Annotated in this window: 63 protein-coding genes and 1 tRNA gene (1 of these 64 running past the window's edge); 18 read left to right on the top strand and 46 right to left on the bottom strand. The window is 34.8% G+C overall.

The window, feature by feature from the left end:
* A protein-coding gene (gene dltD / locus HCJ50_RS01170) for a D-alanyl-lipoteichoic acid biosynthesis protein DltD (RefSeq protein WP_185346377.1) crosses the window boundary here: on the top strand, nt 1-530 show its final stretch. It extends 745 nt beyond the left edge of the window; only the last 530 of its 1,275 coding nucleotides appear in the window; the start codon falls outside the window, past its left edge; it ends in the stop codon at nt 528-530.
* A 30-nt stretch (nt 531-560) separates the two neighbouring features.
* Here the strand turns inward: dltD and fabI are convergent, their stop codons facing one another.
* The 4 genes from fabI to HCJ50_RS01150 form a co-directional block, all read right to left on the bottom strand.
* Nucleotides 561-1,349, bottom strand: coding sequence for an enoyl-ACP reductase FabI (fabI, locus tag HCJ50_RS01165; RefSeq protein ID WP_185346379.1), 789 nt, complete (start codon nt 1,347-1,349; stop codon nt 561-563).
* 77 nt (nt 1,350-1,426) lie between these two features.
* Nucleotides 1,427-2,317 (bottom strand): RluA family pseudouridine synthase, encoded by an 891-nt coding sequence (locus HCJ50_RS01160; protein ID WP_185346381.1) that lies wholly within the window; start codon nt 2,315-2,317, stop codon nt 1,427-1,429.
* A gap of 17 nt (nt 2,318-2,334) precedes the next feature.
* Nucleotides 2,335-3,129: an NAD kinase gene (locus tag HCJ50_RS01155; protein ID WP_185346383.1), complete on the bottom strand. Its 795-nt coding sequence runs from the start codon at nt 3,127-3,129 to the stop codon at nt 2,335-2,337.
* 30 nt (nt 3,130-3,159) lie between these two features.
* Nucleotides 3,160-3,828, bottom strand: coding sequence for a GTP pyrophosphokinase (locus HCJ50_RS01150; protein WP_185346385.1), 669 nt, complete (start codon nt 3,826-3,828; stop codon nt 3,160-3,162).
* A gap of 159 nt (nt 3,829-3,987) precedes the next feature.
* On the opposite strand from HCJ50_RS01150, the gene HCJ50_RS01145 reads away from it, so the two are divergent.
* From HCJ50_RS01145 to yjbH, 3 genes are all read left to right on the top strand, one after another.
* Nucleotides 3,988-4,455, top strand: coding sequence for a tetratricopeptide repeat protein (locus HCJ50_RS01145; protein WP_185346387.1), 468 nt, complete (start codon nt 3,988-3,990; stop codon nt 4,453-4,455).
* Nucleotides 4,456-4,470: 15 nt separating this feature from the next.
* On the top strand, nt 4,471-5,055 hold the full coding sequence (locus HCJ50_RS01140) for a CYTH domain-containing protein (protein ID WP_185346394.1): 585 nt from the start codon (nt 4,471-4,473) through the stop codon (nt 5,053-5,055).
* Nucleotides 5,056-5,299: 244 nt separating this feature from the next.
* Entirely contained in the window at nt 5,300-6,121 is an 822-nt protein-coding gene (yjbH, locus tag HCJ50_RS01135; protein WP_185346396.1) for a protease adaptor protein YjbH, read from the top strand.
* Between the two features lie 41 nt (nt 6,122-6,162).
* Here yjbH and HCJ50_RS01130 read toward each other — a convergent pair whose 3' ends face one another.
* From HCJ50_RS01130 to HCJ50_RS01055, 16 genes are all read right to left on the bottom strand, one after another.
* Nucleotides 6,163-7,407, bottom strand: coding sequence for an ABC transporter permease (locus HCJ50_RS01130; protein ID WP_185346398.1), 1,245 nt, complete (start codon nt 7,405-7,407; stop codon nt 6,163-6,165).
* Nucleotides 7,400-8,086 carry an ABC transporter ATP-binding protein gene (locus HCJ50_RS01125; protein WP_185346401.1) on the bottom strand — a complete coding sequence of 229 codons (687 nt, stop codon included), beginning with the start codon at nt 8,084-8,086 and terminating at the stop codon, nt 7,400-7,402. The genes HCJ50_RS01130 and HCJ50_RS01125 overlap by 8 nt, the downstream gene beginning before the upstream one ends.
* Nucleotides 8,070-8,456, bottom strand: a complete 387-nt coding sequence (locus HCJ50_RS01120; protein WP_185346403.1) for an efflux RND transporter periplasmic adaptor subunit — start codon at nt 8,454-8,456, stop codon at nt 8,070-8,072. Before HCJ50_RS01120 ends, HCJ50_RS01125 begins: the two co-directional genes overlap by 17 nt.
* Nucleotides 8,457-8,540: 84 nt before the next feature.
* On the bottom strand, nt 8,541-9,299 hold the full coding sequence (locus tag HCJ50_RS01115) for an efflux RND transporter periplasmic adaptor subunit (RefSeq protein ID WP_185346405.1): 759 nt from the start codon (nt 9,297-9,299) through the stop codon (nt 8,541-8,543).
* Nucleotides 9,300-9,440: 141 nt separating this feature from the next.
* Nucleotides 9,441-10,355 (bottom strand): zinc metalloprotease HtpX, encoded by a 915-nt coding sequence (htpX, locus tag HCJ50_RS01110; protein WP_185346406.1) that lies wholly within the window; start codon nt 10,353-10,355, stop codon nt 9,441-9,443.
* 22 nt (nt 10,356-10,377) lie between these two features.
* Nucleotides 10,378-10,935 carry a LemA family protein gene (locus HCJ50_RS01105; protein WP_185346408.1) on the bottom strand — a complete coding sequence of 186 codons (558 nt, stop codon included), beginning with the start codon at nt 10,933-10,935 and terminating at the stop codon, nt 10,378-10,380.
* 84 nt (nt 10,936-11,019) lie between these two features.
* Entirely contained in the window at nt 11,020-12,246 is a 1,227-nt protein-coding gene (locus HCJ50_RS01100) for a peptidase U32 family protein (protein WP_185346410.1), read from the bottom strand.
* 13 nt (nt 12,247-12,259) lie between these two features.
* Nucleotides 12,260-13,168, bottom strand: coding sequence for a peptidase U32 family protein (locus tag HCJ50_RS01095; RefSeq protein WP_185346412.1), 909 nt, complete (start codon nt 13,166-13,168; stop codon nt 12,260-12,262).
* 113 nt (nt 13,169-13,281) lie between these two features.
* Nucleotides 13,282-14,337, bottom strand: coding sequence for a glycosyltransferase family 4 protein (locus tag HCJ50_RS01090; protein WP_185346414.1), 1,056 nt, complete (start codon nt 14,335-14,337; stop codon nt 13,282-13,284).
* A gap of 146 nt (nt 14,338-14,483) precedes the next feature.
* Nucleotides 14,484-15,206 (bottom strand): GntR family transcriptional regulator, encoded by a 723-nt coding sequence (locus HCJ50_RS01085; protein WP_185346416.1) that lies wholly within the window; start codon nt 15,204-15,206, stop codon nt 14,484-14,486.
* Between the two features lie 15 nt (nt 15,207-15,221).
* Nucleotides 15,222-15,926, bottom strand: coding sequence for a glucosamine-6-phosphate deaminase (gene nagB, locus HCJ50_RS01080; RefSeq protein WP_185346418.1), 705 nt, complete (start codon nt 15,924-15,926; stop codon nt 15,222-15,224).
* Nucleotides 15,927-15,942: 16 nt separating this feature from the next.
* Nucleotides 15,943-17,076, bottom strand: a complete 1,134-nt coding sequence (gene nagA / locus HCJ50_RS01075; protein WP_185346420.1) for an N-acetylglucosamine-6-phosphate deacetylase — start codon at nt 17,074-17,076, stop codon at nt 15,943-15,945.
* Between the two features lie 311 nt (nt 17,077-17,387).
* Entirely contained in the window at nt 17,388-18,230 is an 843-nt protein-coding gene (locus tag HCJ50_RS01070) for a PspA/IM30 family protein (protein ID WP_185346422.1), read from the bottom strand.
* Between the two features lie 15 nt (nt 18,231-18,245).
* Nucleotides 18,246-18,560 (bottom strand): lmo0954 family membrane protein, encoded by a 315-nt coding sequence (locus HCJ50_RS01065; protein WP_185346424.1) that lies wholly within the window; start codon nt 18,558-18,560, stop codon nt 18,246-18,248.
* A 230-nt stretch (nt 18,561-18,790) separates the two neighbouring features.
* The gene (locus HCJ50_RS01060; protein ID WP_185346426.1) at nt 18,791-19,015 is read right to left on the bottom strand and encodes a hypothetical protein; all 225 of its coding nucleotides are present in this window, start codon (nt 19,013-19,015) and stop codon (nt 18,791-18,793) included.
* A gap of 94 nt (nt 19,016-19,109) precedes the next feature.
* Nucleotides 19,110-19,568 (bottom strand): DUF4064 domain-containing protein, encoded by a 459-nt coding sequence (locus HCJ50_RS01055; RefSeq protein WP_185346428.1) that lies wholly within the window; start codon nt 19,566-19,568, stop codon nt 19,110-19,112.
* A 156-nt stretch (nt 19,569-19,724) separates the two neighbouring features.
* Between HCJ50_RS01055 and HCJ50_RS01050 the strand changes: the two genes are divergently transcribed.
* Together HCJ50_RS01050 and HCJ50_RS01045 are read left to right on the top strand one after the other, a co-directional pair.
* A complete protein-coding gene (locus HCJ50_RS01050; protein ID WP_185346429.1) occupies nt 19,725-20,546 on the top strand; it encodes an alpha/beta hydrolase in 822 nt (273 codons plus the stop codon).
* Between the two features lie 19 nt (nt 20,547-20,565).
* Complete coding sequence (locus HCJ50_RS01045) at nt 20,566-21,477, top strand: alpha/beta hydrolase (RefSeq protein ID WP_185346431.1); 912 nt, start codon at nt 20,566-20,568, stop codon at nt 21,475-21,477.
* A gap of 8 nt (nt 21,478-21,485) precedes the next feature.
* Here HCJ50_RS01045 and HCJ50_RS01040 read toward each other — a convergent pair whose 3' ends face one another.
* Nucleotides 21,486-22,532: an AI-2E family transporter gene (locus tag HCJ50_RS01040; RefSeq protein WP_185395439.1), complete on the bottom strand. Its 1,047-nt coding sequence runs from the start codon at nt 22,530-22,532 to the stop codon at nt 21,486-21,488.
* 117 nt (nt 22,533-22,649) lie between these two features.
* Between HCJ50_RS01040 and HCJ50_RS01035 the strand changes: the two genes are divergently transcribed.
* Both HCJ50_RS01035 and HCJ50_RS01030 read left to right on the top strand, forming a co-directional pair.
* Nucleotides 22,650-23,336, top strand: a complete 687-nt coding sequence (locus HCJ50_RS01035) for a FadR/GntR family transcriptional regulator (RefSeq protein ID WP_185346434.1) — start codon at nt 22,650-22,652, stop codon at nt 23,334-23,336.
* The gene (locus HCJ50_RS01030) at nt 23,336-24,553 is read left to right on the top strand and encodes a CynX/NimT family MFS transporter (protein WP_185346436.1); all 1,218 of its coding nucleotides are present in this window, start codon (nt 23,336-23,338) and stop codon (nt 24,551-24,553) included. Before HCJ50_RS01035 ends, HCJ50_RS01030 begins: the two co-directional genes overlap by 1 nt.
* A 197-nt stretch (nt 24,554-24,750) precedes the next feature.
* Here HCJ50_RS01030 and HCJ50_RS01025 read toward each other — a convergent pair whose 3' ends face one another.
* From HCJ50_RS01025 to fri, 4 genes are all read right to left on the bottom strand, one after another.
* Nucleotides 24,751-24,978: a DUF3006 domain-containing protein gene (locus HCJ50_RS01025; RefSeq protein WP_185346438.1), complete on the bottom strand. Its 228-nt coding sequence runs from the start codon at nt 24,976-24,978 to the stop codon at nt 24,751-24,753.
* Nucleotides 24,979-24,987: 9 nt separating this feature from the next.
* On the bottom strand, nt 24,988-26,118 hold the full coding sequence (locus tag HCJ50_RS01020; RefSeq protein ID WP_185346440.1) for an MBL fold metallo-hydrolase: 1,131 nt from the start codon (nt 26,116-26,118) through the stop codon (nt 24,988-24,990).
* 114 nt (nt 26,119-26,232) lie between these two features.
* Entirely contained in the window at nt 26,233-26,535 is a 303-nt protein-coding gene (locus HCJ50_RS01015) for a HesB/YadR/YfhF family protein (protein ID WP_185346442.1), read from the bottom strand.
* 237 nt (nt 26,536-26,772) lie between these two features.
* Nucleotides 26,773-27,243: a non-heme iron-binding ferritin Fri gene (fri, locus tag HCJ50_RS01010; RefSeq protein ID WP_185346450.1), complete on the bottom strand. Its 471-nt coding sequence runs from the start codon at nt 27,241-27,243 to the stop codon at nt 26,773-26,775.
* A gap of 189 nt (nt 27,244-27,432) precedes the next feature.
* On the opposite strand from fri, the gene HCJ50_RS01005 reads away from it, so the two are divergent.
* The 5 genes from HCJ50_RS01005 (at nt 27,433) to HCJ50_RS00985 (ending at nt 31,796) form a co-directional block, all read left to right on the top strand.
* Nucleotides 27,433-29,235 carry an HSP90 family protein gene (locus HCJ50_RS01005; RefSeq protein ID WP_185346452.1) on the top strand — a complete coding sequence of 601 codons (1,803 nt, stop codon included), beginning with the start codon at nt 27,433-27,435 and terminating at the stop codon, nt 29,233-29,235.
* An 11-nt stretch (nt 29,236-29,246) separates the two neighbouring features.
* Nucleotides 29,247-30,209: a hypothetical protein gene (locus HCJ50_RS01000; protein WP_185346453.1), complete on the top strand. Its 963-nt coding sequence runs from the start codon at nt 29,247-29,249 to the stop codon at nt 30,207-30,209.
* A gap of 109 nt (nt 30,210-30,318) precedes the next feature.
* Nucleotides 30,319-31,068 carry an SMI1/KNR4 family protein gene (locus HCJ50_RS00995; RefSeq protein WP_185346455.1) on the top strand — a complete coding sequence of 250 codons (750 nt, stop codon included), beginning with the start codon at nt 30,319-30,321 and terminating at the stop codon, nt 31,066-31,068.
* A gap of 16 nt (nt 31,069-31,084) precedes the next feature.
* Nucleotides 31,085-31,549, top strand: a complete 465-nt coding sequence (locus tag HCJ50_RS00990) for a low molecular weight protein-tyrosine-phosphatase (protein ID WP_185346457.1) — start codon at nt 31,085-31,087, stop codon at nt 31,547-31,549.
* 85 nt (nt 31,550-31,634) lie between these two features.
* A complete protein-coding gene (locus tag HCJ50_RS00985; protein WP_185346458.1) occupies nt 31,635-31,796 on the top strand; it encodes a lmo0937 family membrane protein in 162 nt (53 codons plus the stop codon).
* Nucleotides 31,797-31,843: 47 nt separating this feature from the next.
* Here the strand turns inward: HCJ50_RS00985 and nfsA are convergent, their stop codons facing one another.
* From nfsA to HCJ50_RS00965, 4 genes are all read right to left on the bottom strand, one after another.
* Nucleotides 31,844-32,584 (bottom strand): oxygen-insensitive NADPH nitroreductase, encoded by a 741-nt coding sequence (gene nfsA / locus HCJ50_RS00980; protein WP_185346460.1) that lies wholly within the window; start codon nt 32,582-32,584, stop codon nt 31,844-31,846.
* A gap of 1 nt (nt 32,585) precedes the next feature.
* Entirely contained in the window at nt 32,586-33,107 is a 522-nt protein-coding gene (gene trmL / locus HCJ50_RS00975; RefSeq protein WP_185346462.1) for a tRNA (uridine(34)/cytosine(34)/5-carboxymethylaminomethyluridine(34)-2'-O)-methyltransferase TrmL, read from the bottom strand.
* 20 nt (nt 33,108-33,127) lie between these two features.
* On the bottom strand, nt 33,128-34,261 hold the full coding sequence (gene queG / locus HCJ50_RS00970; protein WP_185346464.1) for a tRNA epoxyqueuosine(34) reductase QueG: 1,134 nt from the start codon (nt 34,259-34,261) through the stop codon (nt 33,128-33,130).
* Between the two features lie 102 nt (nt 34,262-34,363).
* Nucleotides 34,364-34,434: transfer RNA gene (locus HCJ50_RS00965), tRNA-Gly, on the bottom strand.
* Nucleotides 34,435-34,621: 187 nt separating this feature from the next.
* Between HCJ50_RS00965 and HCJ50_RS00960 the strand changes: the two genes are divergently transcribed.
* From HCJ50_RS00960 to HCJ50_RS00950, 3 genes are all read left to right on the top strand, one after another.
* Nucleotides 34,622-36,628, top strand: a complete 2,007-nt coding sequence (locus HCJ50_RS00960) for a glycosyltransferase family 39 protein (protein ID WP_185346466.1) — start codon at nt 34,622-34,624, stop codon at nt 36,626-36,628.
* Nucleotides 36,629-36,641: 13 nt separating this feature from the next.
* The gene (locus HCJ50_RS00955) at nt 36,642-37,583 is read left to right on the top strand and encodes a glycosyltransferase family 2 protein (RefSeq protein WP_185346468.1); all 942 of its coding nucleotides are present in this window, start codon (nt 36,642-36,644) and stop codon (nt 37,581-37,583) included.
* A gap of 122 nt (nt 37,584-37,705) precedes the next feature.
* A complete protein-coding gene (locus tag HCJ50_RS00950) occupies nt 37,706-38,311 on the top strand; it encodes a TVP38/TMEM64 family protein (RefSeq protein WP_185346470.1) in 606 nt (201 codons plus the stop codon).
* A 39-nt stretch (nt 38,312-38,350) separates the two neighbouring features.
* Here HCJ50_RS00950 and lplA1 read toward each other — a convergent pair whose 3' ends face one another.
* Both lplA1 and HCJ50_RS00940 read right to left on the bottom strand, forming a co-directional pair.
* The gene (gene lplA1, locus HCJ50_RS00945; protein ID WP_185346472.1) at nt 38,351-39,346 is read right to left on the bottom strand and encodes a lipoate protein ligase LplA1; all 996 of its coding nucleotides are present in this window, start codon (nt 39,344-39,346) and stop codon (nt 38,351-38,353) included.
* Between the two features lie 23 nt (nt 39,347-39,369).
* Nucleotides 39,370-40,101, bottom strand: a complete 732-nt coding sequence (locus HCJ50_RS00940; RefSeq protein WP_185346474.1) for an MBL fold metallo-hydrolase — start codon at nt 40,099-40,101, stop codon at nt 39,370-39,372.
* 210 nt (nt 40,102-40,311) lie between these two features.
* Between HCJ50_RS00940 and HCJ50_RS15680 the strand changes: the two genes are divergently transcribed.
* Nucleotides 40,312-40,434, top strand: coding sequence for a hypothetical protein (locus HCJ50_RS15680; RefSeq protein ID WP_260443038.1), 123 nt, complete (start codon nt 40,312-40,314; stop codon nt 40,432-40,434).
* Between the two features lie 118 nt (nt 40,435-40,552).
* On the opposite strand, the gene HCJ50_RS00935 is transcribed toward HCJ50_RS15680, so the two are convergent.
* Both HCJ50_RS00935 and HCJ50_RS00930 read right to left on the bottom strand, forming a co-directional pair.
* Entirely contained in the window at nt 40,553-41,221 is a 669-nt protein-coding gene (locus HCJ50_RS00935) for a class A sortase (protein ID WP_185346476.1), read from the bottom strand.
* Between the two features lie 107 nt (nt 41,222-41,328).
* Nucleotides 41,329-41,952 (bottom strand): DNA-3-methyladenine glycosylase, encoded by a 624-nt coding sequence (locus HCJ50_RS00930; RefSeq protein WP_185346478.1) that lies wholly within the window; start codon nt 41,950-41,952, stop codon nt 41,329-41,331.
* Nucleotides 41,953-42,210: 258 nt separating this feature from the next.
* Here HCJ50_RS00930 and ltaS point away from each other — a divergent pair, with 258 nt between their 5' ends.
* On the top strand, nt 42,211-44,175 hold the full coding sequence (ltaS, locus tag HCJ50_RS00925) for a lipoteichoic acid synthase LtaS (protein WP_185346480.1): 1,965 nt from the start codon (nt 42,211-42,213) through the stop codon (nt 44,173-44,175).
* A 52-nt stretch (nt 44,176-44,227) separates the two neighbouring features.
* On the opposite strand, the gene HCJ50_RS00920 is transcribed toward ltaS, so the two are convergent.
* The 13 genes from HCJ50_RS00920 to HCJ50_RS00860 form a co-directional block, all read right to left on the bottom strand.
* A complete protein-coding gene (locus tag HCJ50_RS00920; RefSeq protein ID WP_185346482.1) occupies nt 44,228-44,647 on the bottom strand; it encodes a VOC family protein in 420 nt (139 codons plus the stop codon).
* Between the two features lie 53 nt (nt 44,648-44,700).
* On the bottom strand, nt 44,701-45,357 hold the full coding sequence (locus HCJ50_RS00915; protein WP_185346484.1) for a TetR/AcrR family transcriptional regulator: 657 nt from the start codon (nt 45,355-45,357) through the stop codon (nt 44,701-44,703).
* Between the two features lie 21 nt (nt 45,358-45,378).
* The gene (locus tag HCJ50_RS00910; protein WP_185346486.1) at nt 45,379-46,494 is read right to left on the bottom strand and encodes an ABC transporter permease; all 1,116 of its coding nucleotides are present in this window, start codon (nt 46,492-46,494) and stop codon (nt 45,379-45,381) included.
* Nucleotides 46,494-47,216: an ABC transporter ATP-binding protein gene (locus tag HCJ50_RS00905; protein WP_185346489.1), complete on the bottom strand. Its 723-nt coding sequence runs from the start codon at nt 47,214-47,216 to the stop codon at nt 46,494-46,496. The genes HCJ50_RS00910 and HCJ50_RS00905 overlap by 1 nt, the downstream gene beginning before the upstream one ends.
* A 114-nt stretch (nt 47,217-47,330) precedes the next feature.
* A complete protein-coding gene (coaA, locus tag HCJ50_RS00900) occupies nt 47,331-48,251 on the bottom strand; it encodes a type I pantothenate kinase (protein WP_185346491.1) in 921 nt (306 codons plus the stop codon).
* Nucleotides 48,252-48,340: 89 nt separating this feature from the next.
* Nucleotides 48,341-49,180 (bottom strand): TIGR03943 family putative permease subunit, encoded by an 840-nt coding sequence (locus tag HCJ50_RS00895; protein ID WP_185346493.1) that lies wholly within the window; start codon nt 49,178-49,180, stop codon nt 48,341-48,343.
* 18 nt (nt 49,181-49,198) lie between these two features.
* Nucleotides 49,199-50,221, bottom strand: a complete 1,023-nt coding sequence (locus HCJ50_RS00890) for a permease (RefSeq protein ID WP_185346495.1) — start codon at nt 50,219-50,221, stop codon at nt 49,199-49,201.
* Between the two features lie 166 nt (nt 50,222-50,387).
* Nucleotides 50,388-51,959, bottom strand: a complete 1,572-nt coding sequence (gene abc-f, locus HCJ50_RS00885) for a ribosomal protection-like ABC-F family protein (RefSeq protein WP_185346497.1) — start codon at nt 51,957-51,959, stop codon at nt 50,388-50,390.
* Between the two features lie 277 nt (nt 51,960-52,236).
* Complete coding sequence (locus tag HCJ50_RS00880) at nt 52,237-54,135, bottom strand: BglG family transcription antiterminator (protein ID WP_185346499.1); 1,899 nt, start codon at nt 54,133-54,135, stop codon at nt 52,237-52,239.
* A gap of 63 nt (nt 54,136-54,198) precedes the next feature.
* Nucleotides 54,199-55,650: a glycoside hydrolase family 1 protein gene (locus tag HCJ50_RS00875; RefSeq protein WP_185346501.1), complete on the bottom strand. Its 1,452-nt coding sequence runs from the start codon at nt 55,648-55,650 to the stop codon at nt 54,199-54,201.
* Nucleotides 55,651-55,673: 23 nt separating this feature from the next.
* A complete protein-coding gene (locus tag HCJ50_RS00870; RefSeq protein WP_185346503.1) occupies nt 55,674-56,012 on the bottom strand; it encodes a PTS lactose/cellobiose transporter subunit IIA in 339 nt (112 codons plus the stop codon).
* A gap of 14 nt (nt 56,013-56,026) precedes the next feature.
* Nucleotides 56,027-57,295: a PTS sugar transporter subunit IIC gene (locus HCJ50_RS00865; RefSeq protein ID WP_185346505.1), complete on the bottom strand. Its 1,269-nt coding sequence runs from the start codon at nt 57,293-57,295 to the stop codon at nt 56,027-56,029.
* A gap of 3 nt (nt 57,296-57,298) precedes the next feature.
* The gene (locus tag HCJ50_RS00860) at nt 57,299-57,604 is read right to left on the bottom strand and encodes a PTS sugar transporter subunit IIB (RefSeq protein WP_185346507.1); all 306 of its coding nucleotides are present in this window, start codon (nt 57,602-57,604) and stop codon (nt 57,299-57,301) included.
* Nucleotides 57,605-57,671 lie beyond the last annotated feature (67 nt).

Genomic DNA, 57,671 nt, shown 5'->3' with positions numbered 1-57,671 from the left:
ATTATCAACTTGATCAATTAGCAAAAGATTTTGGCGAAAAAGGAACTGGGCCCAATATTTTTCAAGTAAAAGAAAAATATTATAAAAAGAAAATCCAACCAATTGAAGCCAAATTAAAAAACAGCCGAATAAACTTACGCTACGATGAATCGCCTGAATATGGTGATTTACAACTTTTAATGGATGCCTTCAAAAAAGCTGGTGCTGATGTTATTTTCATCAATCCTCCTATCAACGGAAAATGGGTGGACTATATCGGTTTAAATAAACAAGGATTGGAAAACTATTATGCAAAAACAAAACAACAAATTGAAAGTCAAGGTTTCCACTATTACTCACTAGAATCCTACCAAAATGAACCCTATTATTTAGAAGATCCAATCCATTTAAGCTGGCGAGGTTGGGTGAAAATCGACCAAGTTCTTGCTAACTTTGTCAAAGCCCCTGTGGAAACAAACTATACACCAACAGCAAATGAATTCTATATAAAAAATCATCCTGACTTTGGACCAAAAAAAATCCAGAAATAGTTATGAAACTACTTCTGGATTTTTTGCTTTTTAGAATCCGATAATATGATAGCCGCTGTCCACATGAATCACTTCACCTGTGACACCGCGGGATAAATTACTAAATAAATAATAGGCTGTATCGCCAACTTCTTCTGCCTGTGTTGCTCTTTTTAGTGGCGCTCTTTCTTCTACTAAAGAAATAGAATCTGAGAAACCGCTAACTCCACGTGCAGAAACTGTTCTAATTGGTCCAGCTGAAATAGCATTTACACGAACTCCAATTGCACCTAGATCCATTGCTAAATATCTAACGCTTGCATCAAGGGAAGCTTTTGCTACACCCATGATATTATAGTTTTCCACAACACGTTCCCCACCTAAGTAAGTTAGTGTTAATAGACTTGCATCTTCTGTAAGCATTTCTAAATGTTTTAAGGCGCGAGCAACTGCTGTAAACGAATAAGCACTAATTTCATGCGCTTGTAAAAAGCTTTTACGATCTACTTCCAAATAATCCCCAGTTAAGAAATCTTTATTGGCAAAAGCGATACAATGTGCTAACCCACTTAATTTACCAACTTTATTTTTAATTGTTTCAAAAGTTTCTGTGATTGCTTCTTCACTAGTCACATCACATGCCAAAATTAGCGGTGATTGATTTACTTCATTTAAAGATGGTACAAGTTCGGTAATGCTTTTTTTCGCACGATCATCTGCATATGTAAATACTAATTTCGCTCCCGCTTCGTTTAATGAGCGAGCAATAGCCCAAGCAATACTACGTTTATTTGCAACTCCCATTACTACATATGTTTTTCCCTCTAATGATAAATTCATGTTATTCCTCCTAAAATTGATGCGAATTCGTTCGCTTCTTTTATTTTACATGACCCAATAACTTTTTCAAACTCTTATTACTTCGATTTTGGAATAATCTCTTCCATATCTTTGGGTAATGGCAAATCAAATGCTAAATATTCTTCTGTAAGTGGATGGATTAAATGCAGATGACAAGAGTGAAGTGCCTGTCTTTTTAATAAAGTGGTGTCCCCACCGTACATGTCATCACCAATCAACGGATGACCAATATAGGAAAAATGGACACGTATCTGGTGTGTTCGTCCAGTTTCCAGCTGAATAGCCACATGATCAAATGTATCATAACGCTCTATCACTTCATAATTTGTTTTGGCATATTTCCCTTCTGGAGTAACAAAACGCTCCATAATACTAACTGCTTTCCTCCCAATAGGTGCTTCTATAGATCCTAATTGGTCTGTTAAAACCCCAGAAGTAAACGCCTGATAACGTCTTTTTAGTAAACCTTGTTGTAAAAAAGTGCTTAATCTTGCATGAGAAAATCTATTTTTCGCAATTAGCATTAAGCCAGAAGTTTCTCGGTCTAATCGAGTTACAATATGAATCGCACTAGTAAGTCCTTGCGCTTCATAATGCCCTTTGACAAAATTTGCTACCGAGCCACTAGGATGATACTGCGAAGGAATAGACGCCATCCCTGCTGGTTTATTAATAATTAACAAAAAATCATCTTCAAAAACAATTTCCAGCTCTGTATGTTCTGCTAGCAGCCGTTCATTTTTCTGCTCCATTGGAAAAGTAAGCCGCACTTCATCTCCTGTTTTCACCTGATAAAGCACGTTTTGTTCTTTGCCGTTGATTTCTATTTTTCCATCATCACTAAATTTCACTGCAGTTAATAATTGTTTTGAGATATGCTTATTTCTAAGAAAAGTCCTAAGAAGTAAGTCATTTTCTTCTTTATCTACTCGCCATTCTAAAAACACATGCTTCCTCCTGCTATTTAATCTTCAATAAATGAATCGTGTACACGTCGCCAAAATGGGAATGAACGAAATCTGGCAAAATGAATTTTCTTTGGCGATACTTCATAACGAATTTCCTGTACATCTCTGTGTAAAATGCTTAAGTGATCCACAGAAATCTGGAAGTCCTTATCATTTACTGGTTGCAAACTAACCATATGATGCTTTGGAAAAACAAGCGGGCTACCTATCGTTCGGTATACACGGTTATTAATGGAAGCCATCTCCGTTAACTGCATTGCTTCAATGGATGGATGCATTAATGCCCCACCTAAAGACTTATTATAAGCCGTTGTTCCGCTTGGTGTTGACATGCAAAGTCCATCCCCACGAAAACGCTCAAAATGAATATCATTAATAACTACATCCACAACAAAAGGCCCTCCTGAACTCTTCACAGTAGATTCATTTAGCGCTAAATACTCTGCTTCTTTTTTGCCAATACCATACTTTACTGTCGTTTTTAAAAGTGGATAAGAAACTTTTTGATATTCTCCTTTAGCTAAAAGTTTTACTAATTTTTCAGCTTCTGCCGGACGCCAATCTGCATAAAACCCAAGATGCCCGGTATGAATTCCAATAAAAGCAATCTCATCAAGTCTAGCTTCATATTGATGAAAAGCGGACAAAAATGTTCCATCTCCACCAATTGAAATAACGATTTCTGGCTCCTCTTCATCATATTCCATATCGTGTTCTCCAAAACCAGCAATCATGTTTAATCGAAGTAAATCAGACTTTTCGTCCCCTTTGGAAGTAATCATATATTTCATTATTCCTATTCGCCCCTATTCTTACGCCTATTACTTATTTTTTTTTGGCATTTCATGATGCGCTGATTTTTTATCTTTAGCTACATCTTTATTTTGCGAAAAATAGACTTGCGCTTCTTGTACTTCTTCTCTAATTTGAGACATTTCCTCATCAAGTTGAAAAGCTGCTTCTGCCGCCCGTTTTAATCTAGTGTTAATTGCTTCTGGAAATTCTCCTTGATACTTATAGTTTACTGAATGTTCAATAGTTGCCCAAAAATTCATTGCTAAAGTTCTAATTTGAATTTCCGCAAGAATTTTCTTTTCCCCTTGAATTGTTTCTACCGGGTACTCAATAACTACATGATATGACCGGTATCCACTAGGTTTCTTATTTGTAATGTAATCTCGCTCTTCCACAATCCGAAAATCCTTTCGTTGCCGTAAAAGACGAACCACCACCTCAATATCATCAACAAATTGACACATCATTCTAAGCCCAGCAATATCTTGCATTTCCTCTACTAAATGATCTAACGCAATTTTCTTTTGATTCGCTTTGTCTAATATGCTCGCAACCGGCTTCACTCGACCTGTAACAAATTCAATTGGTGAATGGTTATTCTCAAGCTCAAATTGTGAACGCATTCCTTTAAGTTTAATTTTCAGTTCTTCAACAGCCTGTTTATACGGCGCTAAAAAATCTTCCCAACGGTTCAAATTGCTCACCTCAAGTATCTTCCTGATTAAATTAATGCAACATCAGTTATATTTTAACACAAAAGCACACCATCCAGCTTGCTAAAAGTAACCTTTTTTTCTTTCCCGTGGTAAAATAAAACCGAAGCGCTAAATCCACCAAAAAAAGGAGGAGCTGAATTGATACGTTTGTTACTTCAAAACGGCGATTATGAATCCGCTCGTACGAACTCACTTCTAAAACTTCAAGCTGATCCAGAAAACGCTGAACTAAACTATTTTGCTGCATGGGCGCATGATGCCCTTGGAAAAGAATCATCCGCCATTCCCTTTTATGAAAAAGCACTACATAATGGGCTATCTGAAATTGATCGTCAGGAAGCCTATGTTGGTCTTGGCAGTACTTATCGTATCACTGGATCTCCTGAAAAAGCTGCTGCTTTATTTCAAAAAGCCTTACTAGAATTCCCTGAAAACAAAGCACTTCAAACCTTTTTCATTATGACAAAATATAGCCAAGGTCTTGCGAAAGAAGCACTAGAAGATGCCTTAATGCTACTTACAGAGACCACAGAAAATAAAGATATATTAAATTATAAAAAAGCTATTCAATTTTATGCCAAAGATTTGGATGCATTATTTCATTAAGAGGAGCTGAACCACATGGTAAAAGAATTAGAAATCGAGTTTCGCAATCTTTTAACACAAGATGAATATATTAGACTTATTGATGCTTTTCACATAAAAGAGGATGATTATTTTGAACAAACAAATTATTATCTAGACACAGCTGAATTTGGGCTAAAAGAACGGCAGTCTGCGCTTCGTATTCGCAAATTAGAAACACAATTCCAACTAACACTTAAAACCCCTGAATCACGTGGATTAATGGAAACAACACAAATTTTAGGGGCAGATCAAGCAACTGCCATTTTAAATGGTGCCAATATTCCAGTTGGTCCAGTTCGAGATAGCCTAAAAGAAATTGGCATCAATCACGAAGCATTGCAACTCTTTGGTTCTCTAAAAACGATTCGTGCGGAAAAAGAGTACAAAAAAGGACTTTTAGTATTTGATAAAAACTTTTATGGGACAATTTCTGACTTCGACTTAGAATATGAAGTGGCTGATTATGACAAAGGTAAAGAAATTTTCGCTAAATTATTGAATGATTACCAAATACCTAATCAACCTGCAGAAAATAAAGTTGCTCGTTTTTATAACCATGTCTACCGTAATAATGATTAAATTTGTATCTAAAATGGTTTTTATCGCTTTAAATGTCACAAATTATTGAAATATGATGAATATCTACGTTAAGTCAATGACAATTATTTGTTAAATTTACATTACGCTGATAAAATAGATATATAAATATAACACTAAATTTTGTATCAGCTTTTACTTTGCAGTGAATTGTTTTTTCACACTGGTACATTGAAATCAATATCTGCTGAAAGATATTTAGAATTTGAAAATCAGGTGATAACAAATGATTAACCAAAATTTATACTATCAGTCCGTAGCTAATTCTAAACCAATCGAAATTTATCTATTTTTCGATCCGGCTTGTGATGACTGTTGGAATATTGAAGCCAATATGCTACGATTGCAAATTGAATATGGCAACTATTTTAAACTACGCTATGTTTTACATAACAATTTGCAAACATTTGTATGTAAACAAAGACGAGCTGGAAATAGTAATTTAAGCTTAAAAGAACAACAGATAGGGGCGCACCTTTCCTATATTTCTTGTCTTGCTGTAAAAGCTGCTGAACTTCAAGGAAAGAAGCAAGGTATCACATTCTTGCGTAAAATCCAAGAAGCTTATTTTCTTGAAAATAAAGATATCGCTAATGATGATATCCTATATGAAATTGCTGTGGCAACTGGGCTAGATTTAGCTGAATTCAAAAAAGATTTAGCTTCAACAGCTGCTAAACGCGCCTACATTGGTGATCAAAAAGTTGCACAAGAAATGGAAATTCGCGAAAACCCTACAGTCGTTTTTTTCAATAAAAATATAGAAGATGCTGGCTTAAAACTTAGTGGGCTTCATCGTTATGAAGTGTATGTTCATGTTTTATCTGAGCTTTTAAACCATTATCCAGAACCAGAAAAACGCCCGCAAATGGAAGAATATTTAGCTAAAGTGAAAATTGCTTCTGTTGCTTCCATGGCAGATTTTTATGGCGTAACAGAACAACAAATCGAGCGCCAAATGAAAAAATGGCGTCTTCAACAAAAAGTAGAATTAATCGATACAGCAGACGGACAGTCTCATTGGAAATATATCGGCAACGTTCAATAAAAAATAGACATCCGTACTTTTCCAAGCGGATGTCTATTTTTTTATTCATAACGCAATGCTTCAATTGGGTCTAATTTAGAAGCTTTAATTGCTGGCACAAGACCGAATATTACTCCAATCAAAATGGAAAAACTCAACCCGCCTAGTATTGCAGGAATAGAAATAATATATGGATACCCCGCCATATTGGTAAGCCCCACACCGATACCAATACCAAGCCCAATACCGATGCACCCACCTAATAACGTCAGTACCATCACTTCTACTAAAAATTGCCATAAAATTGTGCCTCGTCTTGCTCCAAGCGCCTTTTTTATACCAATTTCTCGAGTTCGCTCCGTTACTGAAACAAGCATAATATTCATCACACCAATTCCCCCTACTAATAGAGAAATACTCGCAATCCCTCCAAGTAAATAAAATTGTGCTTTATTAAACTCCTCAATTTCTTCATCAATATTTCCCATATTATATACACCATAAATAAAATCTGATTCAGGCAAATCAGCATTTAAAAGGGCTGCTGCTTCCTCAGCTATCCTTTGTAAATCATCCGTTTTTTCAGTTTGAATCATTACTGTTGGTGAAGGGTTAATACTTTCTTGTATAAGTGGCCAATTTTTTGTTGTCACATATGCCGCTCCCATTTCCTCTTCACCATACATCATTGACCATTCTTTTGCAGTATCACCAGTTGGCTCCATTACACCAATAATACGGAAAGGATAGCCCGCATACTCAATTATTTTCCCGATACCATCACCTTCTGGAAAAAGTGTATCATAAGCAAATTGATTTAATACGATTCCTTGAGATCCACTCGCATAATCTGATTGGTTAAAGCCACGTCCTGTTGTTATTTTCATCGTATTTAAGTGAAAATAATCCGAATTCACTGCTCGAATATCCACTTCCGAAGATATATTTTCCCGAAAAACCGATCCCCAACTATTATAAGAGACTACCACATTTTTCATTCCTGGAATATTTTTCATTTCATCTATTTTTTCTTGGCTTATTTCTGTCATATATACTGGTGGGCGTTCTTCACCAGTATACCCTTCTCCCCCTGCGCCACTGAATTCCGCTTCCGGTGCAAAGGAAAGTTCTAATGAATTATTCGCGCCACCAACTATCTCTTTCTTTAACGTTTCACTACTGCTTTGAATCAAGCTAACAATAGCAATAATCGCTGCTAGTCCAATAATTACCCCTAACATGGTTAAAATGGAGCGAAGTTTATGTGCCCAAATAGATTGTAAAGAGAGCTTTATATTTTCAAGCATGGATTTCGCTCCCCTCGTCATGCGTTAATTCTCCATCACGAATCATTATTTTCCGATTAGTATATGCAGAGACTTCCGCTTCATGAGTAATGACGATAACTGTAACACCATCTTTATTCAATTTAGAGAAAAGCGACATCACTTGTTCCCCGGTTTTTGTATCAAGTGCGCCAGTTGGTTCGTCTGCTAAAATAAAAGCTGGATTTGTCACTAATGCTCGAGCAATTGCTACCCGTTGTTTTTGACCACCAGATAGCGTTGGCGGTTTAAAACTTTCTCGATCTTCTAAACCAACTTTTTGTAATGCAATCCGAGCTCTTTCTGTCCGTTCTTTTTTCGATACACCCGCATAAACTAATGGTAACTCCACATTTTGTAGTGCCGTCAACCGTGGCATCAAATTAAATGTTTGAAAGACAAAGCCAATGGAATGATTACGTAATTTGGCTAGTTCTTTTTCTGAGATCAACCGAACATTTTTACCATAAAGCAAATAATCTCCAGTTGTCGCTTTGTCAAGGCAACCGATAATATTCATTAAAGTAGATTTTCCCGAACCAGAAGGACCCATAATAGAAATATATTCCCCTTCTTTTACTTCTAAGCTAATATTCTTTAATATCGGAATCTCATTTTTTCCTTGCCAGTACGATTTATAGACATTATTCAGTTGGAGCATCCGTTTGGACCTCCATTCCTTCTTTCACAAATGAATCTGGGTAGATAATGTAGTCGTCCTTTTTAAGTCCCTCTGTTACTTCTACTGTCATCATTTCTTTATCTTCTTTTCCTAATTTAACTTCTGTCGCCTTAGCTACACCATCATTTGCCGTCCAAACAATGGATTTACCATCTCGTTTAGCGATAAAATCAGACGGGATAGAAGGAACACTACTTTTACCTTCACTTGCTTCCACATCTAAACTAATAAAGACGTGTCTTCCAATATTTAATCCTTTAGCTGCACTTAACTCCACTGTAAAAGGATACTTTGTTAAATTAGGGTTTTCTTCCACTTCTATATCTTCTGTTCCAGCATTCTCTTCCATGCCTTCATTCGGTAGCTCACCAATTTCACTAATTTTACCTTGCCATGTTTCCGATTCATCTTGACGGTTTATGATAGTTACTTTTTAGTCTTTTTTTAGTTCATCACGACGGAATTCATCAACAGAACCTTTTATGTAGTATGTAGACATATCAACAATTTCCATAAAAATGGCTGGATTAGTTTCTTCTATTGTAACGGTTTTATTCATTTGTGTTTGATCTAATTTTTTTACTACACCACTTACAGTCGAATAAACAATATTGTTATTATTTTTAGAGCGAACTGCTTCTAGTGCCGCCTCTGCTTTTTCAACACCAAAAGTGGCTTGTTTTAATTCTAAATCGGCTTGTCCTTTTTCTTGTTTTAATTCTTCCTGCTCTTCTGGTGTTGCCTCTTTTATTTGTTTAGTTAACTTATTTATAGCCGCTTGTTGTTGGCTAACTGTTGATTTTTGCATTTCTAATTCTAGTTCAGCTTCTCGAACTTCTAAATCACCCTCAGGATTAGAGTAACTATACAATTTTTGATCTTTTTGGACTGTATCTCCCACTTTGACGTAACATTTATTTACGGTACCTTTAGAACTATCAATATTATATTTGCTTGTTGCTTTTGGCTCGATGACACCTGTGAAATAACTTCCTGAATCCACATCACCTTCACCTAAAATATCTTTGACTTGCATTGCAATGATGGTCGTTTCGTCCCCGTCAACAGTTTCATCACTCTTTTTTATGTTTGTAATAAAAATAGCTATCATTATTGCAGCGATTAATAGTACAACAGAAAGAATAATGGGGATGATTTTTTTCTTGTTCTTTTTTTGTTGTTGATTCTTCACCATATTCACTCCCTTTGAAAAATTCTTACTATTTAAGATTAGCTGATAGAAAATAAAAAGTCAATCACTTTATTACAAAAACATGACATAAGTTACAATAAAATGACATGAAAAAGCAACCTATTGCTAGATTGCTTTTCTTTACATATTGGTTAGACGTTCAATTCTCGCACTGATTGGCGGATGAGAATCAAATAATCCCGGTTTATCTTTTTTAGATTTAAGCGGTGAAGCGAAATAAATAGACTCACTAGATGCACTAACTTCTTCCATTTTCTTTGAATCACCACTAATTTTTTTTAATGCTTCAATCAGTCCATCTGGATTTCGAGTTAATTCAACTGCACTTGCATCTGCTAAATATTCCCGGTTTCTAGAAAGGGCAAACTGAATTGCAGTAGCGATAATCGGGGCCAATATAACGAAAATAAGTGCAACCACATAAATAATTATCTGTGCCCCGCCACCATTATTATTATCGCTTTTACGACTATTTCGACTCCCTGTTATACTTCCCCAAAAAATCAGACGCATAGCTAAATCACTAAGAATAGCAACTACTGCAACAAGGGCAATCGAAATTGTGGATAAACGGATATCATAATTACGAATATGAGAAACTTCATGGGCAATAACGCCCTCAAGTTCATATCGTTCTAGTTTATTTAATAACCCTCGAGTAACTGCAACTGCCCCTTTTTCAGGTGAAATACCTGTAGCAAAGGCATTTGGACTTTCATCTTCAATAATATATACTTTTGGCATTGGAATTCCGGCAACTAGGGCCATGCTTTCTACAGTATCCCATAAAATAGGAGCTTGATCTTTTGATTTTATTTCTTTCGCACGGTTCATCGCCATAACCACAGATGAACTGCTCATAATCATAATCAAAATATAAAACACACCGATAACAGCCGCAAGTATAAGCCCATTTAGATAATTATTCCAAACAATAATCCCTATAGCAGCACCCACCATAAGAACGAAAATAAAAAAGCCAATTACAATAAAAATAGTTTTTCGCTTATTTGCTGCGATTTGTTCAAATAGCATGCTTTTCGCTCTCCTTCACGGCTTAAAACTCTACTTTAGGAGCAACACGTTCTACTTCTGGAATAGAAAGCATTTCACGTTCAGTAAAGTTATGCAGTTTTGCAATGATGTTTGTCGGTACAGATTGAACTTTTGTGTTATAGCTCATAACTGTTGTATTGTACAATTGACGAGAATAAGCTACTTTATTTTCCGTAGTAGTTAATTCATGTTGTAATTCTATAAATGATGTATTTGCTTTTAAATCAGGATAAGCCTCACCTAATGCAAAGATAGATTTTAATGCACCACTTAGCATATTATCTGCTTCGATTTGACCTTGACGATTATCAGCAGGCATCTCCATCATTTTATTACGTGCTTCAATTACTTGTGTTAATGTTTCTTTTTCGTGTTTAGCATATCCTTTAACAGTTTCCACCAAATTAGGAATTAAATCAAATCTACGTTTTAATTGTACATCAATTTGTGCCCATGTTTCATCTACACGGTTGCGATATTTTACAAGGCTATTGTAAAGTCCAAAGTAAATTAAGACTAGAACAACCACTACAACAATAGTAATAATCCATCCTATCATATAAATCTCCTCCTTTTAATATAGTCTATTTCATTATACCTTACTTTAAGGAAAGACAACAATCCTACTGCAGAATGAGCTTTTTTATTTTTTCTTTCTCATAAAATCAAATGGCTTTACAGGTTTGTCCACTGGCATTTTTATTGTCATCATCGCATTTGGTGCGCGATCAATTTTTTCTCCATTTTCATTCCAAAGCTCTTTTACAACTTGTCTAAAGCCAGTATCCCCTGGGCCATAAAACTCAATTTCTTCTCCAACACCAAAATTATTTCGTTGTTGTAAAGTAGCAATTTTGGTTTCCTCATCATATTCCAACACTTGGGCAGCAAAAGCATATTGTGGAATTTTACGTGTTTTCCCAAATAACTGTTCGTCCTCAGTAGGTTCTTTATAGAAAAAGCCTGTGGAAAGTTCGCGTTGTGCTACTTTCCATAACTCTTCTTCCCAAGCTGGATCAAATACATAGTTTTCTGGATCGGCACAATAAGCATCTACAGCACGACGATAAACACTTGCAACCGTCGAAACATAGTGAATGGACTTCATTCGCCCTTCAATTTTTAAGCTATCTACACCCGCATCCACCATATCAGGAATATACTTAATCATTGATAAATCTACTGCGCTCATCGAAAATGGTTCTTCATCTGAATCCACCAAATTTTTTGATACGCCATTATCGATTTCAAATAAATCATATTTCCAACGACAACTTTGCGCACAGCCTCCACGGTTTGCATCTCGGTTTGCCATATGATTCGATAGCGTGCAACGTCCAGAATAGGAAATGCACATAGCTCCGTGAATGAAAGCTTCCATTTCAACATCTGTTTGTGCGCCAATTTCTTGGATTTCTTGCATGCTCACTTCACGTGCCAGTACAACACGTTCTAAACCTTGTTTTTTCCAAAATTCAAGTGTCTTATAGTTTGTAGCAGAAGCTTGTGTTGATAAGTGTACTGGTAAACCTGGAGCATCTTCAAAACAAATACTAATTAAAGCAGGATCAGAAACAATTACTGCATCAATACCAATATCTCGAAGTGTCCGAAAGAACTCTCCTGCACCTTCTGTATCCCCTGCATGAGCTACCATATTAGCAGCTACATATACTTTGGCATTTCTTTCATGTGCAAAACTAACACCTTGTTCCATTTCTTCAAACGTAAAATTTCCAGCTCGTGATCTTAAACCAAATGCCTGACCACCAATATAAACAGCATCCGCCCCATAGCGAATGGCGATTTTTAATTTTTCTAAGTTACCAGCCGGAGCTAGCACTTCTGGTTTTTTCATTATTCTAGTCATTATGCTATTCCCCCTACTTCACATCATCCGGATTTTTCAAATAAAATCCAGCATCTAATTTTCTTGTCGGCGGTTGTAATTCCGTTAATTTATTCACAAAATATTCTGCAACGAACTGGTTGTGAATAATTGCTTCTTTTGCTTGAACAAAAAGCGCTGCAATTTCAACAAAGTTATCTGAATTAGCAAGAACCCCATCTAATTTCCACGTTCTACAACCCGCTTCATATAAATCGGCCAAATATGGCACCAATGAAATATCCTCAGAAGCAAAGATATGCGTTCCAGACTCATCTTCATAAATTGGCAATTGACTCGTTTCATCATTAGGCTCACGTAAATAAAGACCTCGTTCTCGAGAAGTATCCTCTTCCATTTCTACAATCCGATTATAATTCGTCACCAATTTGCGCTTAGATTGATGAATACACGTTGGTCCGTAAACCAAAACTTCAGTTGGAATAGAAAGATTTTTAGTAATATCTTTTATTTCGCCTTCTGTTAATTCTCTAGCAAGTACTGCTCCAACTGCTCCTTGTTTTTCCCAAAAAGCAATTTGCTCTGCGCTAGTCACAAATGTTTGAGCATCATAAATAAATGGTAGCGGCTTATTCATTTCTGTTAAAAGCATAATTGCTCCCGGATCGCCACACGCCACAGTATCAACGTCCATTTCTGCAAGTTGTTCCAAAAATGGCGGCAATAACTCCATATGCTCATTATGCATCAGCGAATTAACAGCTACAGTTACCTTCTTTCCTTGTTGATGCGCTAAATCAACTATTTCACGTAATTCCTCGACAGAAAAAGAATGTGGTAATCGCAAGCCAAATTGGCTATTTCCTACATATAATCTGTCTACCCCCGCGCGAAGCAATTTTTCAGCTTGAATAATTGAATCTGCTGTCGCAATGATTTCCATGATTTTCTCCTCATTTCTACAAAAACGTTACTTGATAAATGTATCACAAGATGAGTGCTTACTCAATAAGAATTTTGGCATAGAAAAAAGAGACTAAGAAATGCTTTTAGTCTCTAATCTATTTTATCTTCTTTTGAAATTTTGAAAAGTTTAAGTAAAGGACGATATGTACTTCCTATTAATCCAAGTGTTTCAATCATTATTTCGATTAAAAGTAATAACACACCTATTAATAGCATGGAACCCCACAACGTTGACATCGTAAAAATAAAGGCGAATAAAGAAAACAATGCCGCTATCGCATAAATTAAAATTACCGTTTGTCGATGTGTAAAGCCAAGTCGTAATAAACAATGATGTAAATGAGATTTATCTGCCATTGCAATTGGTTGTTTTGTAACTAGTCTTCGAACGATTGCAAACACAGTGTCTGAAATTGGTACACCCAAAATTAAAATTGGTACGATGAGTGAGATAAAGGTAACGTTTTTGAAACCCATCACTGATAACACAGAGATAATAAAACCTAAAAAAAGTGCCCCCGTATCACCCATAAATATTTTAGCTGGGTTGAAATTGTATGGTAAAAATCCAAGTGTGCCTGCTATTAATACGCTGGCAATCATAATTACAAGTACATCTCCCATAATAAATGCCATTCCTAAAATAGTCAGTAAGGCAATGGTTGAAACACCCGCTGCAAGACCATCTAGTCCATCAATTAAGTTAATTGCATTAGTAATCGCAACAATCCAAATGATCGTTAAAGGAATACTTAATACCCCAAAATGAATCTCGCCACCAAATGGTAAATTAATGAAATCTATGCTAATCCCGCCCCAGACAACAATAATAAAGGCTGCTAACACTTGACCAATTAATTTATATCTTGCTTTTAATTCTAAAATATCATCTAAAAAGCCTGTTAATGCCATAACAAATCCTGCAATCAGAAGTGGCCATAAAAACATATTATCAATCGGGAGTAGTAGCATCCCTACCACAAAACTAATAAATATAGCTAAACCACCTAAACTTGGAATAGGTTTAATATTAATTCGTCGCTTGTCTGGTTTATCTGTAATATCAAAATAAAGCGCTATTTTTCGAATTAGCGGTGTAATTAACACGGACACGCCAAAACAAATCACTATAATCATCCAGTTCATGGCTAGTCCTCCCCGCCAAATTTTTCATTCATCTCATTATACTTTTTTATTTATAAAAAAACAACGAAAATCATTATTCTTGCTACACTTAACTCATTTTTATACAAAAAAGCTTGAAACGAGTTAAAATCATTTCAAGCTTTTTTTTATTGTTTAATCCTTGCTACAAACTGAAATCTACTTCCAACATACTGGGAACGTGTGAATTCAAATGGTCGACCATCTTCTAGCATAGTGATTTGTCGAAGTTTCATAACAGGTGAGCCGAGTTTTACATCAAGATATGGCGCAATTTTTTCTGAGACTAAAGAAGCTTCCATGATTTGCTCTGCTTCTCCAATTGGTTGACCAAGCTTTAATTCAATCGCTTTATAAAGGGAGTCCATAATATCTTCCTTTGTAAGCAGTGAAGCAATTTTTTCTGGAATTGCAGCAACCTCGTAAAGTATTGGAACACGGTCGCCGTAACGAATCCGCTCAATTTTCATCACATTGCTGTCTTCTGGTAGTTGCAGTGCTTCTTGTTCTTGCGTACTTGCTGGACGAATCCCATATGATACAATGCGTGTCGAAGGAACCTTACCCTCTTGCAGCATCAAATTAGTAAAACTCGTGACTGCCTCAAGTCGTTCTGTCAATTTCTTTTCCGCAATAAATGTGCCTGCACCAATACGTCTTTGCAAAATATTGTCATCCACTAAGCCCTGAATTGCTTGTCTAACTGTCATTCGGCTAACATGGAACATTTCTGCAAGTTGACGTTCAGCAGGTATAGAAGTTCCAACACTCCAAATGCCATCTTCCATCTTCTTTTTAATTTCACTTTGAATTTGAATGTAAATCGGTATTCCTGATTGTTTATCGATCATTTTCCCGCCCTCTTCTTATAGAAGTGACGCCGCCTCATTGTCAAGAATCACTGTAACATCTGGATGATTTTGAAGTACAGAAGCAGGGCAATTCACATCTACAGGTCCTTTAATAGTTTCTTTGATTGCTTGTGCTTTGTTTTCACCAAAAGCAAGTAGGATAATTTTTTTTGCATTCATAATTGATTTAATTCCCATAGAATAAGCATGAGTCGGTACATCTTCTTCTCTTTCGAAAAAGCGTTTGTTGGCTTCACGAGTGGAATCAGTTAACACGACTTTATGTGTAAGTGAATCAAAGGAAGTTCCTGGTTCATTAAAGCCAATATGGCCATTTGTACCAATACCTAATACTTGAATATCTACTGGATGCTCTGACAAAATATCTTCATAACGAGAACATTCTGCTTCTGCATCGGTCGCTTCTCCATTTGGTAAGAAACTTTCTTTAAATGCTTTTTTAGAGAATAATAAGTTATTCATATAGTAATGATAACTGTTTGGGTCGCTCGCTGCAAGACCTACATATTCATCTAGGTTAGTTGTTGTTACATTTTTAGTATCTACATTACTCTTTACAAGCTCTGCATATAGGGTTTCTGGTGTACTTCCTGTTGCTAGCCCTAATGTTTTCACTTCACCAGAGGTAATGCCTTTTTCAATCAATTCTAAAGCTTTTTTTGAACCTGTTAATTTATTTTCTGTTGTGATAAGTTGCATAGTAATTATCTTCCTCTCAAGAATGTTTTTTTCCGAATGAATATGTGGCAGTTATTTGTAAATTATCATTTAAAATATTGAAATCTGCATCTTTACCTGCTTGAATAGCACCTTTTTGTGTTAAATTAAACTCGCGAGCTTGGTTTCCAGAAGACATAAGAACTGCTTCTTCCATAGTACAACCAGTAAATTTAATCATATTACGGAAACCATCATCATAAGTTAACACGCTGCCTGCAAGTGTTCCATCTTCTAAACGAGCTTGTTTATCTTTTACGATTACTGTTTGACCGCCAAGTTCAGATTTTCCTTCTGGCATACCTTTTGCGCGCATGGAATCAGTAATGATACAAAGATGTTCTGCACCTTTCATTTTATAAGCTAATTTCACCATATCGGGGTGAACGTGAATTCCATCAACAATTATTTCAGCATTAATACCTTGCTCAAGTAAAACGTGCCCTGGAACACCAGGCTCGCGGTGCGTCATTCGGTGACAAGCATTATATAAATGAGTGGCATGGGTTGCTTTACTTGTTTTCAAGTGTTCCCGAACATCATTAGAGTGTCCAATACTCGGAACAACACCTAGTTCAAAACAAAAATTCTCAAAGTCCGCAGATGTTTCATGTTCTGGTGCATAGGTTACTAATTTGATTAAACCACCAGAAATATCAAACCATTTTTTAAAAAGTTCTAAATCAGGTGCTTGAATGTATTCTTCTGGTTGCGCGCCTTTAAAGACCTTTGAAACAAATGGACCTTCTAAGTGAATTCCACCAATTACTGGCTCTGTTTGTGCTACTTCATTGATTACTTTTAATGCTTTTTCAATATTTTCATGTGATTGTGTCATTGTTGTTGGGAAGTAAGTAGTAATCCCTTCATTTAACATACCATTCACTTGTTTTCTAAGCGCTTCTGGATCTGCATCCATTGCATCAAAACTATAACCACCATGGGAATGAACATCAATAAATCCTGGAACAATTTTTTGTCCTTTAGCATCAATGACTTCTTCTATTTTATCTGCTTGAAAATCAGCCATGGAACCAACTTCCAAAATCTGTTTGTCAAACCTAACAAAAGCGTTATCAAGAACTCCCTTACCAGTATAAATTGTAGCGTTTGTAATTACTTTATTAGCCATTACATATTGCCTCCTCGTTAAATCGGTCTATACCAATTATTATAACATGTATCTATTAAAATGCAACTTATCTTTCCCTATTTACCCCGAACAATATAAAAATAAGCAAAAATAAAACTTTGGAAAAATAATTTCAAGCATCATAGCTAGCCTATTCCATATTATAAAAAATGATATAGCTCTTATTTAGGTAAAATACTAGCTGTATTAATTTCTAGCTAGTTTGAAAACAACCCCTACATTCGAATATAAAAAAAGATTGTAAGCAAAATGATTTCTCACTTTACCTACAATCTTAGGTGTCGCACTTTTTATTTATCTTCTTTTGGCTCTTCTTTTTTCTCTAATTCTGGAATAAGCACTTCTTTTTCTTCTTTTGGTTTTTCTTTTGCTGCTTCTTTTTCCAGCTCATTTAATTGATCTTCCATAGATGCTTTTTCAGGCTTTTTGAAATTTTGTTTTTCGCGTTCAATAATTTCATCTACCATTGTTGTAAAGTTTTGTGCTTTATCTTTGATGACTTCTTTACTTTTCTTCGTTTTCTTTTCTAACTCATCCATAAGATCATCAAAGGATTGAGAAAGTTCTTTGTTCATATCTGCTTTTTTCTCAGCTTCATCTGCTAAATCGCGTTGTTTTTGCGCTTCATGGTAATCACTTACGCTACCCCAACTCATATCATGAATTACTTTATCCATTTTTTCAGATGTTTCTGTGGCATTTTTTTCCGCCATTTCAGCTAGATGTTGTGTTTTAAGATTTTTCCATTTTAAACGCATTTCGTGCATCCGTAATTCCAATTTTTCAAGTTGTTCTGATGCTTGTTCATAATGACCTTTTGTAGCTTCTAATTGTTCTTCATATTGAGCCACTTCTTCTAGAGCAAAATCTGCTAACTTAGTTTCGCCTGCTTCTTTTGCAATTTCAGCTTGGTGACGACGTTTTTCAACATAAACTTCCATTTCTTTGTATTCTTTGTAGAAAAGAGATTTTAATTCACGTTGTTTTTCAACCATACGTTCTGCATCTTTCATTTCTTGTTTGGTTTTATCCATATAGTAGCTCACTGAATTACGACGTTTTTCTTCACGTTTCTCAATCTTTTCGCTTACTTCTTTATTCCATTGTTTCATTTTTTCAAAAAGGTTTGCCATTTTTTTCTCCTCCAATTATTTATTGTATGGGTAGTCAAAGATATCATCATTTTTTTTAGGTTTATTTTTATTTCTAGTTAGGAAGTAAATAATTGCGCCAATAATCACGACAACCAAAATTCCTTTTAAGTTAGCTAGAATAATCAAGGCACCAACGCCGATTAAAACTCCATATAAGATTTTCTCTCCTAAAGAACGTGCTTCGAGAAGTTTCTTTAATGACCAAAAGCCTAGTACTGCACCAATTGTTGCCATAATTGCTGGCCATAGTACTATAAGTATCATTGAAATTAGTAAAACTATTAATACACCGATCAAAATTGCTCTCAATACGTCTACCTCCTTACTTCCAAGAGTAGCTAATTTATCTTTCTTTTATTACTGTACTTATCATAACGCTATGTATCAACTTGAAGAACCCGCTGTAGAAGGAAATCCACCTACAACCTGAGTCCTATTATCTACTTAAAGGATAACATATTTTCATGACAATTAGGAAACATTCCAAGTAAAAAACAGTTTGCCTCTTGCGAAACACAAGAAACAAACTGTTTTAAGGACTATTTAATTTTTTCTTCATATTGGATGGATGAAACCCCACCTTCTGAAACCATGTTGGCTTCTTCAAGTTCCGTTTCTGAAATATCTGCTTCCTCATAGCGCGACCTAATATCATTTACTTCATCAAAAGGGGTAGGTGGCTGTTGTTTTTTCACCACATAAACCGCTACACAGGCAACCACCCCAGCAATTGTTCCAGCAATAATACCAACTTTACTTTTCACACTATCAACCTCCTCTTGAAATCCTCTATATTATTCCCTAAAAAAAGAAAGGCAAAACAAAAAGGAGCTGGAAATTCCAACTCCCTCTTTCTTGCTAAAAATGTAAATAGTTGCTTTTTGGTTTGCGAATAAAACAAAGCATTGCTGCAACTACAAAGATTAATGCTGGGAAAAAGCCTATTAAAACAGTTGAAACAAGCGATACAATTCCTGCTAATAAGAATAAAAAACCAGATAAAACGGGCTTTTTGTTATTAACAATGTAGAATATACCAACTATCCCAAGAATTAAAGTGATTATTCCACCTGATAAAGCTACCCACGACAACGTATGTACAAAATCCAATACTCTATCAGCATCTGGAATTTCACTTTTTGGAATATCCCATTTAGCCATTGTTTGATAGTAATTATTATAATAAGTAGTTAATCCTTCATTGGCTTTAGAACCATTTACCATTAAAAATCCTATAGTAGCAATTGCAGCTTGCATTAATACACTAAAAACTAGACCAATAATAGCAAGTACAACTTCACCTGTTCGTTTAATCATTCTAAATGCCTCCGTTTCTTCGCTTATTTTTACAGTATACTATATGTGTTCCTGAGAATAAACCATTAATTTTACAGAAAAAGAAGACCAATCGTGCGTTTTTAAGTAAAAAAATGTATAATTTGTTCATAACGAAATATAAAGGGGCGTAAAATAATGCTAAAGCGTGTGTTCTTCTCCATTATCTTACCACTAGGCTGTTTAGTTGGAGCACTATTTATACTATTAACCATCAATACTTCCTATCCAAAAGCAGCACAAGACACCATTCCTACGATTTTTATTCATGGTTATCGTGGTACCGATCGCTCACTTCATGGAATGATACGTCGCTTTGATCAAAAATATGATTGGGCAAAAGAGACATTAACTGTAAATGTAAGCCCTGACGGAAATATCTCGACTACAGGTACATATGATAAATCAACAAAAAATCCACTTATAAATATTGTGTTTGAAGATAATCGGGCAACTTTACCACAACAATCTATGTGGACGAAAAAAGTTATGTCCTACCTACACCAAAACTACGAAATCAAAAAATTTAATGCAGTTGGTCATTCGATGGGCGGGGGCGCTTGGGTAGCTTATTTAGCAAGTTATGAAAAAAACAATTCCTATCCACAAGTAAATAAAATTGTATTTCTAGCTGTACCATTTTATCCAGAAGAGTATGTCAACGGAGATCAACAAGTGGATATTAAAAATGCCAACAATGTGCATACAAAATTTGCTGAAAAAATGGCAAAAGTATTGCCTACTAATACAGAAATTATGATTATTGGTGGAAACCTAGAAGATGGTTCTAATAGTGACGGAGAAGTTAAATTAGATAGTGTGCTATATGGTCAAAAATTATTTGCACATCAAAAAGTGACTACTCATGTAATTAAAGGACCACAAGCAACCCATAGTAGCATGCATGAATCTACTGTTGTAGATAAATATGTTGGCTCATTTTTATGGGGGCAGAAATAAAAGTTAAAGGAAGTTTATTATGAAAAAAATTATTATCGGAATTATGATGCTTGCCGTAATTATTACTGGTTTTGGTGTGATATTCCTTCATTTCGAACCAACTAAAAAGAATGCAAATCTAAATACAGCAACTGCTGAGACAAAGAAAAAAGAAACAGCTACTAAAGAGACAACATCTACAACAGAAATAGCTATACCAACACTTTTTGTTCACGGCTATTCAGGTACAGCAAACTCACTCGGAGGGATGATTAATCGCTTTGCAAGTGACGGAGATGTGACAAAATCACTAGTTATGACAGTAGCAACTGATGGTGAGATTTCGACAACAGGTACTTATGATAAATTTAGCCACAACCCTACCATTCAAGTTATTTTTGAAAATAATAAAAGTTCGATGGTTAATCAAACACTATGGATAGAAAGCGTTATGAAAGAACTGAAACATAATTATCACATTGAAAAAGTTAATGCGCTTGGTCATTCCATGGGAGGCGTGAGTTTAACTAACTATATTGAAAAAACAGGGAATGATACAGCTTATCCGGTTATTGAAAAGCTTATTTTGATAGGTGCGCCGCTAAATGGGCTAGTCATTGGTGATAATGGTATTACAGCTTATGACTTAACAGAAGATGGGCCAAAGCAATCTTCTGAACGCTATAGCAATTTTATCAAGAATAAACAAAATATCCCTTCTCAGTTAAATGTTTTAAATATTGCCGGTGATACACTGGATGGGACTAAAAGCGATGGTAGTGTTTCGGTTGCAAGTGCTCTTTCTGGTAAATTTATCTTTGAAAACCAAGTAGCCAGTTATGAAGAGAAAGTTTTTACTGGAAAAAATGCTGCTCATAGTAAACTCCACGAAAATAACGATATTGATACAATGGTAGCAGAATTTCTTTGGAAAACAGAAAAAGTAGATTAAGCACTCGCTTAATCTACTTTTTTCTTACGCCCAAATATCGTTCGTTTTTCTTTGTCCTCTGCATTTCTCACATCTAGAATATCTAATAAAAATACAAATACTGGTATCCCTACAATTAATCCCCATACGCCGAAAAATGTTTCAGAAAAAATTAATACGATAAACGTATAAAAGACGGGCAAATTAGTTTTGGAAGACATTAGCTTTGGATTCAAAATATAAGTTTCCACTGCATGAACAATCACAACTGTAATTAAAATGTAGAAAACATCTTGAAATCCACCAACGGAATATCCAATAAGAACGAGCGGTATACAAGAAATGATAACTCCAGCTACTGGAATTAATCCAAGAACAAACACCATTATAGAAAGACTTAATAATTGCGGAAAATCCATTAAATATAACGCAATAGTTGTAATAACTGTATTTACAAGTGCAATCATTAATTGTGCCTCTAGTACCACTCCAAAAGTGGAAACAAATTTCTTTCCAAAAAATGCTGCTTCTTTAAAAATAAAGCCAATCTTACTTGATAAAAATTGTCCAGTAAAAGAAGCGACACGTTCTTTTTCAAGTGAGAAAAATAAACTTAGTATTAGTGCTAAAAAGAAAGATAATCCAATTGATCCTATCCCTGAAAGCGAAGCGATGATAAAGTCAACGCCAGTTTGTAAGTATTTTTGAATATTAGATTCTTTTAAAAATCCAATTATCCAATTCACTACCGGATTATCACTTGGATTATTATAAATTTTCACTAACGAATCCACTAATTGAGAAATTTGATCAATTAATATTGGTAAAAAATGAACGATTGCTATATACAAAAATATTGCAACTAATGTGTATAAGACAATCACGATTAGCTTTCTTGGTATTCGCACTCTTTTTAAAATCACATTTTCAAGTCGAGTAACTAAAAATGCAAAAATAAAGGTTAACAAAATTAAATCAATCATACTTCTTAGTAAGTAGAGTACAATTCCAAGCAAAATAAACACAAATACCCGTTTTGCCGTGTTATTCGCTTTAAATCTTTCTAACCAATTCATCTTCTCACCAGCCCTTTTCTTTCTCTATTCTATCATAATTCAAAAAATAAGGTTTACAAAAACTTTATTCCTATGTAAAATAGAACCAATCATCCTACCTTTAAAGGAGTGAATATTATGGTAGAAAAACTAGCACGCAAATCGCTAGCTGAACAAGCTTATGAACAAATAAAAAGTGAAATCACTAGTGGTACTTGGAAAATTGGTGAACGTATTCCTAAAGAAGCTGATTTAATGACTCAATTTGGTATTAGTCGAAATACACTTCGAGAGGCTATTCGCGCGCTTGCACATATTGGACTACTTGAAACGAAACAAGGCGATGGTACTTTTGTTAGAAATGATAGTGAACTTAAAGCTATTATGCAAAAACGTGTTCGGGAATCCTCTGTTCAGGAAATACTGGAAATTAGACATGCGCTTGACCGGGAAGCAGTTATTTTAGCCTGTTCACGCCGCACAGAGCAAGATTTACAATCATTAAACCACTATCGCGAACTTTGTATAGAGGCTAGTAACAAAAAAGATATTTCTATGTTTATAAAAGCAGATACAGCCTTGCACTTAGCTGTTGTAAAGGCGGCTCATAATCAATTATTGCTTGATATGTATGCAAATATTTTAGAAGAAATCCAGTTTTCCATTACAAGTACAACAGATATTAATCCAAGCGAAAATAAGCATCATGGTCACACTGCACTTATATCTGCCATAAAAGAACAAAACAAAGAACGAGCAGCCTATGAAGTAACGGAATACATCACCTACTTCCAACAAGTTGCTATACAGAATGGAGAAAAATAATGAATGTTGATTTAACAGAAGACAAAATCCTTACTCGATCAAGTAAGGTAATGCTTATTATCGGTATTATTTTAATTGCTGCAAATTTACGAACACCTATTACTTCAGTTGGTCCACTGATGGGGCTAATACAATCTGATTTACATTTAACTAACACTATGGCAGGTTTGCTTACGACTATCCCACTACTTGCATTTGCCGGCTTATCACCATTTGTCTCTAAACTAAGTCGCTCTCTAGGAATTGAGGTGCTCCTTTTCATTGCACTTTTAACGCTTGTTATTGGTAGTTTTCTTCGTCCGTTTGGTGGCACCGGAAACTTATTTATAGGTACTTTTCTCATAGGTCTAGCAATCGCAGTTGGAAATGTACTTTTACCTAGTTTAATAAAAAAAGAGTTTCCGTTTAAATTAGGATTAATGACAGGGGTTTACTCTATTTCAATGAATTTGTGCTCGGCAATTGCTGCTGGATTAACAGTTCCGATTGCAATGAATAATCCCTATAATTGGCGCGGAAGTATGATTTTTTGGGCATTACTGGGAGTTTTAGCGTTTGTTTTTTGGCTACCTCAATTAAAATTCAACCAAAAAAACACTGTTAAAATAGCTTCTCACTTAGCGACAACTTCTGTATGGAAATCTCCACTAGCTTGGAAAATTTCTTTATTTATGGGTTCACAATCAGCCATTTATTATATTTCGATTGCGTGGTTACCAAATATTTTAGCAGAGCAAGGTTTATCAAATACGTCCAGTGGATTAATGTTGTCGCTTATGCAATTTGCTGTAATGCCTGTGACTTTTATTATTCCGATTATTGCTGGTCGAATGAAAAATCAGCAGTTACTTGTTGGTATTTCTATCTCATTATTTCTATTAGGAATTTTCGGGATTATGTTTGCAAATGGGAATCTAATTATTTTGTCACTAGTTATTATTTTATATGGAATTGGTTCGGGGATGGCTTTTAGTCTTTCGATGATGTTCTTTAATTTGCGAACAGCAAGCGCTGCCGAATCAGCAGATTTATCAGGAATGGCACAATCTATTGGTTATTTATTTGCCGCTTCTGGTCCAATACTTTTTGGGACACTGCATGATATTCTCGGTAGTTGGCAACCAACCTTATATGTTCTAATTGGTATTTCCCTATTAATGCTTTATTGTGGTCTAGATGCTGGCCGAAATAAATTTTTATTTGCGCACAAAAATTAAAATTGCACATAAAAAAACTAGTGCGGAAAAAGGGAGTAAACCGCACTAGCAAAAAGGGAGTTTGGGATTTTCATTCTAAAAAGGGAAAGAAATGAAAATGTTTTGCTTGTTGTTAGCTTATACATATAATAACTTTTCTAAAAAAGAATGCGCTGAAAGACAAATGATAATTTCATGAGATTTCAACAAAGTTTTTCTCAGTTTTTTTTTCGTAGTTTTTCAAGTTTTTCGGCAATACGTTTTTTCATATCGGCTGTTTCTTGGGGTTGTGTGATTATTTCATTAGTTTCTGAAATAATCACTACATCTCCTTCTTTAATAGTTGGAGCTAATTTATTTTTTTCGACCAACCATTCTGTATTATTTGGTTCTAGTAAAAAAACTGCTTTTCCATCCTCTATTCTGTCCAAAATCGCTTTTTTCAAACTAATCACCTACTTTGTCACAGCAATGCCTTGTTCTTTTATCTGTCTCACTATTCCATCGCCAATGCCGTTAATTTTTTTTAAATCATCCAATGTTTGATATGGCCGCTCTGCGATGATTTTATCCGCAAGCGCCGGTCCGATTAATGGCAGTAGTTCCAATTCTTCTTCTGAGGCAGTATTAATATTAATTTTTTCTGGTAATTCTTCTGAAGTGGCATCTTCTGTTTTTTGTGTTCCTTCTTCATTATTGTAGCTACTTCCTGGTTTTGGTGTTCCATTTTTTTCCGTTTGAACATGAATTTTTTCACCGTCTGTTTCAATGGTTACAGTCCCATTTACATCGGTTCCGTAAGTAGCAATTTTTCGATCTTTTAGCCATTCTAATACTTCTACATGTGGGTGACCGTAGCTGTTTGCAAGTTCAGCGGAATAAACAGCTACTTGTGGTTTAATTTCATCTAAGAAGTAGGGTTGATTCGATGTAGAAGAACCATGGTGACCTAAATCAAGAATGTCTGCTTTCAAATCCTCATCGCTTTCAACCATTTCTTTTTCACGCCCTTTTTCCGCATCACCAGTAAAAATGGCTGAAATATCTTTATAAGAAATTTTTACTGCAATAGAATCGTTATTGGCATCATTTTCTAACTTATCTGGGCTAAGAACGGTTAAGTTAAATGGTCCAAAAGTTGCTGTTTCACCCCGCCTTGGTTCTTTATAAGTGGCATCAGAAGCAAGCGCTGCATCAATCACTCTTTCATATATACTACTCGAAAAAGCTAGCCCATCCATCCAAATCTCTTTTGGTTTATATGTAGCAATTATTTTATCCGCATTTCCAATATGATCGGCATGCGGGTGTGTTAATAGCAACAAATCTATCTTTTTCACATTGGCTTCTTTCAAATAGGTCAATATTCGATCATCATCTTGTCTACCTGTATCAATTAGGATGGTCGTCCCATCTTCTGCTTGAATAAGTGTGCTATCACCCTGTCCAACATCAAAAAATTGGAATTCAGCTCCTGTTAATGACTTCTCTGTTACATTAGATGTTTTTTCTGGCTGTGTTGAAAAACTACAACCGCTTAGAAATAAAGCGATTAAACTCATACATATTACTAATTTCTTTGTCATGCTATTCCTCCTGCTCTCTTAGTAGAATAGCAAAACCCCGTAAAACAGTAAAGGCTTTTTAAAATAAAAACCGTATGCAATCAACTTGATTACATACGGCTATTTATGTGGTGGTCATTTCACTTTTTCTTTAAAGGAAAATGATACTTCTTCGGTTTTTGGTTCATAGTCGATTTTCCAATCATGATCTTTAAAATACCAATAATCATGATCTTCAATAAAGAAGGTTAAATCTTCTTTTTCTTCGGCCACTGCTGCTTCTTGCGGTTTTTCGGCGGTTAAACCAATAGAGAAACCAGGGTGCAAGGAACTATTGGAACCACCATATTTCGCAAAAAGTCGGATTCCATTACCATCTGAAACATCAAACTCATCATGAAACCATTTATTTGCTTGGTCCGTTACCTCGATATTCATACGCTCACTCCTCGTTCCAAATTTTTGTACAGAATTTTCACTTTATGTTACTAAAGAATAGCAGATTTTTCGTCTGATTTCACTTTTTCTGCTTTTTGTTATGAAGTTTATATACCTCTTTCTGCTATTATCTAAACCAAATTGTATTAAAACAACTTAAAAATGATAATATTGTACTATAACAGATAAAATAAAAAAACTGTGCAGAAATAAAATTCCCGCACAATCTTCACTTTTTTATTCTAATGGTGCTTTACCTAAGAATGCTTTAAACATCCAAATATGTTTATCGATACTTGCCTTAAAGGAAATCAACATATCATTTGTGACATTATCGCCTTCTTTGTCAGTCAGCTCAATACCTTGTTGATATTCATCTCTAAGTAATTCTAATGTCCCAACTAAATCTTCCATTAATTGATCCATTGTTTTTGGTTTTGTATAAGGAGCTTCTTCTACACTTGCATTTTCTAAAAACTCTTTCAAAGTAGAGAATGGACTGCCACCGATTGCAATTAAACGTTCTGCTACTTCATCCATTTGCTCTCCAAATTCGCTATATAAGTCATCCATTTTTTCATGTAACGTAAAGAAATTATGACCTCGCATATACCAATGGATTTGATGGATTTTTACTGTAAATACATTTAAATTTGCTACCTGATGATTCAAAAATTCCTTTGTGTCTACTGAGTTAATTGTTTTCATAATACTTCCTCCTTATTTATAATCGTTACTACTTAATAATTATTATAAACTACTTTCTTTCCCATGTCTAGTGTGGAAACCATCACAAAGTATTTACCACTGCTAAAAATTATTAAACATTTTTCAGCATTCTACTACTCTCTTATGATAAAATAAAAACTAGACTTAATCAATTAGGAGGCAGATAGAATGGATTATTCACACCGTTTTCAAGTGAATTTAGCTGGTATGATTGATATACTCTCTAATCACTTATATGATGAAAAAGATGTATATATTCGCGAAATATTGCAAAATGCAACAGATGCAATTAGAGCTAGAAAAAAGATAGAGCCCGAATTAGAAGGGCAAATACATGTTTCTTTATCTGGTGAGACAGACGAAAAAACATTAATTGTAGAAGATAATGGTATTGGTTTAACGGAAGAAGAGGTGCATGCATTCCTTGCGACTATCGCTAATTCTTCTAAAGGCGAAAAAAAATTTGAAGGTCAAAGCGCTAATGATTTTATTGGTCGCTTTGGGATTGGTTTACTTTCTTGTTTTATTGTAAGTGATGAAATTGTGATGATTTCTACTTCGAAAAAAAATAACGAAACAACAGAATGGCGCGGAAAATCCGATGGAACCTACTCTGTTCGTATATTAGATACAGAATCGCGCGAACCTGGAACACAAGTATTTTTACGCCTTAGAGCTGATTTAGAGGAACATCCAGAATGCGAAGAAACTCCGTATTTAATTAATACACTTCGAAAATATGGTTCCTCTTTAGAAAGTACAATATTAATAGAAAAAAATGGTTTTGAAGAAAGTATCAATGGATGGACTAAACAATTTGCTAATAAAGAGACTTTACATCAACTTCCGAGAGAACAAATTATTCGTTACGGAGAGCAAATCCTTGGAACCCGTTTTAATGATTATTTTTTAATTGAAAATGAGTCTGGTCGGACTTTTGGTATTGCATATATGATTCCTTATACTGTTCAAATGAATGCTGTTCGCAAACAAACTGTATTTTTGAATAATATGTTTGTTACAAGTGAAGCGAACAATGTCTTACCTGATTGGGCATTCTTTGCTGAATGTATACTCTGGACGGATGAACTTCAACCTGTGGCTTCTAGGGAATCGTTTTATAAAAATGAACGGTTAACTGCTGTGGCAACAGAACTAGGTGTAGCACTTAAAAAAGGTATTGAAACATTACCAGAAAAAGCACTAACGAAATTACTAAATACGCATTATCTAGGTTTTAAAGCACTTGCGAGTGAAGATATCCCATTTTTAACACTGATTTATCCTTATTTAACTTTTAAAACGTTAAATGGGGAGGAAAAGCTAGCAGATATTTTGAAAACTGAAACTACCATTTATTATACTTTTTCAGTAGATGATTTCAGACAAATGTCCGATATTGCTCGTTCAAGCGGATTGACCTTAATAAATGGTGGCTACTCTTATGATACGCCTATTTTAGGAACTTTGAATCATTTGCTCGATCAAACAAATTTTGTTTTAATTCAACCAGAAGAATTGACAGATAAGCTCTTACCAATGACGCTTGAAGAAGAGTCTGCTTATCAATTAATTTTGAAAGAATTAAACCAAATGATGATGGAATTTGATGCAGATGTCGCTATTAAACATTTTGAACCCAATAACTTACCAATTATTTTTATTCATTCAGCTGCTACACAAGCATCTCGCGAAATGGAACGAGCTGCGGAAGAGACGAGTTCTGTTTTTAGTGATATTTTAGAGAGCATTCAAAAAGAACAGACCCCTGCCCCACTTGCGCATCTGTATTTAAACCTAGACAATGAATTAATTAAACGACTTTTTACATCTGGTAAATCTATTGATGAACTAAGTGTTATTGTAAATGTACTGTACATTCAATCATTGCTACTTGGACATTATCCACTTAAACGAAAAGAAATGGAATTAATGAATCAAAATCTAATACGCATTTTAGAATTACTTTAGGAGGGAAATATATGAGTTATTTAGAAGATTTAGAAATGGCATGGCAAATGGAAGATGATGCAGAAAAGATTAAAGTATTAGAAAGAGCCATTGCGAGCGCAGATATGTATAATGATGTGGATAATGCAATTGAAGCACGCGAAATGCTCATTGATACTTGTTTAACTGCTGGTTTCCCCAAAAAACAACTACAAGCTTTTAGTTGGTTAGTAAAGAAATGGGAGGATGACGAATCAATTATTGATCTTTATTCCTTTTTTTGGAAATACAAATGGATTAGTGAGCATGTTCCAACATTTGACGAGATTTCTAAAGAACAAGTAGATAATCTTTTGTTGGATATGAAAGCCAAATTTGAACAGCAAAATTATTCGCTTCGTCCATACTATAAAGTTACGACGCTTGCAGCCATGCGGATGGGTGATACGAAAAAAGCAAAACAATACTTTGAAAAGTGGCATTCAACCAAAGCTGATTACTTAAATGATTGCCCTGCTTGCGAAACAAATGATCAAGTACACTATTATTGTTTTACTCAGGATTACGAAACAGCAAAAAAAGTGGCTAAACCAATTATTAAAGGTAAACAACGCTGCGCAGAAGTTCCACATTTGACTTACGGTAATATGGCACTTGCTTATTTAGAGTTAGGTGATACTAAAATGGCACAGGAATGTTTTGATAAAGGATATCCGCTTGTAAAAAACAAAAGCGCATTAGTTCCACCACTTGCGAACCTACTTCAATATTTAGTTCGCTCGAAGCAACTTGAAAAAGCACGAGAAGTATTTGATACAAATAAAGAAACAGCCCTTCAAACAGAGAGTGGCTTAGATCGACTTTTATTTCTTCAAGCCGCATATCCCCTATTTGATGCAGAAAAAGAAGCGGAATTAGTAGAGCAAACGGAGGCACTTACAGCTAAATTTGACGCTCGAAATGAAAATAATTATTATAGTAATCGTCTAAAATAAGTTTTTAATACATGATCAGTTAAATCCGATTTTTACGGCTTTACTGATCATGTTTTTCGATTGCGCTTATGACTTTATTTTAGGATAATACAGGAAGGAGTTGAAAAAGATGAGCATTTGGATTGATAATGGAAAACCAGGCATATTAGAGCAAGCAATTCGTACAAAAGAAGCGGAATTAGGTGTCACCTTTCCTACCGAATATCGCGAATTAATCCTAAAGCAAAACGGCGGACTTATTAGAAAAAATCATTTTAAAACAAGCGAGCCTACTTCTTATGGGCTTGATTATGGAGAAATATATTATTTGGCTAGTTTAGATGAATTACTGTTTTCTATTCCGGAACAAAATGATGTGGAGCTAGCTGGCAAACAAATCTTTTTTCATCAAGATGAAGCTCGCTATATTGGTTTTTCTTACACAGATGACCTTCAGAACCCAAGTATTATCTATGTAGAGTTTGAAACTTTACAAACGCTTGTGATTGCAGAAAATATGGCTGATTTTTTAACTCAGTTATATTTTAGTCCCTTTCCAATTGATATGGCAGAACATTTTTCACGTTTCAAATTAGATCAAATACTTGCCTTATGTGATGTGCAAAGAACGCAGCAGTTAATGGAAAGTTTAGAAGATTATCCAGATAAAAACTGGTATCTACAAACTTTAATCACTATTTTACAAAAACAAGCGATTCCGTATAATATGCTCGCTTACCGTTTATTTGAAAATCAATTGCTTTATTTCCGGCGCAAATTAGCTCCTGATTTAGTAGTAACTGTTTTTTCATTACTTTCCAAAAGTAAAGGAATCGATTCAGACGAATTAGATTTATTAAAAAAGGAATGGAATGATTAATAAAGGAGGAAATTTTTTGATAAAAGTAGTATTTGTATGTTTAGGGAATATTTGTCGTTCTCCTATGGCGGAAGGACTTTTCAGAGCTGAGGTAGAGAAAGCTGGACTGAGCAACCAAATTGCAATCGATTCTGCTGCAACTGGTACTTGGAATTTAGGCAAACCACCACACCGAGGAACAAAAGAAATTTTGAAAAGACATCATGTCGATTATCAATTTATGAAAGCAAGAAAAATTTCTGCTACCGATTTTGCCGAGGCTGACTTTATTATTGGCATGGACCAACAAAATATAAGTGATTTAAAAGCACTTGCAAACAACTCAAAAGCTACAATTCGCTCACTAATGTCCTTTGTTTTAGGGGAAGAAGAGAAAGAAATTCCAGATCCTTATTATACTGGTGATTTTAAGGAAACTGAACAAATGGTCACTGCAGGCGTAAAAGCACTACTTGAATACATTACTAAACAACTGGACTAATTTTTTAAGTTACTATGTTTAAAGAATGGCCTTGCGGGAAAAGATAACCGTACAATCAAATGTTATTTCGGAAGAGGTTTTTTAAATGTTAGGCCTTATTTGGGGAATTATTGTTATTTTGGTAGTTGTATGGTTAATTGGAATTATTTTCCATATTGCGGGTGGATTGATTAACATCCTGCTCGTTATTGTTTTAATACTTGTTATTTGGAATTTAATTCAAATGGCTAGAAACAACCGTAAATAAAGAAAGAGAGCGGACTCGCTGTTTTAAACAGCGAGTCCGCTCTCTTTTTATTTTTGGCTTAAATGTTGTTTTTCTAAGAAGGCTTTTAAATCTAGCCGGTTTTTCTGACCTATTCCACGTGCCATTTGTTCAGACCAACTTTCAACACGCTTTCCTGATGTTCTTTTATTATAATACTGTTTTATTTTTTCATCATAGCTTGCCAAAATAGCAAGATCCATTTTTTGATACGTATTTTGATGATAAATCAATTCTTGTGGTAATCGTGGTTTAGCCTTTTCCTGATTTGCCACTGGATAGCCCACTGTTAGCCCAAATAATGGCATAGTATATGGTGGCAAATCGAGTAGTTCCGCCATTTTTTTAACATCATTTCTAATTCCACCAATATAACAAATACCTAGACCAAGCGATTCAGCAGCAATTGCCATATTTTGAGCTGCGAGCGCCGCATCAATGATAGCTACCAACGATTTTTCCGATGTAGATAAAGCTTCTATATCGACTTCTTCTCTTTCCAAAATTGCTTGATGCCTTGCTAAATCAGCTATAAAAATAAATAATTGACCTGTTTGAACCGTATAGGCTTGATTTCCAGCAATTGCCGAAATTTTTTCACGAATTTGTTTATCAGATATACCGATAATTGAATAGGCTTGAACAAAACTAGAAGTGGAAGCAGCTTGTGCACTTTTAATCAGTACCGCCAATTCTTCTTCCGTAAGTGCTTTATCTGCAAATTTCCGAACAGAATAATGTCCAAGGATTGTATCAATTGTTTTATTCACCTTAACTACCCCTTTTATCTTGAAAAATCTTTCTATCATAATTGGGTTCTTGTAGAAGTGCGCCAAAATTTTGCTGACGAAGTGCTTCATAAGCTAAAACTGCTGCTGTATTGGATAAATTTAATGATCGGATATGGTCTGTCATTGGAATTCGCAAACAATTTTCTTCATTTTCTTGTAAAAGAGCATCCGGTAAGCCAGTTGTTTCTTTACCAAAAATAAAAAAATAATCTTTCGTTGTATCACTATAGTCAATATCACTATAAACATGTCGACCAAATTTAGTAATATAGTAAAATTCTCCACCTTGATTTTTTTCAAAAAAGTCATCAATAGAGTCATAATACGTAAGTTTGACATTATCCCAATAATCAAGCCCCGCGCGTTTTAGCATTTTATCATCTGTTGAAAAGCCAAGTGGCCGAATTAAATGTAAAAAAGTATCTGTTCCAGCACAAGTTCTGGAGATATTTCCGGTATTTGCGGGGATTTCTGGTTGATAAAGTACGATATGGTTTGGCATTTCTTTTCACCTGGTTTCTATTAATTTGGTATAGCTGTTAATTCTTGAAGTACTTGTTCATCTTGTTCGATTTGGAGAGCTTCTTCGATGGCTTTTTCTGCCTCATCTCCGCCAATTTTGCGTAATGCCCAGCCTGCAGTTCCTCGGATAACTGGTCGCGGATCATTTTGCAAACAATTTATTAACTCTGGAACAGCCGTTTTATCTTTATAACGTGCTAAAATAATAATCGCATTGCGCTGAATAGGCTTTTTACCACGCCACGAGCCTGCCATCTCACCGAATTGTTCTTTAAATGCTCGGTTAGATATTGTAAGAAGCGGCTTTAATTCAGGTCGAACGAGTTCTGGTACAGGCTCCATTTCTGGATGGAAATGGAAATCATGACCGCGATTATATGGACAAACTACTTGGCAAGTATCACAACCATACAAACGATTATGCAACACTTCGCGATATTTTTCATCTAAGAAGTCTTTTGTTTGTGTAAGATAGCTTAAACATATTTTAGGATTCATTTTCCCCTCGCCAAGAAGAGACCCCGTCGGACAAGCTTTCACACATTGATTACAAGTCGCGCACAGGTCACTTGCAGGTTGATCTGGTTCAAAAGGAATATTGGTTATCATTTCGCCTAAATAGACCCACGAGCCATATTCTGGGGTTATTAATAGCGTATTTTTCCCACGCCAACCAATTCCTGCTCGTTCCGCAACTGCTACATCAGAAAGTTCTCCTGTATCAACCATTGATTTCATTCGAACTTCTGGTAGTCGCTCCGCTAAAAAAGCTTCTAATAAAGCTAATTTTTCTCGTAAAATGGTATGATAATCTATCCCCCATGAAGCTCTTGCAAATACACCACGTCTTCCTGATTTTTTACTTATTGGCGTTTCTTTTAATTTAGAAGGATACGCTAGAGCAATTGCAATAATAGATTGTGGTTCTTTAAAAATAAGTTCTGGATATACACGTTCATCAAGGTTGGGATGCTCAAATCCAGTAAATAAATCTAATGCTTCTGCCATTAGTAATCGTTCTTTTAAAAATAAAAATGGGTCAGCTGTTGTGAAGCCGATTTTTTGAATACCAATTTCATGTGCATAGGCAATTAATTCGTTTTTTAGATTAGCGTAATTTGACTTAGTATCCAAGCTTCAAGCCCCCTCTCATTATTTTCAGACAATAAAATAAACGCAATGCTTCGCTTAAAAAGGTCGAAACACTGCGTTGATAACAGGATTTTTAAAATATAAAGCGGGTGATGGGAATCGAACCCACGACAACAGCTTGGAAGGCTGTAGTTTTACCACTAAACTACACCCGCATAGTAAGTAGTTCTTAGTGTTTTAACAACTTTTATATAATACCATTCTATGGGAGTTTTGACAAGACTTTTTCTAGAATTTCTTTAATTAAATTAAATAGCTATTTTATTTCTATATTTATTCACGTTTTTTTCATATTTCACCTCTAAAATAAGACGTATTATCTTATGGAGAGAAGGGGAAAATATGAGAAAGTGGATTAGAAACTTAGACTTTTATTTTGTCGGGATTATCATTATTGCTATTTTTTTTAATTTTTATGGTATTTGGAATGATGATACTGTAAATCCTTACTATACGGCAGCGGTGACTAGCATGGTACAAAACTTCCATAACTTTTTTTATGGTGCTTTTGATCCAGCAGGTTTTATCACAGTTGATAAGCCACCTGTTGCACTTTGGTTGCAGGCGATTAGTGCTTTGATTTTTGGAGTTCATGGTTGGAGTGTAATCTTGCCTCAAGCACTAGCTGGTGTTGGTTCTGTTATATTACTTTATATTTTAGTTAAGCCAAAATTTGGTGAATGGGCTGCACGGATTACAGCGCTAATTATGGCACTCACTCCTATCGCTGTTGCTGTTACGCGAACAAATAACATGGATGCTATTCTTGTTTTCATTTTATTACTAGCAACTTATTTTCTTTTTAAAGCGGTTTATCAAGCAAAATTTCTTTGGCTTTTGCTTGCCTTTTTGCTCATTGGTGTAGGTTTTAATGTTAAAATGCTTCAAGCCTTTATGGTCGTCCCCGCTTTTGTGTTATTTTACTTTATTGCGGTTAAGTTAAGTTGGAAGAAAAAAGTTATTCAATTATTCGTAGCGCTAGTTTTGATGTTAGGTGTTTCGATTTCGTGGGCAGTTATCGTTGACCAAACTGCTACTTCTGAAAGACCTTATGTTGGAAGCAGTCAAACAAACTCGGTATTAGAACTGGCCTTTGGGTACAATGGTGTAGAACGGCTTCTTGGTCAAGAAACTGGAATGGGAACTACCAATAATAGCCCAGAAGCGCCTCCATCTCAAAATAATATAGGTAGCTCTAATGAATCTATACAAGCTCCTCCAAATGATGGTATGGGCGGCGGAACTCCTCCGACTGGCGGTAACGGAATGGGTGGAAACGTTGGTGGCAATACTGGTTCTAAAATGACTGGTAGTACGGGGATGTTTGGAACAGGAACAGCTGGACCACTTCGCCTATTCCAAACTGCCTTAGGAGACCAGATAAGTTGGTTCTTACCACTTGCTCTTATTGGAATACTAGCAATATTTTTAGCCTATCGAAATGAAAATAAGCGATTCTATCCACTAAGCTTGAAACAAAAAGAGATGATTTTCTGGGCGGCATGGTTGCTTCCAGTTGCAGGATTTTTCAGCATTGCAGGATTTTTCCATCACTATTATTTGATTATGTTAGCTCCACCAATAGCAGTACTTAGTGGAACTGGATTAGTTGCTTTATTCCAACTATATCGCGATAAAACAAACTGGCAGAAATTTCTACTTCCCCTATCAATCGTCTTCACTGGCGCATTGCAAGCATTTTTTATTTTTTCTTATTTACCTCTGCTAGCTATTGTTACTTGTCTTGCGGCTTTAAGTGTAGCCATAATTTTAAGCGGTATCCAACTGCACACAAAGTTAGCTGCAAAAATCACAGCCTTAGCATTAGCTATTTTACTTATAGCACCGTTTTATTGGTCACTAACGCCGATTATTTATGGTGGAAATAGTTCTTTACCAGAAGCTGGTCCTCAGTTAAAACAATCTAGTCATGGCGGGTTTAAGGATGCTTCTGTAGATGAGGGATTGATTAGTTATCTAGAAAAAAATAATAGTGGTGAAACCTATTTATTTGGAACAACAGATGCTACAACAGCTGGACCATATATTATCCAAACGAAAAAAGCAGTTATGGCTCTTGGTGGTTTTAATGGTACAGACCCAACTATTACCGTTAAAGAACTGAAAAAAATGATTAAACATGAAGAAATTAAATATTTTTATCTTCCAACAAATAGTAAATCTTCTGACTCTGATGTGGTAAAATGGATAGAAGAAAATGGTACCAAAATCGCTAGTGATGAATGGAGTAGCTCTACTTCAACTAACGAAAGCACATCAGAGAATTCAGTTAGTGGTATGCCCGGTGCGAATGGCACTGGAGGCGGGACACTTTATCAATTGAAATAAGGATGTGTGTAGTATGAATAAAGATATTGATTTTTCTTGTATAGTTCCTGTTTTTAATGAAAAGGAAGTATTAGTAAAAACTTATCAAAGACTTACTAAAGTGATGCAGTCTCTCGCCGGAACATACGAAATTATTTTTGTAAATGATGGAAGTAAGGATTTAACAAGGAGTATCTTACAAAAATTAAGCAGTAAGGATAATTGCGTTAAGGCGCTTCACTTTTCAAGAAACTTTGGTCACCAAATCGCGATTACGGCAGGAGCAAATTATGCAAGTGGTAAAGCGGTGGTTGTTATTGATGCAGATCTACAAGACCCTCCAGAATTAATTATTCAAATGGTAGAAAAATGGAAGGAAGGTTACCAAGTGGTTTATGCCCAGCGTATCAAACGGAATGGGGAAACTTTCTTTAAAAAACAATCAGCTTCTCTTTTTTACCGTATTTTAAGTAAATTAACAGATATAAATATTCCTGTAGATACTGGTGATTTCCGTCTGATGGATGCGCAAGTTTGCCGAGAATTAGCCAGCCTACATGAAAAAAATCCTTTCGTTCGCGGTCAGGTAAGTTGGCTTGGATTTAAACAAACAGCGATTCATTATGAACGTGATGAACGCGCAGCCGGAGAAACAAAGTATCCTCTCCAAAAAATGATTAAACTTTCCATTGATGGAATTACATCTTTTTCTTATCGTCCTTTAAAACTGGCTAGTTATCTAGGTGTCATTACTGCTTTTATTGGATTTGTATATTCACTCATTGTTCTTTTTCAAAAATTCTTTACAAATACAACATTAACCGGTTGGACTTCTATTATCATTTTACAACTTGTATTTGGTGGTATCATTCTATTTATCCTTGGCTTAATTGGTGAATATATTGGTCGGATATATGATGAAGTAAAGGACCGTCCACTCTATATTATAGAAGAAGAAAATGGTTTTTCTAAATAATGATTGATAAAACTCCTGGCTTAATGCTAGGTTTTTTATCATTTTCAAGTTGTTTTATTAACTATTTATCAAATTAATATGAGAAAATAAAGTAAGCTGTTAGAGAATATGGAGGCTTCTTTATGAATTTTTGGCAGGATATGATGAATTTCTTTTCATATGATAACTTAATGTACTGGCTAAGTGAGTATCGGAATTTAGGACCACTTTTAGCTTTTCTCTTACCATTTATTGAAGCATTTTTACCTTTTTTACCGTTTATTTTATTTGTGGTTGTTAATGTGAATGCTTATGGTCTACTTGGTGGATTTGTGATTTCAGTTACAGCAGCAATAGCCGGTAGCTTATGTGTCTTTTTTCTTGCACGAAAGTTTGGCCAAACACGCTTTCTACGTTTTATTTCAGGGCATAAACAAATCAAGCGCGTGATGGAGTGGATAGATCGGCATGGTTTTAGTCCTATTTTTATTTTGCTAGTGATGCCTTTTACACCTTCTTCTGCGGTTAATATTGTGGCCGGGCTTTCTAAAATAAAAGTTTATCAATTTGTTCTTGCGCTTATTGGCGGAAAAATGGTCAAAGTTTTTGCGATTAGTTATATCGGCTATGATTTTATGGATTTAATTCATCAACCGCTTAAATTAGCTATTTTAATTGTTTCAGTGGTCATTCTTTGGTTTATTGGAAAACGCCTGGAACACTGGATGTCTGGAAAAAATCTAACATAAAAACGGAAAGTACGTGATAAAACCGTACTTTCCGTTTTTTTAATATAGTAAGTCTAAAAATTCGTCTTTTGTTACATTTCCAAAATAGGATTTTATTTCTACATCTGCTAGCGCTTCTTCCAATGCTTCTCGCTTATATGTGGCATGTAGCAATTTTTGTTCGATTTCTGCTACATCTTTAACACCAAAGAAATCTCCAAAAATTTTAATAGCTGTAATTACTCCTTTTTGGACATTTAACCGTATATCTATGGATCCAACTGGAAAACGCTTTGTTCGCTCTAAATCAAATTTTGGTGATTTCCCATAGTTCCAATCCCAGTTTCCGTAACGCTTAGCCGATATTTCTCGGATTTTCTCCCAATCAGCCTCTGTTAGTTTATACTCTTTTACATCTTCCACTTTATCTACACCGAAAATATAAAGAAGCAATAAATCACGAAATTCCTCTGTAGTCATATCTTGGTCCATAAAATCAGAAATATTAGCTACCCGACTGCGAACTGACTTAATTCCTTTTGATTCAATCTTATCTTTTCGTGGTTTTAATGATGCAACGACATTATCAATATTTAGATTGTACATCAGCGTCCCATGAGAGAACATCTTTCCTTTTGTAGCAAACTGGGCATTACCAGAGACTTTAAACCCATCAATTAGTAAATCATTTCTACCTTTTAACTCAGCGTTTACTCCTAGACGTTTTAACGCTTCAACAATTGGTTGTGTGAATTTGGCAAAATTATGGAAAGACTCTCCATCATCCTTAGTAATAAAACTAAAATTCAAATTACCTTCATCATGATAAACTGCCCCACCACCTGAAAGTCTACGAACAACTATTACATCATTTTTTTGAACGTACTCCGTGTCAATTTCTTCTACCGTATTTTGGTTTCTTCCAATGATAATGGACGGTTTGTTAATATAAAATAACAGCACTGGCTCATCTAATTGTAATTCCGTTAAAATAAATTCCTCCACTGCTAAATTAATACGTGGATCTTTTTCATTATTATTATCTACAAAATACATGCCCCTACCCCTTTTCTTCTATATTAAAAAGTTTTAGTAAATCCTTTTGAAGCAAGTGCTATTTCTCCGTTATAAATCGCGGATGCTTCTGCTTTTAACTCTTCCAAATCGCCAACTTCTGGTAAATGACTAAGGAGTAATGATTTTACATTTGCTTCTTTGGCAATTTTCGCCACTTCAATACTTGCCATGTGCACTTTGGTTTTTCCAGCCAGTTCCTGGAAAAAATTTGTATCTGCAACAAGTAAATCAGCATCTTTTGAAAAAGAAATAAAGCTATCTTGGTAAGCACTATCTGCGGTGTATACAAAAACTTTTCCTGCTGCTTCTATACGCATTGCATAGCAAACAACTGGATGAATAGTTTTTAAGAAAGTTACTTTAAAAGGTCCAATTTCTAGCTCGTCATCTTCTTTATACTCTATCGCTTTAGTAACATTTGACATCTCTAAATAAGAATAACCGCGTTCATCCTCTCTATGCCCATAAATAGGAAGAATTGGTGGTTTTTCTTTTTTTTGTGATAATAATCGAATATGCTGTAAAATCCCAACATCTGCTACATGATCTGGATGATAGTGAGAAATTATCGCCGCATCAATATCATCTGGGTCAATATAGTTTTGCATAATAGAAACAGCACTTGCCCCCACATCAATTAATAATTTAAATCCATTTTCCTCTAGCAAGTAGCTGGATGTCCCTTCATTTGCTACTGGATATCCACCCCAATGGCCAAAAACCGTTAGTTTCATCACTGGCACTTCCTTTCTCAAAATAAACCTCTATTCATATGATACAACATTTAGAATGAAAGGAGAAATCATCCAGAAAAAAAGCCACGAACAAAGGATACAAATGCTAAAAACAGGCTAAATCCCTCCTAATTATAATCTTTTATCCATTTTCTAAAACTTCTTCATTTTAATGCTACACTATGGGTATCTTAAAGAAGGAGCTAATATATGTTAAATCAAGCAAAAGAACAAATTCAAAATGTCGGCAATGAATATATGCGCAGACAACTAATGAAATCACTTAATACGATAAAAAATTATGATGAATTCGCAAATCTTATGATGCATTAATAAAAGCAAGTAAGGACAAAAAATAACTAAAAAAATCTTTAAGAAAGTAATCTTATCTTCATTTTATCTGTAAACAAAAACCCCCTAACAGAAACATGATTTCGGTTAGGAGGTTCATTTATTTATTCGGAAAATATTTACTTTCAAGCTCTTTTGTTAGTTTTTCAGTTTTTTGCAATTCGCCAACTGCTACAAATCGTTTTGTAGTTTCTGTAGGTTTATCACAAGTTATCAATGTGATTCTGGCATCTTTTGTTTCATCAATAACGCTAACCTCTGTCTCATCAATTGTTTTTGTTTCCGTTACTTCATATTCATATAAATTTTCTAAATCAGTCAAATAGATTTTGTCGCCCTCTTTAATTTTCATCACCGGACCAAAAAGCATCGATTCATCTCGCATATGGTGTCCAGCAAGCGGATAATTACCTTTCCCCATAACTTGATCAGGGCGCATTGTAGTCGCTCCTGCAAGTAAATTAGCTGTATTTGTACCTTTAAAAACAAGTAAATTTACATCAACAGAAGGAACAGCGATAGATCCAACAACGGCATCTTTATCATAATTCGTTGCACCTTTGACAACAGATGTCATCGATGGAAGTTGCACACTTTCAAAATCGAATGTAGCTTCCTTATCATTATTTTTCTTAATGTCTTCTGGTTGATATTGTTCGATTGTTTCGTGTCCACTTAAATATTTCACAATACCATTTTTAATGAATGGGGAAAAAATCAATAGTAAACCGATAACTAAAATAATTATAGCAATTGTTTTCTTTAACATATAATTCCTCCTTGTAACTATTTTATTATATAGTAGCCATCCTCTTGACGCAAAGAATATTAATAATAATTCAAAAAATATAACGCATCTGTGACAAATTTGTAAATTTATTGCCAAATTTTAGCAGATACAGATTTTTTTCTTTGAGCGGAAATATATGGGCTGCCATTCACAGTAAATCGCAGCGGGTAATATGTTGCAATACCTTTATTTGGTATACCAATTCGATTAGTTGCTTCTATTGAATGTGGTGTTTTCGCTTCTTCCAACCAAATATTGCTATTAAAAAGTGTTTTCCCATAATCTTGCATACTTAATCCTAACGCTTGTGTCATTTTCCCAGGACCATTAGTTAATTCTATACCTGTTTTTCCGTGTCTATTTTGCTCCATTCGCTGTATGGCTAATTCATCTGGTTCGATTGCTCGAATTAAAATAGCTTCTGGAATGCCTTCGTTCATCGTAATAAAATTAAGCAATACTTGCCGGTGCATTTGATACATATAAATCGCACCAGCAGATTGAAACATAATAGCAGTTCGCTTCGTTTTAAGGTTTTGAAAACTGTGTGCTGCCATATCGGTCGCTCCTAAATATGCTTCTGTTTCGACAATATAGCCCGAAAGTATCCCATCGCATGTTAGATGAACTAAACGCAAACCAAGAACATCTCGTGCTAATTCGATCGTTGTTTTATTCTTAAAGAAATCTTTAGAAATAATCGGTTTCATTTTTCACCTCTATGTTTTCTTCTTATTTTAACAGAAATCCATTATAAAATGGCTTTTTACACCTAGTAAAATCAGCCTATTTCAGCTAAATTCATACTTGAGTCGGATATGTTATAACTTGCCTTTTATTAATCTTGTGTTAGAATTATGTTAAAGTGGGTGCTGTATGGTAAGAATTATTTTTTAATATATACAGCTTCTTTTTTCATTCTCAAAAAACAAATAAATTAAGTAAATAGTGTGTAGGAGAGGTGTTTCATGAAGGATTGGAAAATAAAAATCCAAACGTTTTTAAGCAAGAATTATGGATTTTTTGTTCTAGCCGTCATTCTGTATTGGCTAAAAACGTATATTGCATATCAAATGGAATTTAAATTAGGTATTGAAAATCTTATGCAGCAAATTTTGCTGTTTATAAATCCTTTAAGTGGGGCTATATTTTTCCTTGGCCTTGCACTTTTTGCTAAGGGACGTCGTTCGTTTATTTGGATTATCGTTATTGATTTCCTAATGACTTTTATTCTTTACGCGAACATAGTTTACTACAGATTCTTTAGTGATTTTATTACACTTCCGAATCTTAATCCAAAACAAATGCAAAACATGGGTGATATGGGTAGTAGTATCACTGCTTTACTTAGCTGGCACGATATAATTTACTTTGTAGATATTGTGCTATTAATTGCGCTACTTGCTTTCCGCTTTGTAAAACCTGATAAATCCGCTCGTATTCGCGCAAGAAAAGTGGTTGGTGTACTAACTCTTGGTATTGCAATGTTCTTCGCAAACTTAGGATTAGCTGAAATTGATCGTCCACAATTATTAACTAGAACATTCGATAGAAACTATATTGTAAAATATCTTGGTATGACTAACTACCAAATTTATGATGCAGTGAAAAGTACAGAATCATCCACGCAGCGAGCACTTGCTGACAGTAGCGATGTAACTGAAGTACTAAATTACACAAAATCAAAATATGCCGCACCAAACCCAGAATATTATGGTAAGGCAAAAGGCAAAAACGTTATTTATATTCATTTAGAAAGTTTCCAACAATTCTTAGTGAATTATAAATTAAATGGCGAAGAAGTCACACCGTTTATTAACTCTTTCTTTAAAGATCAAAATACACTAAGCTTTACGAACTTCTTCCACCAAACTGGACAAGGTAAGACGGCCGATTCTGAAATGTTGCTTGAGAATTCTCTTTATGGGTTAGCTCAAGGTTCTGCCTTTACTACAAAAGGTCAAAACACATATGAATCAGCATCAGCTATTTTAGGTCAACAAGGTTACACTAGTGCCGTTTTCCACGGTAACTATAAGAGCTTCTGGAATCGTGACGAAATTTATAAACAATTTGGTTATGACCATTTCTTTGATGCTAGTTATTATGATATGAATGAGGCGGATGTTTCTAACTATGGATTAAAAGATAAGCCGTTCTTCCAAGAGTCGGAAGAATACCTGTCTTCCCTACCGCAACCATTCTATACCAAATTTATTACACTAACCAATCACTTCCCTTATCCAATTGATGAGAAGGATGCGACGATTGCTCCAGCGACAACTGGTGATTCATCTGTTGATACTTACTTCCAAACAGCGCATTATCTAGATGAATCCGTGAAAAGCTTTGTTGATTACTTGAAAAAATCCGGACTTTATGATAATTCCGTGATTATTATGTATGGTGATCACTATGGTATTTCTGATAACCATGAAAAAGCAATGACAAAAATTCTTGGTAAAGACTATAACTCTTTTGAAAATGCTCAAGCTCAACGTGTTCCTTTAATGATTCATGTTCCTGGTGTTAAAGGTGGCGTTCAAGAACAATATGGTGGCCAAGTGGATCTGCTACCAACGCTACTCCATTTACTTGGAATTGATAATAAAGAATACTTGCAATTTGGTACAGACTTACTTTCTGAAGATCATAAACAATTAGTTCCTTTCCGAAATGGTGATTATATTACTCCGAATTATTCCATGATTGGTGGTAACATGTATAATCAACAAACAGGTGAACCTATTGCAACAGAGACGCAAGAAATGAAAGACACGAAAGAAAAAGTATCAAAAGAGCTAGAACTTTCTGATTCGGTCTTACAAGGCGATTTATTACGTTTCTATGCTCCTGAAGGATTCAAAAAAGTAGATCCAAGTAAATACAATTACAATAAGAAAAAAACAACTGATTCAGAAGAAAATAAATAAAAATAAGCGAGCCCTGATTATTCGGGACTCGCTTATTTTATCGGGTTACTTTTTATATTCGTTTATTCATCAAGTGCCCTTCTGAAAACTGAACTAAATCCCATAAATTGCCATATAAATCCTTAAATACTGCAACTTCTCCGTATTCTGTCGTTTTCGGCTCTCTTACAAACTCTATCCCTTTTTCTATCATTTCGTTATAATCCCGGTAAAAATCATCTGTTCCTAAAAACAAAAAGACCCTACCACCTGCTTGATTACCGATAAAATCAGTTTGTATTGGTTTAGAAGCTCTCGCAAGTAACATTGTTGTCCCTGTGGAATTAGGTGGCGATACCACGACCCATCTTTTATCTTGTTCTGGTTGATAGGTATCCTCCACTAATTCAAAATTTAACTTTTGTGTATAAAATGCAATAGCTTCATCATAATCTTTAACAACTAAAGCGATATGAACGATGGATTGTTTCACTAATTAACCCCCTTTCCTAAAAAGAATTCATTTTTTATATTTGTGCTTATATTTTACTTTCCCAAGCCATGCATAATATACGTAACAGTATCATCTATTTCTTTTGGATCATCCCAATTAGCTTCTGGCATAACAACAAATCTCGTCAACATAAAACCAACGATATTCGTTATTAAGGCTCGCATAATTGTACTATTTGGCATATCAACTATTTCGCCGCGTTCTTTGTAATAATCAATCATTTGATCAAACTGTCCTTTCACATGAGTCATAAATATTTCGGAAAATTGGACTCTAAGCTCATCATGATAAAACAATTCCATAAAGTAAATTTTAATAACTTTTCCATTTTCTTTGGCAAATTCAAAGCGATTCACAATAATTTCTCGAATGAACGACTGAAAATCTGGATATTCGCTTTCAAAAACTTCTTTAACAAAGCTTTGTGCTAAAAAAGGAATAACGCCTCCAATTAAAGTCGGCATTGTAATAGCCATAAGTAAGTCTTTTTTTGTCTTATAATGCCTAAAAATCGTTCCTTCAGCCACGCCTGCTTTTTTAGCAATTTCGTTCGTCGATGTTCCAGCATAGCCTTTTTCTGCAAAAAGTTCAATTGAAGCCGCGACTATACGACGTTGTTTCTCGCTCATTTTTGTTTCTTTTTCAGTTAAATCAAGCATTTGGCGCAAGATGTCTCCTTCTGCATCCACTTTCTATCGCTTCCTTTCTAATTAAACTTTCCGGTATTTTTTTAACGCAAAAATATTTAATACAACAAACACAAGAACAAAACCAAGTAAAATATAAAAATCTGTCGCAAAGGAAGAAAAACCTTCTCCTTTTACCATGATAGTTGTTAATGCATCTGCTCCGTAATAAAGTGGCATAATGTGAGCAATCCATACTAACCAATCAGCCATTCCATCTAACGGGAAAATCCCACAGAACAATATTTGAGGTACTATTACAATCGGTATAAATTGGACGATTTGAAACTCATTATTCGCAAATGTCGAAAGCAGAATCCCTAGTGCAAGCGAAACCAGACCAAGTGTAAGTGTAATTAATAAAACATGGAATAAAGAACCGTTTTGCATCATGCCGAGTACTTGGATAGAAAATACCGCAACAAGAATAGATTGCAGTAAAGCAAAAATCCCAAATCCAATCAAGTAGCCGAGTTCTAATTCTATTCTTTTGATTGGTGTTGCCATTAATCTTTCCAATGTCCCAGTTGTTCTCTCCCTCAGGAAAGATATACCGGCAATTAGAAATACAAAGAAAAAGACGAAAAATCCTATGAAAATAGGGCTTATAGTATCAAAAAAACTAGTGTCTTTATCTCCGTATACATAATCGGTCGAAATGGTTAATTTTTCAGGTCCACTTGAAAGAGAAGGAATTGTACTTGGATCTATGCCAGCTTTTGCCAACGCTTCTCCGGTTGTTTTCGCCTGACTTTTCACTTGTTGTTGCTGCTCTTGCATTAAAGTTTTTTGTAATTTCAAGCCAATTTCTTTACTAATGGCAGGCTCGCTATTTTCATATGTTACTTTTATTTTCTCACCGTTTTGCTCAAAAAATGCGTCTAAATCAGCATCTTTTATTTTATCACTAGCAGAAGTATTTTCTGGATAGTTTTTAATGGTTAAATCATTTGCTTTAAGTTCTTTTACCATTGAGTCAGAAATACCGCTTACACCTACAACTGGTTTTACCGTATCGCCTTCAAATAAATAGGTTAACAATGTGATTAGCAAGAGCGGTGCAATAAACATTAAAGCGAGTGTACGTTTATCCCGTCGAAATTGGTTAATAATCCGTTTAACAATAGCTAAAATACGCATTAGTTCTCCCCTCCAAATTCTAAAAAGGCATCTTCTAATTTACCAGATTTGGTTTTGCTTGAAAGCTCCTGAGGCGTCCCAATAGCGATTATTTTTCCATTTCTTATCATTGCAAGGCGATCACACTTTTCGGCCTCATCCATCACGTGTGTCGTTACAAGGATACATTTCCCATTTGCCTTAAGATCTCCAAGTTCATCCCAAATACTTTTGCGTAATTCTGGATCAATTCCGACAGTCGGCTCATCTAATATAAGTACATCAGGGTCAGCAAGCACAGAAATAGCAAGTGATAGTCGACGTTTCATTCCACCTGAATAGTTGCTCACTTTTTTCGTTAAATCTGCTTGCAAATTAACTAAATTAGCAGCGTAATTCATTCTCTCTTTCTTTGTATTTCCTTTAATTGAATAAAGTGAAGCGAAAAAATCGAGATTTTCTTTAGCTGTTAAATCTGTATATAGCGCATCTGATTGTGCCATATAACCAATTTTACTAATGACAGGTAGACTTGGCATCACCTTATTTAATACTTCTGTTTGTCCTGTTGTAGCTTTTTCCATACCAATAATTGTTTTTACTAGCGTTGTCTTTCCAGCACCGGATGGACCAATTAAGCCAAAAATTTCACCTTTTTTGATTTCAAGTGACATATTAGATAGAATTTGCTTTTTACCAATTTGAACATCTAGGTTGGTCACTTTAATTGCTATTTCTGTCATTATTTCCCCTCCTTCAAAATGAGTGATTACTCACTTTGTATTATACGTACTTTTTTGAAAAAGTAAAGGAAAAACCGAATGTAGTTAGAAGTTTTCCTCTAATACTACATTCGGTTATTTTCGTAAATATATATCGGAAATAAGGTGATCTGCGCCCTTGTGAAGGACTAAATCCGCACGATACTTTGTTTTTTCGATATTTTCTTTTAGGTTGACTCCATTGATGGTATCCCAAACATCTAGCGCAAAATTTTCCGCTTCTTTTTGGTCAATTTTTGTATAGGGATGGAAATAAGAACTTTCATCTTGAAAAGCCGTTTCACGAAGCATAAAGAAACGCTCTAAATACCATTTCTTAATGTCTTCTTCATCTGCATCCATATAAACCGAGAAATCAAAAAAATCACTTGGAAATAGACTTTCATGTTGATCCGCTTGTAAAACATTAATCCCTTCGATAATCACAATATCTGGATTATGTAATGTTCTTGTCTCTTCTAACACATCATAGGTAAAATGCGAATAAAGTGGTACCTCAACGTCCTCTTTATTGGCTTTTAAATCGGTTAAAAAACAAGAAAAACGCTCACGATCATAACTTTCTGGAAATCCTTTTTTATTCATAATTCCTTGTTGTTCTAAAACTTTATTAGGATATAAAAAACCATCTGTTGTGACTAATTCTACTTGTCTTGTTTTAGAAAACCAGCGATCTAGCATTAATTTAAAAACACGTGCTGTTGTACTTTTACCAACAGCAACACTTCCTGCTAGTGCAATGATAAAAGGTGCGCGCGATTCTTTTTTCTTTAAGTATTCCATTTTTTCGCCGTGAATAAAAATGGCTTCATGATATTGAATTGCAATCAATTTAATGAGCGGTAAATAAATTTCAGAGATATCTTGTAATGAAATTCGATCGTTTAAACCACGAATTTCTTCCAATTCCTCCGCAGTTAAAATTTGGTCTTTACTCACTTCCAGCTTGCGCCATTCTTCTCTTTGGAAATGAAAGTAGTGCTTATAATCATTCATTTGCATGTCCATCCTTTTATTCATTCGTGAATACGTAAACAGCCTTATATAAGAATAACGCAAGCTGATTAAATCCGCAAGTAGCGATTTTAATATTTACGGTAGACATAAACGGATTTTGGTTTACCGATTTCTTTGAAAGATGACACATCCACTGATGGGATAGTCATTTTGAAAGGTGCATAGTACTCCTGCGTAATCGTCCCTTTAACAGAAAGCCAAGTATCGTTTGGGTAGCTAGTTTTTTCTGGCATTTGAACTAGCATTCCAAACACACCTGAATCTGCTACACAGTGAATAATCCCAAAACGGAATAAAAATAGTTTATTGTCTTTCGTTACATCATCATTATATACAAAGCCAGTAAATTCAATTTCTTTACCTGCAAATTCTCCAGGATAATTGTATAAAATTTCCATTGTCATTAAATAATTACTGTCTGTTACTTTTATAGGATTTTGATTGATAATACTCGCTTTTTCTTTTTCCATCATTTTTTCATAATCGGTTTGACCAAAGTAACCACTTGTATCGGGACGTAAAAATTGATTTTGAGCATAGGGATCATCCCCCGCCTCATTATTTTTTGGAAAATGAAAGCCTTTTGCGGAAACAATCGTTGAATCAAGCGTCGCAACTGGAAACATAAATCCAGCAATTAAAGCGTAGGAAAGTAGCCCATAAACAAGTATTTTTTTCCAAATCGTATTTTCACCTTCATGGGTATGCCCTAAATGTTCTGTTTTTGTGCCAATATCTTCATCTCGAAACACCATAATCAATTGAACGAGTGCAAGTAAAAAAGCAGCAATCATCGCAGAAAACGATAAGTAAGAATACTTCATATTGATATATTTACTAATATCACCCGAAATATGTAGCTGCATTAAATAAAATCCAAAGCCAAATAATATAAAAACGCGAAACATCTACTCACCTTCTTTCGTTTAAATAACCAAAGCATATAAAAAGACAACAATCGTAACACTAGAAACAATTAATAAGACAAATTTCGTTTTAAAAGCACCTAACATCATCATTAAATTTTTAATATCAAGCATTGGTCCAAATACTAAAAAGGCAACGATAGATTGAGTTGAGAAAACACTGCGAAATGATGCAGCGATAAATGCATCTGCCTCTGAACATAGCGAGAGTACAAATGCGAGTACCATCATTAATAGAATAGAAAGTATCGGACCATGACCAATGGATACTAGTGTAGATGTTTTTATATACGTTTGCATTGCGGCCGCTAACAGTGCACCAAATACTAAATATTTTCCAACTGAGAAGAATTCATCTACTGCATGTTGTACTGTATGCCACACTTTTTGGCTAACTGACATTTCTTCATGAACATGTTCTTCGCCGTGATGATGGTGGTGATGCATATGGCTAGTATCTGCTTCTAAAGCTTGAAAATGTGTTGTAGTGATTTCAGTTGGTGCTCCAGCAGTAGCTATATTTCCGGAAGATACTGCAACCTTCTCACTGGCTGTTTCATATTTTAAAAAGCGCTCTTTTAGTCCAGTTCCTTTATAAAAATAAGCAATAATATTTCCAACTACTAAAGCAACAACAAGGCTGCCGACAACGCGTAATATTGGAACTTCCCAGCTACTGCCAAATGCAACATAGGTTGAAAATAACACAACAGGGTTAATAATTGGTGCTGTGAGCATAAAAGCAATTCCCGCATGAAGCGGCACTCCTTTTGCTAATAAATTACGTACAATCGGGACAATCCCACATTCACAAGACGGAAAAAGAACACCAATTAATGAACCAACAATAACTGCTAGAAATTTATTTTTAGGGATAACACGTGCAATAAACTTTTCTGAAATAAACATTTGAATAAATCCGGCAATAAACACTCCAATAAGCACAAATGGTAATGCTTCAATTAAAATTGAGATAAAAATCGTGTTCATTTGTAGGAATGAATCCGGAAGATGACTAAACATGGGATTCCTTCTTTCTTTGCTCTTTTAATAACTATTTGATTCTAAGCCTATCTTTTAAAGAAATCAAGCATAAAGGAAAGTTCCCATTAACTAATTATTACTCGGTTTTCGTTCCATTTACCAAATGATTCATTATAACTATTTATTAAATGCCAAAAAAAGCCATTCAATTGAATAGCTTTCTTTTGGCGATAACTTCTTGATAATCTTTTTCTAGTAGGGTTTTCTCTTCGGCTTTTAAATTAGGCTGCATTAGCTTCCCGGCGATTTCTGACATTCGCATTTCAAGAATAAGCTTGTCCTCTTCTGTGACATCGCTAGGTGCTTTACTAGCTTCGTATTCTGCAAAACTCATTCGGTAAAAGTTCATCTTGCCAGCTTCAATCACTAGAAGCTGTTCTGCTACATGCTCTATAAATGTCCTATCATGTGAAACAAAAAGAACTGTCCCAGTGAAATTTTGAATAAATATCTCCAATGCTTCCATCGCAAAAATGTCCAAATAATTTGTTGGTTCGTCAAGAATGAGAAAATTAGCATCACTTACAAGCAGCATACTAAGAAGCAGCTTCACTCGTTCCCCACCCGATAATAGCCTTACTTCTTTTTGCCAATCCGCTTCTTTAAAGTGCATACTCCCAAGCACTTCTTTTGTAATTTGTTTGTTTTGAACGCTCATTTCAGTAATATTTTCTAAAAGTGATTTTGTTAAATCTAAGCCTTTTAATTCTTGGTCAAAATAGGCAATCTTTGCTTGATTATTACTTACTAGTTTAGGATTTTCTTGAATAATTTCTCTTAGAAAAGTTGTTTTACCACTTGCATTGTCACCAATTAGCGCTACTTTATCGCCTGCCTTTATAGAAAAAGCAGTTGTTGTAAATAGTTGCTTTCCAGCTATTTCATATGTGGCTTCTGCGGCACTTAAAACGGTATTTCCTTTTTTGATAATACGACTTTCTGGAGTTGCGATTTTTATTGGTTTGGTTTTATGTGGTTTTTCAACATTTCCAAGACGTTCAATTCGTTTATCGAGCGCTTTTATGGTGCTATGTTGTTTTTTCTGTTGTGTTCCTTTTCCTGCTTTAAAGGCACTTGCTTCTTTTGCATTCAGTCGTTTTCCGGGTTTTACAATTCGCCCAGCTTCAACTTCATGATAGGTTTGCGAGGCTTCTAGTTGTTTCTTTTTATTTTTAAATTCTTTGTATGCCATTTCTGCTTGATTTTCTTGTTGTTTCCTTTGCTCTAAATAAGCATGATAATTGCCTTTATATACCTGGATTTTTTGATTTTTAATTTCCCATATTTCAGTACAAAGGCTATCTAAAAAGGCGCGGTCATGGGAGATGATAATTAATGCTCCATGAAAGACTTCCCATTGTCGTTCTAAATGTTTTACGCTTTCCACATCCAAGTTACTGGTTGGTTCGTCTGCCAGTAGAACACTAGGATTTTGACGCATTGCCTGTTGAATGGCTTTTCTTGTTTTTTCACCGCCGCTTTTTGTGCTTTTTTCGGTTGGTAATTGTTTAATATAGGCGAGTCTTCCTTGAACAGTTACTTCTCCAGCAACTGGTTCTTTAACACCTGCGATTACTTCCATAAGAGTGGTTTTACCAAGTCCGTTATGACCGATAATACCTATTCTTGCTTTACGATTTACAAGCAGATGTGGAATATTGACTAGCTCTCGATCTGCTACTTCTATTTTTAATTGATTAATTTCGATTATAGACATAAAAAATAACCTCCTGAAAATTTCAGAGAGGAATCCGCAAAATACACCAAAAAAACTATTGGCTGTGTTATCATGCAAAATGAACATACGAATCCCGTCCGAAAAAAATAGTTTCTATCTCCTATTGGTGATAGCTTTCTTCATTTTTTCATATAGTGCAGGATTAGAATTTCATTGGCTTAAGATAACACTCCTTTTCGTTTGATAGTTTCATTATAGCCTACTTTAATTAATTCTTCAATAGAAAAAAGCCATGCTATAAAAACACGGCTCTTCACTATTCATTTTCTTCAATCATCATTTTTAACTTTTGAACAAACTCCTCAAAGCTCTCTGCCATGGATAATCTTTTAGCATTAATCTGTTCGGAGACAATTTCAACAAATTTCTCAAAAAAATCATTAAATTCATTAGCATCTTTTTTACTGATAGCAACGAGGGCTATTAATTTTACCTCTACTTCATTCCAAAAAATCGGTTCTTGAAGGGTCATAATTGAAACACCACTTCTCTTGGCATCATTTTCGATAGAGTGCGGAATTGCGATACCTGAAGGAAAACTAGTTGGTGCCATTTGTTCGCGCTTTTCTACTTTTTCATGGAAATCTTTATTCACAAAGGCTCGTTTTTCCATTTTAGTTGCCATTTGAAGTCTAATTTTTACCGGGGTCAGCTCGGAAGGATCTATTTGGTTGGAATAAAGTGATTTATCGATATAACGGTCGATTTGCTTGGCTAATTGATTATTTTCCAGAATTCGTCGCTTCGTGTGAATTCTACTAGTGATTTTTTTAATGTCTTTATTTGTTAGCAATGGATGAATAAAAATAGACCCTGCTTTTTCTAAAGCGATATCTCGATTCGTTGTAAGTAATATATCTAAATCTTTTGCGGCTACTTCTTTTTTAATAACTTTAATTTCTGCTTCTTTTTCAAATAGTTCATGTAATTTATTGACCATATTCATTCGTAAATCATGATAATCATCTGCCAGTAATCCGATTTTTAATTTAACATGATCCCGATTTTGACTTTCTAAAAAGGAACCAATATGTAAGGCGATAAAGGAAATCTCATCTTCATTAAAGTCAATATCCAATTTTTCTTGTAGTACCGATGAAATATACACAGCAATATCAAAAGTGACTGGGTAGGAAGTTTTGATGTCTAACAAACTTAAATTTCTTGTATAGGTTTTATAACGAGCTCGGTAATATAAACTTTGGATATGAATAGCTAATTTAATAAAAAGCTGTTCATTTTGTAAATCAATTAAGTAGGTTTCCCAAACATTGGTAAGGGCTATTTCTAAAGCACGAATAATTTTGCTATCAACAAATTTTTCTAGTTCTGCTTGATTGGCATTGGCTGATTTTTCATTTTGTAATCCCACGTAAAGTAGCGCTAATTGTTTGATTTCTTCTTCAGAAAAATCTAGTTGGTATTCTTCGGAAATTATTCCAGCGATTTTCTTTGATATTTGATATTCTTTTGATGCTTTTTTTATTAGCGCACTTTTGGTTTCAATGAGTGTATTTCCTTGCTGAATGCGCACCATACTAATTGCATAATGTAAAACTATATTCATCATAGAGTACTGATTTGTTGTAATGGATTCCTTAGCTAGCACTTCTCCGACAATATTTTGTAGTTTATCAATAGAAATAGCTCCAATCATTTCTTGAATATGCCCTTTGATGCTTTCCTTGTAGCCACCTTCTTCATATAATAAGGAAATCATATATTTTCGTTTGGCGCGTTCTTTCCCAAGCAGTTTAATTCTATTTTTACTAATAACGATTTGAACATCTACATCTTTAAGTTCTTTTTTTAATTGCTGGATGTCTTTTTTTAAAGTAACTTCTGAAATATATAAAATATCAGCGAGATCAAATAAATCAACGCCTTTGGTTGAATTTTTAATTAGTTGTAGTAATAATAGCGATTTTCGCTCTGTTGAGTCATTTTCCACTGGTAATTCTAATTTTACATTTTCATTTAGCTGGTAGCCTTGTTGATTCGATTTAATTAAATCTGGTTTTGCTTCATTTATTTTAACAACTTTCAAACGAATCGTCCGTGTCGTGCATTCACAAAAATCTGCTAACTCATTTGAGGTAACCCACTTATTTGTATGTTTAGACAAATAAGCTAGTATTTCTTTTTGCGTATCCATTTTTCCGGTACCCCCTATATAGATAAGGCCAGTTGTATGAGGGTTACAACTGGCCTTATCAAATCATGCTTCTAAATCTTCCCCATTAGACTCTATTACTTTTTTATACCATGAAAAACTTTTCTTTTTAAGTCTTTTGCCTGTACCATGTCCTTCGTTGTCTAAATCAACATAAATGAAGCCATATCTTTTTTCCATTTGTGCAGAGGAACAGCTTACAATATCAATTGGTCCCCAAGCACAGTATGCAATCACTTCTACACCATCATACATCGCTCGTTTCATTTCTTGTAAATGTGCTTTTAGATAATCAATTCGGTAATCGTCATTTACTTCGCCATTTTCTACTTTGTCATACATTCCAAAACCATTTTCGGCGATGATGATTGGTTTATGGTATCTATCCCAGTATTGTGATAGGGCGTTATATAAGCCTTTTGGATCAACTGCCCAGCCCCAAGGATTAGCTTTTAAGTGTGGATTTGGCGTTCTGGATGCTGGATCTAAGTCATTTTTCTTAGAGTCTACCATTTGAGAATAATAGTATGAAATAGCTAAATAATCCATTGTATTGTTGCGTAAAATTTCTTGGTCTTCTTTGTTAATGTCTATTGTTATTCCATTTTCAGCAAAATAATTAAGTGCATATTGTGGATATTCGCCTTGGAATTGTACATCTGCAAAGAAGTATTCCATTCGATTGCGTTTCATTGCTAGAACAATATCATCTGGCTCACAAGAATATGGATACGCTGTACAATCGGCAAGCATCGTTCCTATCATTAAATTAGGATTTATTGTTTTTCCATATTCATAAATTTTTGCACTTGCAACAAATTGGTTGTGGATGGCTTGATATGTAGCTGACGGATAATCATCCACGGCATCATTTGGAATAGCTGTTGAGTTAAATGGTTCAAATTGAATTAAATTAATTTGGTTGATAACAATCCAATATTTTACTTTATTACTATATCGATCTAATATGGTTTTTCCGTATTTAACAAATAAATCAATTACTTTGCGATTATGCCAGCCACCATGTTTTAAAACAATCTCAACAGGTGTTTCGTAATGCAGCATAGTAATAATTGGTTCCATACCCAGTTCAATAATTTTATCAATTAAATCATCATAGAATTTTAATCCGGCTTCATTAGGCTCCTCTTCTTCTCCAGTTGGGAAAATTCGTGTCCAATCAATGGATGTGCGGAATGTTTTAAAGCCCATTTCTGCAAGCAAGGCTAAATCTTCTGGGTAAGTATGGTAAAAGTCTATGCCGTGGCGTTTTGGATAATAACTAGTTTTATCGACTATATTTGCTTTTATATCTGCTAAACTAACCCCTTTAATTTGCTCCTCACTAATTTCTTCATTGGTTTTATCCGTATGGTATTTGTGTAAATCTGCCAAACTTATTCCTTTTCCATCTACTTGAAAAGCTCCTTCTGCCTGATTGGCTGCAATTGCTCCTCCCCAAAGAAAATCTTTCGGAAATTTATAATTTTCAAACATAATTGTACCTCCTATTTTTTCATTTATTTATTCATTTTTTTAAATAGTCTAACCATGTGTTCACCAATTAAAATTTCACTTTTCGCTGTCATCAATGTATCTTGTGCGTGGCAGAAAAGGGTTGAATAGCGAATTTGATTACCTGACGCTTCTAATTGGAGTGTATCTGTCTGTAATCCATGTGCGATAACAATTTCTTTTTTTGCTGTTTGGATACTTTCTTCTGCTTTGTCAAAATCTAATTCTTCTAAAAAATTCAAAGCATGTACTAAATCGTTTCTTGCATTTCCTGCATGAATTAATATATTCATTGATAGCTCATTCAAACTATCTGTCTCTTCTATATAGTCTTGCTCTGACATTTTGGTTCCTCCAATCAATTTGTAGCCATTTCTTGATTTGTTTCTTGTGCTTCTAATTTTTCTTTTTTAAGTAAAGAATTATCATATGCTTTAAAGAATGGTAGGTATACAAGCCACGTGATAACAATAATCGCTAAACAGGCAATAATTCCTCGCCAATCTTGTGTTGCTAAATAAGAAGTTACCGGGTACGGCATATACCAAAGTAAGAATGATTGTGCTGGTATATTGACTAAATTAACTGTCATAACAAAATATGCAATACTAGGCACTAAGAAGGCATTTATCCAAGTTGGAATCATTAAGTATGGATTAAATGCAATGGGTGCTCCGAAAAATAATGGTTCATTAATATTAAAAATTGATGGGACGATTACGGCTTTTCCGATTGCTTTTAATTGGATTGATTTACTTAAAATTAGCATCATAATAGAAAGTGATAATGTCGTTCCAACGCCACCAATAGAAATTAAAGCATAGACTGTTTCTTGTGTAGCAATATTTGTAGCTGTTCCACCATTAGCTACTGCTTCTGAATTTGCTGCAAGTCCAGCCATATATACTGGATAAATTGCTGGCATCATGACCCAACCAGAAATCCCAAACGTATAAAGAAATGCGGGAATAAATACCGATAATACAAATCCTGGATAAGATTGTACAATCGAAGCTAATGGACTAAATACAGCAATAATCACTTCAAAGAAATCAATATTAAACTGTACCGTAATTAACCAGCCAACTATTAAAATAAATGTAATTGGTAAAAGACTGTTAAACCAACCAACAACAAAATCTGGAATTGGTGTGTCTTCACTAAACAGAGAGCGTTTTGCAGCAAAATTCATTATTACGCTGACAAATAAACCAGTAGTGATTGATAGAAACATCCCTGTTGCTCCAAATCTAGATAAAATATACACTGCATTTCCATCCGCTGTTATTGTTGGAAATAAAAGCATTAAGAATAGGACTAGTCCAGTCGCACCAGCAATTAATTTTTGGCTGCTATTTCCTTTCTTTTCCATCACATAATAAGGAATTAAAAAGGAAACTACTAAACCAAACATTCCAAAAGAAAAGTTACTAATCATCGAGAAATCAGGCATCTTCGGAAATAAATTTTTAAGTAAAGAGACAATGGTAACTAAAGAACCGACAAAAACGAGTGGAAGCGCCGACATAATTGCATCTTGTATTGCAGATACCCAAGGATTTTTAACAACTTTATTTACTTTTGGAGCAAATTTATTCGTCATAAAATCCATCACTTTGTTGTTCATTGTTTATCCCTCCATATTCAAAATTAGTTCCAAGGCTTTTTCACCATTTAAAGAGCCATAAGTAGCCTGAGGAATAACAGTTACTAATACGTCTTTATCTTTCACTTTTTCTTTTAAATCATCTAACATATACGACAAATGTGGACCAATTAATAAGTAATCAATTTCATTAATTCGTTCGTCGATTTGAGACTCACTTGCTGCTTTTACTGTAACTTGTTCTCCTTGTTTCTTCGCCGCTTTTCTAATTGCAGCTGCCATAAATCCACTGGAAGCTCCTGAACCACAAATAAGTAAAATGTTTTTCATCTGTATCCTCCCTTTCTTTAACTTAGTCTAATTATATAAACCTTTGTATTCGCTTACAAATACATTT

It is taken from the genome of Listeria immobilis (assembly GCF_014322765.1).
GTDB lineage: Bacteria > Bacillota > Bacilli > Lactobacillales > Listeriaceae > Listeria > Listeria immobilis.
This window is presented reverse-complemented; position numbering and strand designations above follow the sequence as displayed.

What these genes read in the sequence shown, in the direction of transcription:
- fabI (WP_185346379.1), bottom strand. Translation starts at nt 1,349, where the DNA reads ATGAATTTATCATTAGAGGGAAAAACATATGTAGTAATGGGAGTTGCA.
- HCJ50_RS01155 (WP_185346383.1), bottom strand. Translation starts at nt 3,129, where the DNA reads ATGAAATATATGATTACTTCCAAAGGGGACGAAAAGTCTGATTTACTT.
- HCJ50_RS01140 (WP_185346394.1), top strand. Translation starts at nt 4,471, where the DNA reads ATGGTAAAAGAATTAGAAATCGAGTTTCGCAATCTTTTAACACAAGAT.
- yjbH (WP_185346396.1), top strand. Translation starts at nt 5,300, where the DNA reads ATGATTAACCAAAATTTATACTATCAGTCCGTAGCTAATTCTAAACCA.
- HCJ50_RS01130 (WP_185346398.1), bottom strand. Translation starts at nt 7,407, where the DNA reads ATGCTTGAAAATATAAAGCTCTCTTTACAATCTATTTGGGCACATAAA.
- HCJ50_RS01125 (WP_185346401.1), bottom strand. Translation starts at nt 8,086, where the DNA reads ATGCTCCAACTGAATAATGTCTATAAATCGTACTGGCAAGGAAAAAAT.
- HCJ50_RS01120 (WP_185346403.1), bottom strand. Translation starts at nt 8,456, where the DNA reads ATGGAAGAGAATGCTGGAACAGAAGATATAGAAGTGGAAGAAAACCCT.
- htpX (WP_185346406.1), bottom strand. Translation starts at nt 10,355, where the DNA reads ATGCTATTTGAACAAATCGCAGCAAATAAGCGAAAAACTATTTTTATT.
- HCJ50_RS01105 (WP_185346408.1), bottom strand. Translation starts at nt 10,935, where the DNA reads ATGATAGGATGGATTATTACTATTGTTGTAGTGGTTGTTCTAGTCTTA.
- HCJ50_RS01100 (WP_185346410.1), bottom strand. Translation starts at nt 12,246, where the DNA reads ATGACTAGAATAATGAAAAAACCAGAAGTGCTAGCTCCGGCTGGTAAC.
- HCJ50_RS01095 (WP_185346412.1), bottom strand. Translation starts at nt 13,168, where the DNA reads ATGGAAATCATTGCGACAGCAGATTCAATTATTCAAGCTGAAAAATTG.
- HCJ50_RS01090 (WP_185346414.1), bottom strand. Translation starts at nt 14,337, where the DNA reads ATGAACTGGATGATTATAGTGATTTGTTTTGGCGTGTCCGTGTTAATT.
- HCJ50_RS01085 (WP_185346416.1), bottom strand. Translation starts at nt 15,206, where the DNA reads ATGATCGATAAACAATCAGGAATACCGATTTACATTCAAATTCAAAGT.
- nagB (WP_185346418.1), bottom strand. Translation starts at nt 15,926, where the DNA reads ATGCAACTTATCACAACAGAAAATAAATTAACAGGTTCAAAAAAAGCT.
- nagA (WP_185346420.1), bottom strand. Translation starts at nt 17,076, where the DNA reads ATGGCTAATAAAGTAATTACAAACGCTACAATTTATACTGGTAAGGGA.
- HCJ50_RS01070 (WP_185346422.1), bottom strand. Translation starts at nt 18,230, where the DNA reads ATGGCAAACCTTTTTGAAAAAATGAAACAATGGAATAAAGAAGTAAGC.
- HCJ50_RS01055 (WP_185346428.1), bottom strand. Translation starts at nt 19,568, where the DNA reads ATGATTAAACGAACAGGTGAAGTTGTACTTGCTATTATTGGTCTAGTT.
- HCJ50_RS01050 (WP_185346429.1), top strand. Translation starts at nt 19,725, where the DNA reads ATGCTAAAGCGTGTGTTCTTCTCCATTATCTTACCACTAGGCTGTTTA.
- HCJ50_RS01045 (WP_185346431.1), top strand. Translation starts at nt 20,566, where the DNA reads ATGAAAAAAATTATTATCGGAATTATGATGCTTGCCGTAATTATTACT.
- HCJ50_RS01040 (WP_185395439.1), bottom strand. Translation starts at nt 22,532, where the DNA reads ATGAATTGGTTAGAAAGATTTAAAGCGAATAACACGGCAAAACGGGTA.
- HCJ50_RS01035 (WP_185346434.1), top strand. Translation starts at nt 22,650, where the DNA reads ATGGTAGAAAAACTAGCACGCAAATCGCTAGCTGAACAAGCTTATGAA.
- HCJ50_RS01030 (WP_185346436.1), top strand. Translation starts at nt 23,336, where the DNA reads ATGAATGTTGATTTAACAGAAGACAAAATCCTTACTCGATCAAGTAAG.
- HCJ50_RS01020 (WP_185346440.1), bottom strand. Translation starts at nt 26,118, where the DNA reads ATGACAAAGAAATTAGTAATATGTATGAGTTTAATCGCTTTATTTCTA.
- HCJ50_RS01015 (WP_185346442.1), bottom strand. Translation starts at nt 26,535, where the DNA reads ATGAATATCGAGGTAACGGACCAAGCAAATAAATGGTTTCATGATGAG.
- fri (WP_185346450.1), bottom strand. Translation starts at nt 27,243, where the DNA reads ATGAAAACAATTAACTCAGTAGACACAAAGGAATTTTTGAATCATCAG.
- HCJ50_RS01005 (WP_185346452.1), top strand. Translation starts at nt 27,433, where the DNA reads ATGGATTATTCACACCGTTTTCAAGTGAATTTAGCTGGTATGATTGAT.
- HCJ50_RS01000 (WP_185346453.1), top strand. Translation starts at nt 29,247, where the DNA reads ATGAGTTATTTAGAAGATTTAGAAATGGCATGGCAAATGGAAGATGAT.
- HCJ50_RS00995 (WP_185346455.1), top strand. Translation starts at nt 30,319, where the DNA reads ATGAGCATTTGGATTGATAATGGAAAACCAGGCATATTAGAGCAAGCA.
- HCJ50_RS00985 (WP_185346458.1), top strand. Translation starts at nt 31,635, where the DNA reads ATGTTAGGCCTTATTTGGGGAATTATTGTTATTTTGGTAGTTGTATGG.
- trmL (WP_185346462.1), bottom strand. Translation starts at nt 33,107, where the DNA reads ATGCCAAACCATATCGTACTTTATCAACCAGAAATCCCCGCAAATACC.
- HCJ50_RS00960 (WP_185346466.1), top strand. Translation starts at nt 34,622, where the DNA reads ATGAGAAAGTGGATTAGAAACTTAGACTTTTATTTTGTCGGGATTATC.
- HCJ50_RS00955 (WP_185346468.1), top strand. Translation starts at nt 36,642, where the DNA reads ATGAATAAAGATATTGATTTTTCTTGTATAGTTCCTGTTTTTAATGAA.
- HCJ50_RS00950 (WP_185346470.1), top strand. Translation starts at nt 37,706, where the DNA reads ATGAATTTTTGGCAGGATATGATGAATTTCTTTTCATATGATAACTTA.
- lplA1 (WP_185346472.1), bottom strand. Translation starts at nt 39,346, where the DNA reads ATGTATTTTGTAGATAATAATAATGAAAAAGATCCACGTATTAATTTA.
- HCJ50_RS00940 (WP_185346474.1), bottom strand. Translation starts at nt 40,101, where the DNA reads ATGAAACTAACGGTTTTTGGCCATTGGGGTGGATATCCAGTAGCAAAT.
- HCJ50_RS15680 (WP_260443038.1), top strand. Translation starts at nt 40,312, where the DNA reads ATGTTAAATCAAGCAAAAGAACAAATTCAAAATGTCGGCAATGAATAT.
- HCJ50_RS00935 (WP_185346476.1), bottom strand. Translation starts at nt 41,221, where the DNA reads ATGTTAAAGAAAACAATTGCTATAATTATTTTAGTTATCGGTTTACTA.
- HCJ50_RS00930 (WP_185346478.1), bottom strand. Translation starts at nt 41,952, where the DNA reads ATGAAACCGATTATTTCTAAAGATTTCTTTAAGAATAAAACAACGATC.
- ltaS (WP_185346480.1), top strand. Translation starts at nt 42,211, where the DNA reads ATGAAGGATTGGAAAATAAAAATCCAAACGTTTTTAAGCAAGAATTAT.
- HCJ50_RS00910 (WP_185346486.1), bottom strand. Translation starts at nt 46,494, where the DNA reads ATGCGTATTTTAGCTATTGTTAAACGGATTATTAACCAATTTCGACGG.
- HCJ50_RS00905 (WP_185346489.1), bottom strand. Translation starts at nt 47,216, where the DNA reads ATGACAGAAATAGCAATTAAAGTGACCAACCTAGATGTTCAAATTGGT.
- coaA (WP_185346491.1), bottom strand. Translation starts at nt 48,251, where the DNA reads ATGAATGATTATAAGCACTACTTTCATTTCCAAAGAGAAGAATGGCGC.
- HCJ50_RS00895 (WP_185346493.1), bottom strand. Translation starts at nt 49,180, where the DNA reads ATGTTTCGCGTTTTTATATTATTTGGCTTTGGATTTTATTTAATGCAG.
- HCJ50_RS00890 (WP_185346495.1), bottom strand. Translation starts at nt 50,221, where the DNA reads ATGTTTAGTCATCTTCCGGATTCATTCCTACAAATGAACACGATTTTT.
- abc-f (WP_185346497.1), bottom strand. Translation starts at nt 51,959, where the DNA reads ATGTCTATAATCGAAATTAATCAATTAAAAATAGAAGTAGCAGATCGA.
- HCJ50_RS00880 (WP_185346499.1), bottom strand. Translation starts at nt 54,135, where the DNA reads ATGGATACGCAAAAAGAAATACTAGCTTATTTGTCTAAACATACAAAT.
- HCJ50_RS00875 (WP_185346501.1), bottom strand. Translation starts at nt 55,650, where the DNA reads ATGTTTGAAAATTATAAATTTCCGAAAGATTTTCTTTGGGGAGGAGCA.
- HCJ50_RS00870 (WP_185346503.1), bottom strand. Translation starts at nt 56,012, where the DNA reads ATGTCAGAGCAAGACTATATAGAAGAGACAGATAGTTTGAATGAGCTA.
- HCJ50_RS00865 (WP_185346505.1), bottom strand. Translation starts at nt 57,295, where the DNA reads ATGAACAACAAAGTGATGGATTTTATGACGAATAAATTTGCTCCAAAA.
- HCJ50_RS00860 (WP_185346507.1), bottom strand. Translation starts at nt 57,604, where the DNA reads ATGAAAAACATTTTACTTATTTGTGGTTCAGGAGCTTCCAGTGGATTT.